Genomic DNA, 57,671 nt, shown 5'->3' on the forward strand with positions numbered 1-57,671 from the left:
TTCGCAGTCTTGCGAGCTGCTGGCTTACGCTTAGCGGTAGTCTTCTTCGCAGTCTTGCGAGCTGCTGGCTTACGCTTGGCGGTAGTCTTCTTCGCAGTCTTGCGAGCTGCTGGCTTACGCTTGGCGGTAGTCTTCTTCGCAGTCTTGCGAGCTGCTGGCTTACGCTTAGCGGTAGTCTTCTTCGCAGTCTTGCGAGCTGCTGGCTTACGCTTAGCGGTAGTCTTCTTCGCAGTCTTACGAGCTGCTGGCTTGCGCTTAGCGGCGGCCTTCTTAGCAGTCTTGCGAGCTGCTGGCTTACGCTTCACGGTTGCCTTTTTAGCTGTAGATTTGCGGGTAGTCTTGCGAGCAGCCGTCTTTTTAGCAGTACTCTTGCGAGCTGCAGATTTTCGGGCCGTCTTTTTTCGGGCAGGTGCCCGCTTTTTAGCAGCTGCACCGGCTTCCCGGGTTGCCGCCTCGGACTTGTCGAAGTCCATTTCAACATCACTCATGGCTATCTCCTTAGCACTTGCAAGCGCGATACCGTTGGGCAGTGCCTTGCCTTTCGGTATCCAGAAGCCATCGCGCTCGTTCAGTACCGCAGAGTTCTGATTGACTCAACGACAGCATTTCTGGTCGGTTCAGGTTGCCTTTCTTTCTATTACCAGCAACCGTCTGATTGTCCTTTCGCAACTCTTGCTTTATCTATCCCAGAAATTCCTTTTTATTAAACAATCTGGAAAGACAAACCACTTTGAATCCTTTCAACTTAATCTGTGCTTAGGTTTTAGCGGATAATCCACTCTACAACCTGAATTCTGTTTTGGCTTCAAAGACACAAGCCTATTTTTATTTACCTCTAAAACTTTTCCCACTCTTGTTCGCTTTACGAACATCTTTTTATTAACCAGCTCATACAATATTTTTAAAACATTCTAAGCACTAATTAATTTATCTCTATTTTTTACATAGACATTAGACTAATCATTCACACAATTGCAAAATTTTTTTGACAAGCAATACATACATATAACAACAGACTCTTTAAAAAGATAAAAACAACTTACTATATAGATGTAGAAAGACTTCTATATAGTGTTTAAAAAGAACTTATAAAATCATTTAGTTGTTACCACCTTTATATAAAAAGAACTATTAAATAGCGTCAAAAAACCGTTTTTTCTTATTTATAGCAAACCATATCAGCTTGCCTTCAGTACTAATTTGAACAAAGATGTCTGCTTGCGGCACGGCCGCGCTCTACCACTGAAGAAGAGAATGCAATGAAGCTGACAAAAATTGCTGCGGCCATGGTGCTGTCAACTGTTACCGCTCTGCCAGTGATGGCAGCAGACAAAACTCCTGAAACAGACAAGGAAAAGCTCAGCTATAGCCTGGGAGCACTCCTTGGTATGAGAATTAAATCTGACTTTGATGACCTTGATGTATCAATGGTCTCTGCCGGCATCACCGATGTTCTATCAGATAAAAAGCCAGCTATAGACCAGAACAAAATGCTTGAGTTTATCCAGAAAGCTCAGCAGGAAGCAGCAGCAAAAGCTCAACAGAAGATGATTGAAGAAGCCCAGAAGAATCTGGAAAAGGGCACCGCATTCCTTAAAGAGAATGGTAAAAAGGCAGGGGTTGTCACCACAGAATCAGGCCTTCAGTACTCAATCATCAAGGAAGGTAAAGGCAACAAGCCTGCAAAAGAGAGCGAAGTTACAGTCCATTACGAAGGAAAACTGCTTAACGGCAACGTTTTTGACAGTTCTTACCAGAGAGGCGAGCCAACATCTTTCCGTGTGAATCAAGTTATTTCCGGTTGGACTGAAGCATTGCAACTGATGTCTGAAGGATCAACCTGGGAGCTATACATACCTTCTGACTTGGCCTACGGCCCAGGTGGCGCGCCACAGGGTGGTATTGGCCCGAACGAGCTTTTAATCTTCAAGGTTGAGCTGATTAAAGTCACTAACGCAGCGCAGTAAATCAATTAATTCCTGCTGCTCATCACCGAGCAGCAGGAATTAACTTTTCTAGCCTGCTGCCATCTGACTCACTGTATCTTTGTGAGCATTGTGCAGAATTTCGATGAGTTGATCTTCCAACTCAAACCGCTCCTCCAGAGTTTCCCCTATTTGCGAAAGAGAGTTCTGCAACTCCACTACACACCCCACTTTTTCACAGCTGTCATTGAAATCAAGACAGGCTCCTGTGTTTTTCTGAATAGAAGCAAATAGCTGCCCAGAATTATTCAGAGCTTCCTTGTCGCCGAATTCCAGAGCTTCCTGCTCCAGTTGCTCGTAAATCTCAAAATGTCCTGCTGATACATAATCAACAAGCAACTGGCAGAAGTTACGAAGCTTATCCTGTAGCGGACGCTCATCGTCGCTACGCTGCTTGACACCAGTCATCGAGCAATACAAAACAATCATGTTCTGTCGCTCATTCAACCAGTTGTCAATAAGCTCGGAAACTCCCCCCCACCTTTCTTTGGCTGACTTACAACCCTCCAGCATCATCTTTCCCCTTTACTGTTAGCATCCAGATTTTTACAGCCAGATTAGGAAAGACCAATCGAAGACTTATTACTTTCGACCGGTTTTGCTCATCCTACGGCAGCCAATATGTAAACAGCAAGAGTTAATAAAGAAAAAACAACACTTCTTTAAAAAAAAATGGTTGGCAATAAAAAATACAACTTATTGATAATAAATCGAGATAACAATTAAAAGATTAATCAAAAATAGATATTTGATTATATTGAAAAACAGTCTACCAAATTCAAAAACAAAGAAATAAAACAACAAATGACGTTTAATTATTTTTAAAGATGAAAAAATAAAGGAGCTTTATCAAGCTCCTTTATTAATGGCGACTTCTATTCAGAGAAGAAGCTTTCTTATATCTGCCAGCAATGCAGAAACCAAAACTGCAAACTTTGCAGCTTCTGCTCCATTAATGGCTCGATGATCGTAGGACAACGACAGAGGAAGCATCAGACGAGGAACAAACTCATTGCCATTCCAAACTGGCTTCATACTGGCTTTAGAAACACCAAGTATGGCTACCTCTGGGGAATTGACGATAGGAGTGAACGCAGTACCGCCAATAGAGCCCAGGCTGGAGATAGTAAAACAACCGCCTTTCATCTCATCAGGCTTCAATTGCTTCTTACGAGCCTTATCAGCCATCTCTGCACACTCAACAGCCAGCTCCCACAAACCTTTGCGATCAACATCCTTGATCACCGGAACCAGCAGGCCATCAGGAGTATCCACAGCAATACCGATGTTCACATACTTCTTCAGAATGCGGCTCTTGCCATCAGGAGACAAAGAAGCGCAGAACTGGGGCATCTCACGCATGGCGTAAGCTGCCGCCTTCAACAGGAAGGGCAATGGCGTAAGCTTGGTACCACGTGCCTCGGCAACCTGCTTCTGAGCCTTACGGAAGGCTTCCAGCTCGGTAATGTCTGCATCGTCATGCTGAGTTACGTGAGGGATGTTCAGCCAGCTGCGCTGGAAGTTCTTGGCAGCCACCTGACGCAGGCGATTGATTGGCTCAATCTCAACTTCACCCCACTGGCTGAAGTCCACTTCCGGCACTTCAGGAATACCAGCCCCACCAGCGGCTGCTTCAGCAACAGGAGGCTTGGCCAGACGCTCTTTAACAAACGCCTGCACGTCCTCCTTGAGGATTCGGCTCTTAGGACCGGTTCCCTTTACCAGAGACAGGTCAACGCCAAACTCACGGGCAATACGGCGCACAGCAGGGCCAGCATGAACCAGCCCAGGCAACGCAGGCTTAATATCCTTGATATCCGCAACCTTGGTGGCATGGCCATCAGGGCTGACGGAGGCTGCAGGAATAGGAACATCTTTCTTGGGTTCTTCTGCCTTAGGCGCGGAAGGGGTGGCAACCGGTGCAACACCAACCGCTTCCAGAGTCAGAACCAGATCTCCCTGACCAAGCTCGTCCCCCATATTCACATGCAGGGCAGTAACTTTGCCTGCATGTGTTGCTGGGATTTCCATAGTAGCCTTGTCGGATTCCAGCGTAACCAGCGCATCGTCAACGGATACTTCGTCACCGACAGTTACAGAGATCTCAACCACTGGGGCCTTATCGCCACCGATATCAGGAACAGTAATTTCTATCGTTTGTGCAGCAGCTGGTGACGCTACAGGTTCTAGAGCAACGACTGGCTCTTCAACAGTAGCGGGTGCAGGCTCATCTGCAACCGGGGCTAGGGCAACCTCAGCACCACCTTCTGTTGTGAGCTTCAGTACATCGTCACCCTCTTTCAGGGTGTCACCCACGTTTACCAGAATCTCAACAATCGTTCCGGCTGCTGAGGCCGGAATTTCCATCGTTGCTTTGTCTGATTCCAGAGTAATAACGGTTTCTTCAGCATCAACGCTGTCACCAGGGGAGACATTAATCTCCACTACTTCAGCGCCTTCTCCACCAATATCTGGAACTTTGATTAACTCTTCAGCCATTCTTCTAGCCTTCTGGTCTGACCGGACAGGCTGGCTGCCCGGGTTCAGAGGAATTTAGTGTCGCGTTTCTCAGCTATAGAGCGGAGAGGCTTTGTCAGGATCGATGCCCAGCTTGTTGATAGCATCGGCCAGAACGCTGCGTTCCAGCTCACCATCTTTCACCAGACCATGCAGAGCCGCAAAAGCGATGTAGTTACGGTCTACCTCGAAGAACTCACGCAGATTCTGACGAGTATCGGAACGACCAAAGCCATCAGTGCCCAGCGTTACGAAGGTTGCTGGTACAAAGTCGCGAATCTGGTCGGCGTACAGCTTCATGTAATCGGTTGCTACAACCACAGGGCCCTGCTTACCTTCCAGCTGCTGCTCAACCCAGGACTTACGCTGTTCCTTCTCAGGGTTCAGCATATTCCAGCGGCTGGCTTCCAGACCATCACGACGCAACTCGTTAAAGCTGGTTGCGCTCCAGATGTCTGACTCGACACCAAACTGCTCACGCAGAATGTCAGATGCTGCACGCACTTCTTCAAGTATGGTGCCACATCCCATCAGCTGCACACGTGGACCTTCTTTCTGCTCACCTTCAGAGAAGCGATACAGACCTTTCAGGATACCTTCTACAACATCATCACCTTCTGGCATCGCAGGCTGAACGTAGTTTTCGTTCATAGTGGTGATGTAGTAGTAAACATTCTCCTGCTCGCCGTACATGCGACGCAGGCCATCCTGAATAATTACTGCCAGCTCGTAACCGTAGGTTGGGTCATAGCTGATGCAGTTAGGCACGGTACTAGCCAGCAGGTGACTGTGACCATCCTGATGCTGCAGACCTTCACCGTTCAGAGTGGTACGACCAGAAGTCGCGCCAATCATGAAGCCGCGCGCCTGAATATCACCAGCAGCCCAGGCCAGGTCGCCAGTGCGCTGGAAGCCAAACATCGAGTAGAAGGCGTAGAACGGAATCATCGGGATATTGTTGTTGCTGTAGGAGGTTGCCGCAGCAATCCAGGCAGCGTGTGCACCCGCTTCGTTGATACCTTCTTCCAGAATCTGACCGGTTTCAGACTCTTTGTAGAACATCAGCTGATCAGAATCCTGAGGCTCATACTTCTGACCGTGAGCAGAGTAGATACCCAGCTGACGGAACATACCTTCCATACCAAAGGTACGGGCTTCGTCAGGAATGATCGGCACAATGTGCTTGCCGAGAGTCTTGTCCTTCACCAGCACACCCAGCACACGGTTGAATGCCATGGTGGTGGAAATTTCACGACCGTTACTGCCTTTCAGAACTGCGTCGAATGCGGAAAGCTCTGGAATCGGCAGCTGCACATCGGTATTACGACGACGCTGAGGAATAAAGCCACCCAGCTTTTCACGACGACGACGCATGTAAACCATTTCCGGGCTATCCGGATCTGGCTTGTAGTAAGGAATTTCTTCGATCTCATCATCTTTGATGGGCAGATCGAAACGGTCTCGGAAGTTCTTCAGGTCTTCGACTGGCAGCTTCTTAACACTGTGACTGACGTTGGCAGCTTCAGCAGTCGCACCTGTACCGTAACCTTTAACAGTCTTAGCCAGAATAACGGTTGGCGCGCCCTTATGGTTCACAGCTGCGTGGTAAGCTGCGTAAACCTTGTAGGGGTCGTGGCCACCACGGTTCAGACGCCAGATGTCCTCATCGGACATGTTCTCAACCATCTTCAGGGTTTCAGGATAACGACCGAAGAAGTTCTCACGGGTCCAGGCACCGCCTTTGTTCTTGCAGTTCTGGTAATCACCATCAACCGCTTCATCCATCAGCTGCTGGAGGATGCCGTCTTTGTCCTGAGCAAATAGAGGATCCCAGTGGCGGCCCCAGGTCACTTTAAGCACGTTCCAGCCAGCACCGCGGAAGACACCTTCCAGTTCCTGAATGATCTTACCGTTACCACGTACAGGTCCATCCAGGCGCTGCAGGTTGCAGTTCACCACAAATACCAGGTTATCCAGATGTTCGCGGCCAGCCAGGGAGATTGCACCAAGAGATTCTGGCTCATCCATCTCACCATCACCAAGGAATGCCCAGACCTTACGACCCTGCTCAGGCATCATCTTCCGGTTGATCAGGTACTTCATAAAGTGGGCTTGATAGATCGCCTGCAACGGGCCAAGGCCCATGGATACAGTCGGGAACTGCCAGAAGTCAGGCATCAGCCAGGGGTGTGGGTAAGAAGACAGACCTTTGCCATCCACTTCAGAGCGGAAGCTGTCCATCTGCTCTTCATTGATTCGACCTTCCAGGAAAGCACGGGAGTAGATACCCGGTGCTACGTGGCCCTGGTAATAAACCAGATCACCATCACGGTCATTGTCCGGACCATGGAAGAAATAGTTGTAACCAATGTCATACAGAGTGGCACTGGATGCAAAAGATGAAATATGGCCGCCCAGATCACCGCCACGCTTGCTGGCACGCTGCACCATAGCAAGAGCGTTCCAGCGAACCAGAGAACGAATCCGGCGTTCCATAAACAGGTCGCCAGGCATTCGGGCTTCTTTGGCCGAAGGAATAGTGTTTCTGTAGGGTGTAGTAATTGCGTAAGGAAGCTGGGTGCCCTTGCGGCTGGCCCGGCGTGCCAGGCGGGTTAACAGGTAGTGAACCCGCTCTTCACCTTCAGCTTCCAGTACGGCTTCCAGAGCGTCGAGCCATTCCTGTGTCTCAATCGGATCGGTATCGCGTTGCATTTTGAGTCCCCGGTACTGAACGAAATCAGTATAGATAGAGGAAGTGTATGAAGGTGCCGAAGGGATTCGCAATAACGATACAGACACCCACTCCATTATATATGTAGTTTTACTACGCAATTAACCAGTAACGCAATACCAAATTCAACTATTTGTGTAGTTTTTCTACAAAACGAAACACAACATTAACAAACTCAAACAATTTCACTCCTGCAAGATCAGTAAACAGATAGCTGTGATTTCGGTAAACTGGCAGTCATAGCTGAAGTTCTGAGGGGATGAAGGAAATATGACTGCCACGATACTGGATGACATTACCGAACAGCAAAATAAGCGCTGGCAGATCTTCTCAGAATCTCTCTCGAACGAATTGCAAACCTTCTTTTCAGAAGACATCAAATCACAACTATTCAAATGCTGGAGTGGGAGCGACTACGCCTGGGAGGTCTGCCGGACAACACCCGTGCTTCTACAAGATCTACTGCAACAAAATCTACTACACCAAAGCCTGAGTGAATCAGGTATGGCAAGTGAGCTGGCTGAACAAGTAAAGGTCTGCAACTCAGAAGACACACTGATGAGTGTGCTACGCAAGTTCAGGAAAAAACATCAGTTACGAATTATTTTTCGAGACCTGAATCGTCTTGCCCCCATGACAGAAACAACAGCCGACATCTCTGCCATGGCTGATGCCTGCATCGGGCTGTCCTGCAGCTGGTTACACGACGACTGCTGTAAACAGTTAGGTACACCAATGGGAGCGGATGATGGTGAAGAGGAGCTTTATCCTCAGCATATGACCATCCTTGGTATGGGCAAACTGGGAGCTGGAGAACTCAATCTTTCTTCTGATATTGATCTTATCTTTTGTTATCCCTGCAAAGGCGAAACTCAAGGCGCTGCCAGAACGATTACCAATCAGGAGTTCTTCACCCGATTGGGCCAGCGCCTGATTCGGGTACTGGATACAAATAATGCCGAAGGCTTTGTATTTCGTGTTGATATGCGACTACGCCCGTATGGTCAAAGCGGTGCATTAGCTCTCAGTTACTCAGCCATGGAGCAGTATTATCAGGATCAGGGACGGGACTGGGAACGTTACGCTTTGATAAAAGCCCGCTTTATTACCGGTGACCAAAAAGCCGGAGCGGAACTTATGGATATGCTGCGGCCCTTTGTTTTCCGTCGTTACATAGATTTCAGTGCCATTACTGCACTGCGAGATATGAAACGCATGATTCGCAGGGAAGTTGCACGACGCAGCTTGCATAACAATATCAAGCTTGGTCACGGTGGCATTCGTGAAATCGAGTTTATCGTGCAAAGTTTCCAGCTGATACACGGAGGCCGCGATCGTAGCCTGCAAGATCGTTCTCTGCTAACGATTATAGATAGTCTTGAAAGTTCAGAATATCTGCCAGCCGAAGCCTGTAACGATCTTCGTGAAGCCAACGAATTTCTTCGCAATGTTGAACATGCCCTGCAAGCCTGGAAAGACAAGCAGACTCAGACACTGCCAAACAACCCTGAAGAACAATTTAGGTTGGCCTGGATCATGGGCTTTTCCAGTTGGGAAAGCTTTATGGAAAAGTTGGATTATCACCGAGAGCGGGTTGGTACTCATTTCAATGCCATCGTTGCAGAAAGTGAAGAACCAGAAGCCGACAAAGACAGTTCGACATCAGACTGGGATGCTTTCTGGGATGGGCAGCTTGAGAAAGAAGAAGAAATTATTGTTCTTAATAAAATGGGGTTTATCAACCCGGAAGAAATTCACCGGCGCCTGTTAAATCTTCGCGATGGCAAAATCCTGAAAACTGTCCGTCGCCAGAGTGCAGATCGTATTGCTCTGTTTATGCCCCGCCTGCTGAAGGCTGTATTGCGAGAAGCAAACCCTGATCAGGCATTACTTCGTGTGCTGACCATTGTTGAGTCAGTGCTGCGCAGAACCGCTTACCTTGTTCTGCTTATGGAAAACCCTGGGGCTCTGGAACACTTAATTTCCCTTTGTTCGGCCAGCCCCTGGATAACAGAACAGGTTGCCCGCCACCCGGCACTTTTGGATGAATTCCTGAATCTTGGCAACCTCTACGCGCCGCCCGATAAAGCCCAACTTGAAGATGAACTTCGCCAGCAATTAGCTCATATTCCTGAGGATGACCTCGAAACTCAGATGGAATCCCTGCGTTATTTCCGCATGGCGCATATGCTCAGGGTTGCTGCTGCCCAGGTGGCAGGAAAAATGCCTCTGATGAAGGAAAGCGACTACCTGACCTGGACAGCAGAGACTATTCTCTCAGCGGTTCAGGATATCGCTCGCAGACAATTGGTTTGTCGGCACGGAGAACCTGGTTTCAGCGCTGAAGAGCAAGCTCCTGGATTTTTGATTGTCGGTTACGGAAAACTTGGCGGTATCGAGTTAGGGCCAGGGTCTGACCTGGATCTGGTCTTTATCCACAACAGCGCATCAAACAAAGCCACGACAGGCGAACGCGAGCTGGATAACAGTATGTTCTTTACCAGAATGGGACAGCGCATAGTTCACATGCTCTCTACCAGCACAATTTCCGGGCAATTGTACGAAGTAGATATGCGTTTACGGCCTTCCGGAAATTCCGGTCTGCTGGTTTCATCCCTCAAGGCCTTTGAGAAGTACCAGTACAAAGAAGCCTGGACCTGGGAACATCAGGCACTGGTCAGAGCAAGATGTATTGCTGGTGATGCAACGCTGGCAAAACAGTTTGAAGCTGTTCGGGCAGATATTTTGTCCCAAACCAGGGAGATACCAAAGCTCAAAAAAGATGTTCGAGAAATGCGCCATAAGATGGCCAAAAACCTCGGCACAAAATCAACACAGGGGGGCGCACTCCCAGCCAGCTGGACTGCGGATAGCGCATTCCATCTGAAGCACGACCACGGTGGTATTGTTGATATTGAGTTTATTGTGCAATACGCCGTACTGGCTTGGTCCCAGGCTCACCGGGCACTTACTCGCTGGACAGACAACATTCGCATACTGGAAGAGCTTGGGAGCGCAGGACTGATGTCCTCCGAAAATGTGAAGTCCTTGAGCCAGGCTTACCAGGCTTATCGCAAGACATTGCATCGTCATGCTTTACAAAAAATGGGCAGCCAGGTGAGTGGTGATCAAATGCATCATCACAGAAAAGCGATTATTACTGTATGGAATGAGCTTTTAGGGGACAACATAGCCTGTTAAGACAGGTCATTTTATGGTGCAATAGACGCGCCGTTCGGCCACAAACCGAGTGGCGCTGCCGGTTCACTTTCCTACAAGGCAGTACCAGGCCCGTCCAACTCACGGCACAGGCAACCGGCAGACTATCTGCAGTTCTGTTACACCTGAAGCGGCTACGTCAGAACAGCTGTACAAAGACAATTAGAAAAATAATAAAGTCAGCGGGAAACCGTAAAGACATTATCACAACAACGGCAAGCAAAAACGAACTGACAGGAGAATCTATGTCTTTCGCCGATCGAGATGGCGTTATCTGGTTTGATGGCGAACTGATACCCTGGCGTGAAGCCAAGACCCACGTTCTGACACATACGCTGCACTACGGGTTGGGTGTATTTGAAGGTGTGCGCGCTTATGAAACAGCAAACGGTCCACAGATTTTCCGTCTGAAGGAACATACTGACCGTCTATTCCGCAGCGCACATATTCTTGGAATGGATATGCCATTCACCAAGCAACAATTGTCTGATGCACAGAAAGCCGTCGTTCGGGAAAACAATCTTACTGAAGCCTATCTTCGCCCAATGTGTTTCTACGGCTCAGAAGGTATGGGACTGCGTGCAGACAACCTGAAAACACATTGCATTGTTGCTGCCTGGGAATGGCCGTCTTACATGAGCCCTGAAGCCAAAGAGCAGGGTATTAAAATCCGTACATCGTCTTATACCCGTCACCATGTGAATATCACTATGTGTAAGGCCAAGGCAAACGGTAACTACATCAACTCCATGCTGGCGTTGAAAGAAGCGCTGGACAGCGGCTGTGAAGAAGCTCTGCTGTTGGATAACGAAGGTTATGTGGCAGAAGGCAGTGGTGAGAACATTTTCATCCTCAAAGAAGATGGCATTCTCTACACCCCTGAGCTTACCTCCTGTCTGGAAGGCATCACCCGCGATACAATTATTCGCTTTGCCAATGAGCTGGGCTTGGAAGTCCGGGAAAAGCGCATCACCCGGGACGAAGTGTATATTGCCGAAGAAGCATTCTTCACCGGCACAGCCGCAGAAGTTCTGCCAATCAGCGAACACGACGGCAGAAAGATTGGTTCCGGCAAACGCGGCCCTGTTACTGAGAAGTTACAATCCATGTACTTTGATCAGGTAACCGGTAAACGTGAGCAATGGCCTGAATGGCTGTCTTCAGTACGTTGAGTCTTGAAATCCACGGTTCAAACTAAGGACTTTCATCAACCCGCTACGGAAGATAACCAGTTCGGTTAGCAAAACAGAGAGAAACTGTTTTAAAAAAGAGGCGTATAATTATCGCCTCTTTTTTTATTCCCTTTTTAGAGATGAAAGAGAAGCTTTAAAGGGATGAGCCGTGCACGGCGCTTGAGGCCTGTGAGCCGGAGCGTTGGTATAACGCAACTCTGGCGGGCGGTAGCGTCTGCTATTCCGCAATAAGACTAGCGGAAAGAAAAACTCAGGGAAAAATGTGAAGTATCTGATTATTGGTCCGTCCTGGGTAGGTGATATGGTCATGGCCCAGACCCTGTTCACCACCATCAAAAACCAGGATTCAGAAGCCACTATTGATGTTCTGGCCCCTGCCTGGAGCGCTCCTCTGCTGGAACGTATGCCTGAGGTACGGCGCGGCCTGGATATGCCTCTCGGACATGGAAAACTGGAAATTGGCGTACGTAAGCAGCTGGGCAACTCTCTGATCAAAGAACAATATGATCAGGCAATCGTTCTTCCTAACTCCCTGAAATCTGCCCTGATTCCTTTCTTTGCCAAAATTCCTAAACGCACCGGTTGGCGTGGGGAAATGCGTTTTGGTCTTCTGAACGATATTCGCAAGCTGGATAAAGAACGTTACCCGCTAATGATTGAGCGGTTTATCGCCCTGGCCTTTCCACCAGTATCACAACTGCCAGAGCAGTTACCCAGCCCGGCACTGAAAGCCAATACAGGAAATCGTGATCAAGCTCGCCAGCGTCTCAATTTGACCTGTACCCAGCCTGTTTTGGCCCTCTGCCCAGGCGCAGAGTTTGGCCCCGCCAAACGCTGGCCAGAACGTCATTATGCAGAAGTTGCAAAACAGAAACTGCACGAAGGCTGGCAGGTATGGTTGTTTGGCTCAGCCAAAGACAAGCCCGGCAATGATGAAATCATCTCTCTGCTTCCTGAAGAATACCGATCGTCTGTTCACAACATTGCTGGTGAAACCAGCCTAGCAGAAGCCATAGACCTGCTTTCCTGCGCGGATGCTGTAGTCAGTAATGACTCTGGTCTTATGCATATTGCGGCAGCACTTGGACGTAACCTCGTGGTTGTTTACGGCTCAACATCTCCCGGATTTACTCCGCCATTGAACAAGAACCACAAGATTCTTCGCTTAGGTTTGGATTGCAGCCCCTGCTTTAAACGTGAGTGCCCACTGGGGCATCTGGATTGCCTTAATAAACTTGAGCCACAGCTTGCTCTCGATGCTCTGACTGAACTTGTCGGAAAGGCAACGCCTGTACAGGAGAGCAGTGAATGAGAGTTTTGATTATCAAAACCAGCTCTCTTGGTGATGTGATTCATACCTTGCCGGCAATTACCGATGCCTGCGCTGCTATTCCCGGCATTCGGTTTGACTGGGTTGTGGAAGAAGGGTTTTCTGAAATTCCTACATGGCACTCTGCTGTGGATAAGGTTATCCCGGTCGCCATCCGCCGTTGGCGTAAAAATATTCTCCAAACCTGGAAAAATGGAGAATGGAAAAACTTCCGCGATCAAATTAAGTCTCAGAAGTATGATCTGGTTATTGATGCTCAGGGGCTGCTAAAAAGTGCTCTGTTGACTCGAGGCTTAAAAGCTCCCATTTATGGTCTGGATAAAGATTCTGCCAGAGAGCCTCTAGCGGCTCGCTTTTACACTCACCCTCAAGCTGTCGCCAAAGGCCAGCACGCTGTTGAGCGTGTACGACAACTGTTCGCCAAAACGTTGGGTTATGAGCTTCCTGAAGAGAAAGGAAGCTTTCAGCTGAAAGCAGAGATGTTTGAAGACACAGGAAACTTTCGCCCTGCAAACCCATACCTGGTCTTTGTTCATGGAACAACATGGGTAGATAAACACTGGCCAGACGTTTACTGGTATGAACTTGCCAGAAAGGCGACAGAAAACGGTTATAACGTGTGCCTGCCATGGGGTAATGAGAAGGAAAAAGAGAGAGCCGAACTTATCGCAAAAACCAGCGACAAAGTTCACGTTCTTCCAAAAATGAGCCTGCGCAATGTGGCTTCCGTTATAGCTGGCGCAGCAAAGGTTGTGGCTGTTGATACTGGCCTTGGCCACCTGACAGCAGCCCTCGAAATTCCTGCTGTCTCTCTTTACGGGCCAACAAGTCCGGTTCTTGTTGGAGCCTATGGCAAAGAGCAGGTTCACCTGACTCTGAATGATTGCCCTGAGAACGAATCTTTAAAAAATGTAGAACCGGCCATTTTTGCGCCGATGACTCCTGATATTGTCTGGCAGGCACTGGCAAAACAGCTCGAGCCTGAAGACATAACAACATCACAGACAAGCAGTAACTGAATGAAGCTGGCATTTATTCTCTACAAATATTTCCCCTTTGGTGGGTTACAGCGAGACTTTCTGCGTATTGCCAAGGTCTGTCAGCAGTCTGGTCATAAGATCACTGTTTACACTATGGGCTGGGAGGGCGAGCGCCCAGACGGTTTTGAAATTCATACGCACCGGCCATTTTCTTTTACGGCCCAGACCCGCAACAATCGTTTTCAGAGTTGGGTGAAAGGTCAGCTTAACGATAACCCTGCTGACGTTGTCGTAGGCTTTAACAAAATGCCGGGGCTGGATGTTTACTACGCCGCCGACACCTGCTTCGAGCACAAAGCCACGAACCTGCGTAAAAGCTGGTACAAATATTCCAGCCGTTACAGACACTTTTCTGCCAATGAGAAAGCTGTTTTCGGAACCGATTCCAACACGGTATCGCTGCTAATTTCCGCCAACGAGAAACCCATTTTCCAGAAACATTACAGCACTCCTGATCAACGCCTGCATCTCCTGCCTCCTGGCATTTCAAGAGACCGCCAGCGCCCAGAAAATGCTGATGATATTCGTGCAGAGTTCCGGAAAGAGTTCGGAATTGCGGATGATGAGCATCTGGTTTTAATGGTGGGCTCTGGCTTCAAAACCAAAGGTGTAGATCGATCGCTGCTGGCAATCAAGGGTTTGCAAGAAGAGCTTCGCAATAAAACCCGACTGTTTATTATTGGGCAGGATGATCCCCGATTGTTTAAAGCCCAGGCGAAAACCCTTGGCATCAGCAGTCAGATAACCTTCTTTCAGGGCAGGGATGATATTCCCCGTTTTCTTGTTGGAGCAGATTTGCTGATTCACCCGGCATACAACGAAAATACAGGAACGGTTTTGCTGGAAGCTTTGGTGGCAGGTTTGCCCGTGCTTTGTACTGATGTGTGTGGTTACGCCCATTACATAACCGATGCTAATGCAGGTGATGTGGTTCCATCACCGTTTAATCAGAGCGACTTGAATAACAGACTGGCCACCATGCTGAGCTCCGACCAGAAACAGGAGTGGCAGAAGAACGCTCTGTCTTTTGCTCAAACAGCTGATATTTACAGCCTGCCGGAACGCGCTGCTGAAATTATTGAAAGCACGGGCAACACACTGAAAAACAGGGAGCCACATTAAACGTGCTGTACCTTCGTGAGGACTTCCAGAAAGCATGGAAGGATGTTGACCCGTTTGAAAAGGTCGAACAGTTAGACGGAGAAATTTTCCGTCAACTGGAAGCTCGCAAAACCCTGCGTTTTGAACAGGACGGTAAAAGCTTCTTTGTAAAAATACACAGAGGCGTAGGCTGGAAAGAAATCATTGAAAATTACATTCGCTTTCGCAAGCCGGTACTGGGCGCGGAAAACGAATACCTCGCAATAAAGAAGCTGGAATCCCTTGGGGTTGATACCATGACGGCCGTTGCTTATGGCAACAAAGGCTGCAACCCAGCAAAGCAGAACTCATTTATTGTTACTGAAGATTTGATCAATACGATCAGTCTTGAAGATTTCTGTGCCAAATGGCCAGAACATCCTCCCGCATTCCGCTTGAAAAAGAAGCTGATTGAAAAAGTGGCGGGCGTTAGTCGCTTACTTCATACAAATGGTGTGAATCACCGGGATTACTATATCTGCCACTTCCTGCTGGCTATTCCAAATGGCGTAGAAAATGTTGATCCGGATAACTTTACGGTTTCACTGATAGATCTACACCGCTCACAACTCAGGCAAGAAACTCCAAGACGCTGGGTTCGCAAGGATATTGCCGGTATTTACCACTCTGCACTGGATATCGGCCTGACCCGCCGGGACATTTATCGCTTTATCCGGGTTTATACCGGGCTGCCTTTGCGAGAAGCATTCAAACAGTACGACTGGCTCTGGAAAGGTCTGGAAGATAAAGCCCAAAAGCTTTACGACCGCGCCCAGCGCAAGTGGGGGACGCCACAATGAGTATCCTTCGCAAAACTCGCTGGACTGTTGCGCCACAATATCGAAACACTTCGGTTGGCCAAGAGTTCTCGTCTCTAGACAAAGCTCTATCACTTTCCATTGTTGGTAGCCCTGTCACATACGACTCAGAGAGCACGGTTTTTCGCCATTCTGTTGATGGCGAAATGTTTTACGTAAAGCGCTTTCATGCTACGAAAGGTTTGCGCAGCTGGCTTGGTAAAAGTCGCTTACGAGGTGAATGGCATAACCTAAAGCTATTTGAACGATTGGGTATTCCTGCAGCCAAATTGGCGGCTTATGGAGAGGAGCGCTTTCTTACTCGAGCTGGAAGGGGAGTACTGGTTACCGTAGCTCTTCCTAACACTAAAGACCTATGGACTATGGCTGAGAACAAGCATTCTGAGCTTGAGAACCGGGTCTGGATGGATAAAGTCGCCGCGAAAGTCGCTGTCTATGCCCGCAAGCTACACGCCTATAGTTTTGCTCACAACGACTTCAAATGGCGCAATATTCTTGTTAACGACAATCTTGAAGATCCCGGCGTCTTTATGATCGACTGCCCAACCGGGCAACGCTGGTTTGGTCCTTTCCTGAAATATCGCATCATTAAAGACCTGGCCTGTCTCGACAAAGTTGCTAAATATCAGCTTACCCGCACTCAGAGATTGCGTTTCTTCAAGCTCTACCGCCAAATCGACAAGTTAACAGCCAAAGATAAAGAGATGATTCGTCGTATTGTTGCTTTCTTTGAGGGGCGGGAATGACAGAAACCATAAACGCTTCTCTGCCAGCCGTTTCTGCGAATTCGCTTCCTGCACTAAAGAAAGCACCTGAAGCTCCTTTTCTTTTGTCTTCCGGTATTGGAGAACTGACGTGTGAATCTGTTCTCCGCTTTTTGCCCGGTAAGCGGCTGGTTGTTAAAGCCGACCTAAATGGCCGGAAAGTCGTCGCAAAATGCTTTTATGGAGAAAAGGCAGAGCGCGATCTCAAACGCGAACTGGATGGGATTAACGGGTTTATAAACTCTGAAGTTAACACGCCAGAGCTCGTGGCTCATTGCTCAAATCAAGAACTCAGCATTGCTGCAACGACATACCTTGAGCCAGTTGAGAGCTTTGAGCAGGAATGGCATAAAGCGCTAACCGATGAAAATAGAAGTCACTGGTTGACCCAAATTGCCCACATACTGGCATCTATGCATAAAGTGGGCGTATGCCAGCATGATATTCATCTGGATAATCTTCTCCTGCACAAAGGTGAGCTGTTTCTAATTGATGGCGGTGGTGCAAGAGTATCCGAGGTCCTACCGTCTCAAGAAGCCATTGAAAACCTCGCCCTGTTTCAAGCCGTTCTTTATCCCAAATATGACAAGTTCATACCGGATTTATGGAGTACATACAGTCAGGAAGCTCCCACATTTACTAAAGAGTTTTCACTGGAGCGCTTCTCACAGCTTGTTCAGCAAAAGAGAAAGTGGCGGGAACGTTTCGTTCAAAAGTCTTTACGAAACTGCACACAGTTTAGAGTTTCAAAAAGCTGGCACGAGTTTATCTCTGTAGATAAAAACGAAGACTCACCAGAGCTACAGGCATTACTCGCTAATCCAGAACCCTATATTGAAGCTGGGAAAATCCTAAAGCGGGGTAAAACCAACACTGTTTCTATTGTCACACTTGATAATGGTGTTCAGGTTTTTGTTAAGCGTTATAAAAGCAAGAAAGGTTTTCTACACAAGTATCTGCGCTGCCTGACAAAATCTCGTGCACGTATCAGCTGGGTAAATGGACATCTTCTGGACATGCTGGGTGTTAATACTCCCACGCCACTGGCTATGAAAGAGAACCGCTTTGGGCCAATTACCACCTGCAGCTATATTGTCACTCGATTTCAACCATCTCCACACCTTCTGGAATGGTTCAATCAAGATACACTGCCGGAGAATTGTGAAGACGTTAGAGATAAAGTTGGCGACATGCTTATAAGTCTTAAGCGTGCGCTGATTTTTCATGGTGATATGAAAGCCACAAACATTCTTTTAATTAATGATGAACCATCATTAATTGATTTGGATGCGATGACGTCTTATAAAGACCCTAAAAAATTTCGTACGGTTCATCAACAGGATGTAAAAAGGTTTGCTCGCAATTGGGAAAGTTCGCCTAAAGTTGCAGCACTCTTTGAATCTATAATTCGACGTTTATATAGCGATCGGGATACGTAATAAGGAATCATCCATGATCATTCTTGGTTTATCCGGGGCCATTGGCCACGACCCTTCAGCCGCCCTTTATATCGACGGCAAACTCGTTGCGGCAGTTGAAGAAGAGCGCCTGATTAGGGACAAGCATGCAAAAGGCAAAATGCCTTTGGAAGCGACCAAGTTTGTACTGCAGCAAGCTGGCATCAAGCCTTCTGATGTAGATATCGTTGCCGTTCCAATGGCACCTATTAGCCTGTCTAGCGAAGCCCGCTGGCACTATGCCAAACGTTACTGGTATGCCCCAGATCGTGCTCTGGACGCATTATTTAATGGTAACCGTCGCTACCGTCGTTACGTTGGCAACATTCGCACCATGCTGGAAAGCCTGGGTTTTGAATGGGGCAAGTTTGAGTTCGAACCTGTAGAACACCACCTGGCTCACGCTTCCAGCACCTACCACCTGAGCGGCTTCAAAGAGAAGACTGCAATTATGGGCGTGGACGGTAAAGGCGAATACGCCACCACCTTCTTCGGCTACGGTGAAAACGGCAAGATCCACAAGATCAAGGAATTCTACGATCCAGATTCCCTGGGTGGCCTGTACGGTGCAATCACCGAATACCTCGGCTTCGATATGCTCGACGGTGAATACAAGGTTATGGGTATGGCGCCTTACGGCGACCCTGATAAGTATGACCTGAGCCGCCTGATCGATTTCGACGGCAAAGATTTCAAGATCAACACCAAGCTGGCCAACGTTATCGGCCTGCGTCGTTACAAAGAAAACGGCAAGGGTTTCTACTTCACTCCTGAACTGATCGAGTGGCTTGGCCCTCGCCGTAAGGGTGACGTAGCTGACGATCCTTACATCCACTACGCAGCTTCTATTCAGGCTCTGTACGAGAAGGTTGTTCTGGGTCTGATGGACCACTACCTCGGCGACATCATCAAGGAAACCGGCAAGATTGCCTTCTCCGGTGGTGGTGCTTTGAACGTTAAGCTGAACCAGAAGATTGTCGCCCGCCCTGAAGTGAAAGAACTGTTTGTGCAACCTGCTTCCGGTGACGCTGGTACTGCTATTGGTGCCGCTGCTTATGTTTCTACCGCCCGAGGTAAGGAAGTTGAGAAGATGGAACACGTCTATCTCGGCCCATCCTTCACCAACGAGCAGGTTATCGAGGCCTGTGAAGCTCACGAAGAGAAGCCCAAGTTCAAGAAAATCAGCGATGTTCCTCAGAACATTGCCAAGGTTCTTCACGAAGGTAATCCAGTAGCCTGGTTCCAGGGCCGTATGGAATTTGGCCCTCGCGCACTAGGTGGCCGAAGCATTGTTGGCTGCCCAAACCATCCCGGCATTGCTGATCGCATCAACGAGCAGATCAAGTTCCGTGAGCGCTGGCGCCCATTCTGTCCAAGCATGCTGGAGCGTACCGCTAAGGAAATGTTCAAGGTCGATCACCCTGCGCCTTACATGACCTTCACCTTCGAAGTGAATGAAGAGTGGAAGACCCGTGTACCTGAAGTTGTACACGAAGACGGTACTTCCCGTGCACAGGCGCTGAAGCCCGGCATGAACGATCGTTACTACAACCTGATGGAAGAGATGGAAAAACTCACCGGCAACGGTGTGGTACTGAACACCTCCCTGAACCGTCGTGGTGAGCCGGTTGTATGTACTCCAACTGACGCCCTGAATATGTTCTTTGGTTCTGACCTACAGTACCTGATTATGGAAGATATTCTGGTCGTGAAAGGCGACTTCCCTGTGTACGTGTAAAGCGTCTTAGAGATCATAAGTCACAAAAAAAACCTGAAGTGATAACACTTCAGGTTTTTTATTTTTGTTCACTGATCAAGCGTGTTCGCCTGTTCCACCAATATGCCCACGGGCGGAAACGCAACCTTCCAGAGACAGTGCATCCTGCACACCATCTTCAATAACTGCTGAGAACTGTTGAAGTTCATCCAGTGTCATTTCTGAAAGATCTTTCCCTTCATTCAAACCATAAGCCACAGCTTTACCCACAATTTCGTGTGCTTCACGGAAAGGCACGCCCTTCTTCACCAGATAGTCAGCCAAATCGGTAGCAGTAGCAAAGCCTTTCTTGGTGGCCGCACGCATATTTTCTGGCTTGGACTTGATATGGGGAACCATATCGGCAAAAGCACGCAGACAATCTTTCACCGTATCCACAGCATCAAACAGTGGTTCTTTGTCTTCCTGATTATCCTTGTTGTACGCCAAAGGCTGGCCTTTCATCAAAGTCAGCAGACTCATTAGGTGGCCATTTACCCGACCAGTTTTTCCACGCACCAGCTCTGGAACATCAGGGTTTTTCTTCTGAGGCATGATTGAAGAGCCTGTACAGAAGCGATCTGGCATTTCAATGAAATCAAACTGTTGGGATGTCCACAGAACCAACTCTTCAGACATTCTGGAAAGGTGGGTCAGAATCAACGCACTGGCAGAGCAGAATTCAATAGCGAAGTCCCGGTCACTGACCGAATCAAGGGAGTTGGCTGTTGGTGCATCAAAACCAAGCAGCTCAGCAGTATAGTTACGATCAATCGGAAAAGTTGTACCTGCCAGCGCGGCAGAGCCTAAAGGGCTCTGGTTCATACGCTTACGGCAGTCCCGCATACGACTAGAGTCTCTTATCAGCATTTCCCGCCATGCTCTCAGGTGATGCCCAAAAGTAATGGGTTGGGCAACCTGCAAATGGGTAAAGCCGGGCATAATAGTGTGGTTTTCTTTGTCTGCCAGTTCCGTCAAACCATTCTGCAGCCGATCCAGTTCGGAAACGATATTATCGATTTCATCACGCAACCACAGGCGAATATCAGTAGCTACCTGATCATTACGGGAACGACCTGTGTGAAGTTTCTTACCAGCAATACCTATTTTTTCTGTCAGGCGCGCTTCGATATTCATATGAATATCTTCCAGAGCTACCGACCATTCAAACTCTCCTCGCTCAATCTCGCCCTCAATATCAACGAGACCATTAATAATACTTTCCAGTTCTTCCGCAGTAAGAATGCCTGCCTTACTCAACATACGGGCATGGGCTTTTGAACCCATAATATCGTGATGATAGAGGCGCTTATCAAAATCAATCGAAGCGGTGAATCGTGCAACAAACTCATCAACTGGCTCACTGAACCGACCACCCCATTGCTGGTTTGATTTTGCCTTATCGCTCATGACTTCATTGCCCCGTGATTTGAAATATTGAAATAATTATCGCGCCATTATACAACCGCCAGCATTCCTTCGCTTGCTGAATAGCGGTATAACTGAAGACAAATTCTAATAACGCATGAGAATCTCTTTTTCATGAGTCAGGCTGACAACGACGCAGATAACTTTTTCCTCCCGAACCTCTGCTCCCCTAGGGCAGTGTTTCTGCTTGTTGTTATTGCGGAGCTTTTTGTTCTGGTTCTTGTGCTGGCCTGGACAGGTTCTGGAACTTTTGACTGGAATCGTCTGTCACTCACATCGCTCTTTGTTCAGTGGATTGTTCTGGCGTCCGCAGCCATCATCTGTGCACTGCGCCCGATTCTCTACAAAGCCAACCCTGCCATCGTTACTGCCGCCTGCCTGGCAGTTTGTCTCACTATTACTTCAATGTTCACGCTTATCTCCATCTGGGTGATGGGCAATATATCCCTCGCCCCCCAACCAGCGGGAGTACCTGTTAGCTTCTGGCAGGAGCAAGGCGGGCAACTTCTCAGAAATAACATTATTGCACTGATTATCGGAACCATAGTTTTGCGCTACTTCTTTCTTCAGAAAGAGGTTTTACGACAGCAACAAGCTGAACTGAACTCCCGCATTCAATCCCTTCACTCCCGCATTCAACCGCACTTTCTTTTTAACAGTATGAATACAATTGCCAGCCTGATAGCAACTCGTCCTGCTGTTGCTGAGCGGGTTGTAGAAGATCTGGCAGACCTGTTTCGGGCAAGTCTCGATAAGGCCACCATTTTAATTTCCATTGAGGAAGAGGTAGCTCTAGCCAAACAGTATCTTCATATTGAGTCACTGCGTTTTGGCGACAGACTTAATGTGAAATGGGATATTAATGAGTGTGATCAGGAAGTTGTTATTCCAAGACTCTGCCTGCAACCCATTCTTGAAAATGCTGTTTACCACGGCATTCAACCTGATCCACGTGGCGGTGACGTTCATATCACTATTCGTATTGAGAAGCAGGTCATAACTTTGATTGTGCGCAATACACTTCCCGAACAGACTGTGAATAACTCTACATCAGGCAACAAGATCGCCCTTAAAAATATCTCTGACAGGTTACAGGCTTTATACGGAGACGACTCTGGTTTGCAAACCAGAGTCTTTCAGGGTGACAATCGGAGCTGGTTTGAAACAAAACTCCACTGTCCAATAAAGAACAGCTCTGCTGCACAAAAGAATTAACAGCAACCTATGAGCACACACAACAATATGAAGGTGCTGATTTGTGATGATGAACCTCTGGCCCGTGAACGCATGCACAGCATGCTGGACCGAATAGAGGGCGTCACGCCGGTCGAAGAAGAAGCAGGGGATGGCAAACAAGCCCTTGAGCTTATACATCAGTATTCTCCAGACATCATCCTTCTTGATATCAGAATGCCAGGAATGGATGGCCTTGCCTGCGCCCTGGAAATTTCAACGATGGACACACCTCCATCGGTTATTTTCTGCACAGCCTACAATGATCATGCACTTGAAGCTTTTAAAGCACAGGCCGTGGATTATCTGCTGAAACCCGTTCGACAAGCCCAGCTTGAAGAAGCATTGAACAGAGCACAACGTCTGACCCGTTCACAGTTAACAGCTCTCAGTGCCAAACAGAACGACGAAGGTCCATCGACTCAGGACTCCCACATCTCTGCACGCACGCGCAAAGGTATTGAGCTAATTCCCATAGATGATATTTCCCTGTTTCATGCCGATCACAAGTACGTCACGGTTCTCTATAGCAAAGGTGAAGTCCTAATCGATGAGCCTCTGAAAAGCTTGCAGGACCGCTTGGGAGAAAGCTTTGTGCGCATTCACAGGAATGCACTCGTAGCCCATAACGCTATTGAAAGCTTTAACCGCAACGAGCAGGGCTTCTATGAATTGCAGATAAAGGGCAAAGAAACGCCTATGACTGTTAGCCGGCGTCACGTATCGTCAGTTCGCAGATTGCTTCAGAATTTAAGCCGCTAGCTTTGGAAAAGAAAAGGCCGGGCATAAAGCCCGGCAAACACAAGAGAGAAAATCACGACAGTTAGGCTGCCTTGTTATCTCCACCCTTTGTGGATGGTGGGTAGGTTGCGATGATGTTTTCACCATCGACCGATTCCATCTTCACATCAAAGCCCCAGAGATTCTGGATATGACCCAGAATTTCATTAGTGCTCGCTTCATCTAACGGACACTTATTGTGACGGTAATGACGCAGAGTCATTGACCGATCACCTTTGGTATCCACGCTATACACCTGAATATTGGGCTCCAGATTACCCAGGTTATATTGAGCCGCCAGATTCTGACGCAACTCACGGAACCCATCATCATTGTGAATAGCGCCAACTTCCAGATAAGGATTATCTTCGTTGGTGTTTATGGTAAAGAAGCGCATATCCCGCATCACCTTGGGCGACAGGTACTGCAGAATAAAACTCTCATCCTTGAAATTACGCATGGCGTAATCCAGCACTTCTACCCAGTTCTGGTTGCCCGCAAAGTCAGGGAACCAGCGTTTGTCTTCATCAGTAGGATTAAGACAGATACGCTTGATATCCGTGAACATATTGAAGCCAAGGGTGTAAGGGTTGATTCCGCTGTAGCGGGGATCATCAAACTCCGGCTGGAATACTACGTTGGTGTGAGACTGCAGAAATTCCAGCATTGAGCCGTCAGTGATCTTGCCGCGCTGGTGCAATTCATTCATCAACGTGTAGTGCCAGAAGGTTGCCCAACCTTCGTTCATCACCTTGGTCTGCTTCTGCGGATAGAAGTATTGAGCCATCTTCCGAACGATGCGAATCAGCTCACGCTGCCAGGTTTCCAGCAGAGGCGCATGCTTCTCGATAAAGTAGAGAATGTTCTCTTCCGGGTCTTTCGGGAAACGCTGCTCTGCCTTTTCTTCCTTGCGGAATTTCAGAGGAATGGTTGTCCACAGATCATTTAAAGTACGCTGAATGTACTCTTCTCGATCTTTCTGGCGGTGCTTCTCCTCATCAGCAGAAAGCGGAACCGGGCGCTTATAACGGTTCACACCCTGGCTCTGCAGCGCATGGGCAGCATCCAAAACTTCTTCTACCGCATCAATGCCATATTTCTCTTCGCACTTGGAGATATAGTTTTTGGCAAACAACAGGTAGTCGATAATGGAGTCAGCGTCTGTCCAAGCCTGGAACAGGTAATTCCCTTTGAAGAAAGAGTTATGTCCATAACAGGCGTGGGCAATAACCAGCGTCTGCATAGTCATGGAGTTCTCTTCCATCAGGTAAGAGATACAGGGGTTGGAGTTAATCACTATCTCGTAGGCCAGCCCCATCTGACCGCGCTGATAGCTGTTCTGGTTAGACAGGAAATGTTTACCAAACGACCAGTGGTTGTACATAAGCGGCATGCCCACGGAAGCGTAGGCATCCAGCATCTGCTCAGAACTGATCACTTCGATCTGGTTAGGGTAGGTGTCCAGACCAAACTCTTCAGCAATCTTGGCGATTTCGCTGTCGATGGTTTCCACCAGCTCAAAGTTCCACTCTGAACCGGTGAAGATGGGGGCAGTGGATGACTCAGTCATACGGTTGCCTCCTTTTTCTCAAACAGTTCCCGGAATACCGGGTAGATATCTGCCGGGCCTTTAATATGAGACATAGCGAAGTGCTCAGGGTGAGCTTTCTCCAGCTTCTTGTACTCGTGCCAGAGGTTCTGATGATGACGGTCAGTGATCTCTACATAGGCGAAGTATGACAGGTATGGCATCAACTCCTCAGAAATAGTCTTCGAGCACTTGGGTGAATCCGCCTCCCAGTTATCTCCATCCGAAGCCTGAGCCACATAAATGTTGTACTCATTAGGCTTGTAGCGCTCTTTGATAATTTCGTCAGTCAGGGTTAAGGCAGAGGACACCACCGTGCCACCGGTTTCCCGGGCATAGAAGAAATCGTGCTCATCACACTCTTTAGCCTCAGCATGGTGACGAATAAACACCACTTCCACCTTTTTGTAATTCCGTTGCAGGAACATATACAGCAGGAAGAAGAAACGCTTGGCCATGTCTTTGATGTCACGAGTCATGGAGCCGGACACGTCCATCACACAGAACATCACCGCGCTGCTGGAAGGCAGTGGTACTTTAATCAGGTTGTTGAACTTGAGATCAAAGTCATCAATAAACGGCAGCCGTTTGATTTTTTCATTCAGCTCCTTGATGCGCAGTTTGATCTCTTCAGCCCGCGAGTGATCTGTATCGTCGGGGCTGACTTCCATTTCCCTCAATTCACGTTTGAGCGCACGAATCTCTTTACGGTCCTTACCAGAAAGGGCGATGCGTCGTGCGTGGGCACCACGCAGTGAACGAATAACGTTCAACCGATCTGGTGCTCCAGCACTGGTATAACCACCACGACGAAAAGAAAATTCATTGGATTCTTTCAGTTCTTTACGCGCCATATTTGGCAGCGCCAGGTCATCAAACAGGTACTCCAGAAATTCATCCCGGTTTATCTGGAAAACAAAGTCATCAACACCTTCACCACCGTCAGAAGCATCACCGCTACCTGACCCAGAACCTTTTCCCCCTCCTTTAGGCTTGGGAAAACGATCTCCTGTTACAAACTCTTTGTTTCCCGGGTGTGTTTGATCCCTATTCCCACCGTCACCGTGATGAAAGAAAGGCTCAGAAAGACTTTTTCGAGAAATGGAGATCTCCTCACCGCTGTCAGTATCGGTGATACTCCTGTTGTTGACCGCGTCGTTCACTGCTTTGCGGATCTGCTGGCGATAGCGGCGCATAAAGCGCTCACGGTTCACCGTGCTTTTCCCTTTACTGTTACGACGGCGGTCTATGATTATGCTGCTCATAAACGCCTCCAGCTTTGTGTTCTGCTAGCTTTTCCTAACAGCGGCAGGGAGGGCTCAGCCTACCCTGCTGCGTTACACATCACTGTTACGCTTATTGAGACTTGCGAACCCGGATGTACCATTCGCACAACAACCGCACCTGCTTCTCCGTGTAACCGTGCTTCATCATCCGTTCCACAAAGTCGTGATGCTTCTTATGCTCATCCTGGCTGGACTTGGTGTTAAAGCTGATAACCGGCAACAGATCTTCCGTATTAGAGAACATCTTCTTCTCAATCACGGCCCGCATCTTCTCGTAGCTTAACCAGCTTGGGTTCTTGCCTTCATTGTTGGCGCGAGCCCGCAGCACAAAGTTCACCACTTCGTTACGGAAGTCTTTCGGATTAGCGATACCGGCGGGTTTCTCGATCTTCTCCAGCTCATCATTCAGAGTGCTACGGTCAAGGATGTGGCCGGTGTCCGGATCGCGGAATTCCTGATCCTGAATCCAGAAATCAGCATAGGTGATATACCGATCAAAGATGTTCTGGCCGTACTCGGAGTAAGACTCCAGGTAAGCGGTCTGGATCTCTTTGCCCAGGAACTCCACATATTTGGGCGCCAGGTACTCCTTGATGTAACGCATGTAACGATCGTGAGTTTCCTGTGGGAACTGCTGCTGCTCGATCTCACGCTCCAGCACATACAGCAAGTGGACAGGGTTGGCCGCTACTTCGGATGAGTCAAAATTAAATACCTTGGACAGTGTCTTAAAGGCGAAACGCGTAGAAAGGCCTTCCATCCCTTCATCAACGCCTGCTGAATCCTTGTACTCTTGCAAAGACTTGGCGTGTGGATCGGTATCCTTCAAATTCTCACCATCATAAATCCGCATCTTGGAATAAGAATTGGAGTTCTCAGGCTCTTTGATACGAGACAAGGTGGTGAACTGCGCCAGCATCTTCAATGTGTCTGGAGCGCAAGGCGCTTTCTTCAAAGAACTGTGTTCAATGAGCTTTTCGTAGATTTTTACTTCTTCACTGATACGGGTGCAGTAAGGCACCTTCACAATGTTCACACGGTCGATAAAGGCTTCGTTGGTCTTGTTGTTGCGGAATGTCTGCCACTCAGACTCGTTAGAGTGAGCCAGTAACACGCCTTCAAACGGAATAGCGCCAAGACCTTCGGTACTGTTGTAGTTACCTTCCTGGGTTGCGGTCAGTAACGGGTGGAGTACCTTGATGGGCGCCTTGAACATTTCGACGAATTCCATGACGCCCTGATTGGCACGACACAGGGCTCCTGAGAAACTGTAAGCGTCTGGATCGTCCTGAGAAAATTCTTCCAGTTGTCGGATATCGACCTTACCAACGAGACTTGAGATGTCCTGGTTATTTTCATCGCCTGGCTCCGTTTTGGCTACTGCTATCTGGTTGAGAATACTCGGGTAGAGTTTCACAACACGGAATTTGGATATATCGCCACCATACTCATGCAGTCGTTTAACCGCCCATGGTGACATGATGTGGCGCAGGTAGCGGCGGGGAATGCCGTACTCTTCGCTCAGGATGGCACCGTCTTCAGTATCATCAAACAGGCCCAGCGGAGATTCAAAAACAGGGGAACCCTTAATGGCGTAGAAGGGAACCTGTTGGATAAGGGCTTTCAAACGCTCGGCCAGAGAGGACTTACCGCCACCGACCGGACCCAGTAGATAGAGAATCTGCTTCTTCTCTTCTAATCCCTGAGAAGCATGGCGGAAGTAGGAGACAATCTGCTCGATTGCTTCTTCCATGCCATAGAACTCATCAAAGGTTGGATAACGCTTGATAATTTTATTGGAGAAAATACGACTCAGCCGAGGGTCTCTGGAAGTATCGACCATCTCAGGCTCGCCAATCGCCATCAACATACGTTCGGCTGCGTTGGCATAAGCACCTGAATCTTCCTTACATAAATCCAGATATTCCTGCAGGCTCATCTCTTCCTGCTGCGTGGAGTCGAAACGGCTCTGATAATGCTGAAACAAGGACATACAACCACCCGTTTATTGTCGTTTTCTTAAAATAGACGGCTATCAGGAATACTTTCTAAGTACTTTCACTACACAATCACGAAATTTTCCTGATGTGAGTTCACTCTTGTGCCACTCAAGCGTGCTTTTTTATCTCCTTTTTCAACATGGCAAGACATATCATTTTTTTCGCACCCGCGATGCAAAGTAAGTAAGAACACCTATTAAATTACAGGCGATCAATTCGAAGAAAAAGACTGTTTTGGTCAGGTATTTTATGTAATATTGGGTCTGTTATATTTCTTCCCACCTAAAACAGCGCTCCTGAAAAACAAGCTTTACAGTTACTTGCAGCTAGTTATCAAACTTCCTTCTCCAAACTCCTCTTCTAAACTTCAGCCCTTGTTTTTCCCCTAAAAAAAACCGACGATCAAAGAGACAGTCACACAATGAGCAGGTGATCAGAACAACAATGAACGACACAAAGCTGCTTGTTTTTACCGATCTTGATGGCACTCTTCTAGATCATGACAGCTACAGCACAGCACCTGCCGGTGAAGCTCTTGCGCTATTGAAAGAGCACCGTATTCCCTTGATTTTTAACACCAGCAAAACCAGAGCAGAAGCCGCTCATCTCAGGGGACAGCTTGGCAACTCAGATCCATTTGCTACAGAAAACGGCAGCTGTTTATCCGTTCCTGATAACTATTTTTCTGGGCTTGGATCCGGCGAAATGTGCCACACAACTGTGTTCGGGAGTCTCTATTCCCAAGTCAGGCAAACCCTATGCAATATTCGCTCGGAATACGGGCTTGAATTTACCGGTTTTGGAGATATGTCAGTCAATGAGGTTTCTGCCTGCACCGGGCTTGACCTGGAAGAGGCTGAAAGAGCCAAAGAACGGGATTGCAGCGAACCACTCATCTGGAGTGACTCTGGTGAAAACCTGGAACTGTTTCATCGACTGTTAAAAGCCAGAGACTTACACCTTACTCAGGGAGGGCGGTTTCATCATGTTGCCAGCGGTGGAGATAAAGGCCTTGCCGTGAAATGGCTGACAGATCATTTTCAGGTAGAGTTTCCTGATGCCCGGTTCATAACAATCGGATTGGGAGATGGAGCGAATGACCTGCCAATGCTCGAAGCTGTTGATTATCCAATTCTGATCAGCTCTGATCACGGGCACGCACCAAAATGTGGCCATATTAAAAATTTGAAAATAACCGATGCACCAGGACCGGTCGGCTGGAATCAGGAGATTACGACTTTAGTCGAACATCTGCTCCAATAATCAGCAGATTCGGAACTTCTCCCCCCTCCCTGTAATCCAAAACTGTATATTGGAACTTATAGATAGGGATAACGCTATGGACGGCCGTTTCTTCTCGATTCTTCTTATTCTTTTAACGCTGGGTTTTCCATCAGCTCAGGCCGCTCATATCGAGTTCAATCCAGCTCTTGGACTGTACAGGCTGTCACAGGTTCCTGAAGCTGATTATCACAGAATGTTTTGCCAGACTTTACGTGGCCCCAAAGGAATTCCAGAAGAAGACAGCACCCGTATACCAGAGTGCTACCGCATGGTTTCCTTAATGCAACAGCGCCTGCTACAACTTTCTACAGAAGGAATGAGGGAGCTGATAACCCCTGAGTTCATCAAAAGCATAGCCCACCTTTCCAGTGAACCAGGCCCCAACAACAATGGCTTCCGTGATAACAATGACGCCATCTTCGCTATAACTCCTTATAGGAAGAACAGCGCAGAGGAGTTTATTGCGATAGCCAGACTCACTTACATGTTGAGTAACGAGGAAACTCGATACTTCACCGATGAAAGTAGTCAACATCAAACACAAGCCTTACGGCTTAGCTTCCCCGAAGAGCTGTTACAACACAAAAAAATCAATATTCACGGGTTGAATGCGCCGAAGATAAACCGTTTGATTAGGTTAATCACTCAACAGATAAACGGTGAATCCCTTTTCTTTGAAGAACGCAGTATCCCTGAAACCGAGCTTCAAATAATCTTTTACTGTAAAATGATTTTGCTTGCCCACCCGTTTGAAAACGGCAACACCAGAACAGTGCTTATACTCATGAACTTCCTTCGCCTGGCTCTTGGATTGGAACCCTATGAGGTGTACTCCTTACCTGACATCAGGGCTTTCTCAAGTATTTATATTCACTTTGAGATGAAGAACAGGGTCCGCCAGATTACAAACATCTAACCTAGGGAATGGCCTGAGTCTTGCACAACTCGTAATACAAAATCCGCATCAAGCTTTTACAGCTATGATGTTCACGGTTTTGTCATCTATGCGCTGAACACTATAAAGAACATCAGCCAGAGACCAACAAATACGGGGCATACAATGGGCGACTTTTACCAGAACGGTGTTATCACCAACCTGCATAACCTGCGAACGCGAAATCTTCAGGAGCTGGAACAGGATCTGCTCACCTTTTCCCGCTTGCGCCCTATGTCTCTGGTGCTCCCATCTCTTTATTCCGAGCTTCAGGGGCCAGCGTTAGACAATATTATTACTGAGCTCTGCGAGGTTCCCTACCTCACAGAGATAGTGATTGGTCTGGATAGAGCCGATCAGGAACAGTTTAACCACGCCAAGGATTTTTTTGGTCGGTTGCCACAGAACCACCGCATTCTCTGGAATGACGGACCAAATCTCAGGGAGCTGGACAAACAGCTACAGAAAGAAGGGCTTGCTCCCATGGAGCCCGGCAAAGGCCGGAATGTTTGGTATTGCTACGGTTATATTCTGGCTTCAGCGCGCGCAGAAGCAGTCGCACTGCACGACTGTGATATAGTGACTTATAACCGTGAGATGCTGGCCCGCCTGTTTTATCCAGTCGCCAACCCTGCGTTTAATTACACCTTTTGCAAAGGCTATTACGCTCGGGTAGCAGGCCAGAATATGAATGGTCGTGTAAGCCGGTTACTGGTTACGCCACTACTACGCTCGCTGAAAACAATTTTCGGCCACCATGATTATTTGGAATATCTCGATAGCTTCCGCTACCCGCTGGCGGGAGAGTTCTCCATGCGTGCCCATGTGTTCAACGATATTCGTATTCCCAGTGATTGGGGATTGGAGATTGGCGTACTCACGGAAGTTATGCGCAACTACTCAACCCGTCGGCTCTGCCAGGTTGATATTGCTGACACCTACGACCACAAACATCAGCCACTTTCCAAGGAAGACCCAGCAGCTGGTTTGTCGAAAATGAGCAATGACATTATCAAGGCTATTTTCCGGAAGCTAGCGACAACAGGCGTCCAGTTTAATCAGGAAACCTTCCGCACCATCAAGGCAACGTATTACCGGCAGGCTTTGGACTTTATCGAGTCCTATTACAACGATGGGGTTATGAACGGTTTGCGGGTAGACCGCCATAACGAAGAACAGGCTGTGGAACTGTTTGCCAAAAATATAATCGAAGCTGGCACGCAGTTTCTTGAGCGCCCGATGGAGAAGCCCTTTATTCCCAGCTGGAACCGTGTTGTAGCGGCGATTCCTGACTTCCTTGAACGCTTATATGATGCGGTTGAACTGGATAACAGCTGATTACGGGAATATAAGCCTACAGACTCAAAAGCAGGTATGATTGGGCGCTCGATAGAAACACTGATATGAGTGCCCAGAATAATGTCTGTACAGGCGCAAGCTGTAAAACCGGTACAAACCCTGAGAATCGCCACCCGGAAAAGTGCTCTGGCTCTCTGGCAGGCAGAGCATGTGAAAAGCCGTCTGGAAGCTCTGCATCCAGAACTGACCGTTGAGCTTGTAACAATGGTAAGCCGGGGCGACAAACTTCTTGATGCTCCTCTGGCAAAGATTGGCGGCAAAGGTTTATTTGTAAAAGAGCTGGAACACGCCCTGCTCGAAGGCCGTGCTGACATTGCCGTTCACTCTATGAAAGATGTTCCCATGCACTTCCCAGAAGGGTTGGGCCTTCCTGTGATCTGTGAACGCGAAGATCCCCGGGATGCTTTTGTTTCTAACACCTATAAATCTCTGGATGAACTCCCACAAGGTGCCATTGTTGGAACCTCCAGCCTACGTCGCCAGTGCCAGATTCTGGCTAAACGCCCTGATCTGACCATTAATTTCCTGCGCGGAAATGTAAATACTCGCTTGGCCAAACTGGATGCCGGTGAGTACGACGCCATTATTCTTGCCGCCGCCGGCCTGATTCGCCTTGAGTTTGAAGACAGAATTACTCACTACCTGGAAACTGAGCTTTCTCTCCCCGCAGGTGGCCAGGGAGCAGTGGGCATTGAGTGCCGCACCGATGATCAGGCCATTATTGATTTAATCAAACCACTCCATCACGAAAAAACAGCCAAATGCGTTCTGGCAGAAAGAGCTATGAACCGTACACTCAATGGTGGTTGCCAGGTGCCTATCGCCAGTTTTGCGGAACTGCAGGGCGATAAGTTGTTCCTGCGCGGTCTGGTTGGTCAGCCCGATGCCAGTGAAATTCTTCGCACAGAAATCACTGTTGCCGCGGAAGATTACGAACAGGCCGGCATTAGTGCAGCCGAACACCTGCTGGAGCAGGGTGCAGGGGAAATCCTTGCTGCGCTGCCTCATTCAACAGCAGCCAACGCCAGTACTCCGAAGGAATCATGAGTTTATCTCTGCAAGGATTGCGGGTTCTGATAACCCGCCCCCAGCCTCAGGCAGACAGGCTAGCGGCTTTTCTGCAGGATAAAGGGGCGAGAGCAACTGTATTACCAATGGTTGCGATCGCTCCGCTTAAACTTTTCCCTCAGCCAGATAATCTGGCGCAATTCAGTAAAATCATTGCTATCAGCGTTCCATCCGTAGAGATTGCGCTGGGAACACTGTCTGGGTTTTCGCCGCAGGCACAATGGGTTACCCCTGGCCTCGGAACCGCTGAAGCTCTGAGGTCTCACAGTATCCAACCCCTGACTCCTCATTCAGAATTCACCAGTGAAGCTATGCTGGCATTGCCAGTACTGAATCAGGTAGCAGGCGAGAAAATCCTTTTATTAAAAGGTGAAGGCGGCAGGGAGTTATTAAAAGATGAACTCTCGAACAGAGGGGCAGAGGTTGTTTCATTAGATCTTTATCGCCGTCAATGCCCTGATTACCAGCAGGGTGAAATTGAAACGACAGTGGCAAGTGCTGACATAAATGCTATCGTCGCCACCAGCGGTCAAATCGTCAGCAACATTCAAGCTTGTTGTCCGAATGGCCTGAAAAACCTCCCTCTTATTGTCCCCAGCCAGCGTGTTGCGGAAAAAGCAGAGGCATTAGGCTTTAAAAGGGTTGTTGTAAGTCAGGGAGCAGGCGATCAGGACATTGCCGAGGCTTTATTACAGCTCGTATATTGATACGATATTGCAGAAATGCACCACACGAACTGATAAGTGAGCAGGTCAGGGTGAACGACAATACGCCACAAGAGACAACTCCAGCCCCAACGGATGCCAAGGCTGATAAAACACCGAAAACGGTGACGCAAAAGGCTAAGCAGCAGAATGCTTCTGTCAGCAAGTTGGCCGTGTTCTCAACTTTTCTGTCTCTGGTTCTGATCGCCGTAATCGGTGGTGCAGGCTGGTATGGTTACAAAAATATCTGGCCACTGCTTTCCAGTGACACGCTGGCAGGTCAGAACTGGGTAGATCAGCAACTCAATCAGAATTCCCGTTCTGTTCAACAGTTGATGGATAAAACCCGCTCCGCTGTTCAGGAAAACGTTAAGGGTGTATCCAGCCAATCTGATCGTCTTGTTGTCCGTATGGATAATCTTGATCGTCGCTTCAATCGTCTGCAGGGGGCAGATCGTAACGACTGGAAATTGGCAGAAGCTGAATATCTGATGCGACTTGCCAATCAGCGCCTGCTGACAATGCACGATATCAAGAGTGCAAAAACACTGCTCAGCCAGGCTGATGAACTATTGGTCGCCGTAGACGAATATGGCCTGTTTACTGTTCGTCAGGCTCTTGCTGAAGATTTAGCGGCTTTGCGCGCTACACCGAATATTGATGTCAGCGCCAGCTGGATGGAACTCAATGCTCTGGCAAACCGTATTGATGTTCTTCCCCTCGCTTCCGACACACCAGTTATTGATGCAGCAGTAAAAACTAAAAGTGACACAGAGTCTCCTACACAAACACAAGAACCACTTCCAGCTGACGCAACTTTGCAGCAGAAAATAACCTACACCCTTACCGGCTGGTTCAACGCTGGATATACCGCTGCCAAAGACATTGGTGAAACTTTCGCGACGCAATTCCGGCTTCGGGATAACAACCAAAAAGTTGCTCCACTGCTGGCACCAGAGCAGGAAGTTTATCTGCGCCAAAACCTGCGTTTGATGCTGGAACAGGCACAGGTTGCTTTGCTTCAGGGGCGCACGGTGGTTTATCAGGCCTCTCTGGCAAAAACCAAGAGCTGGCTGGATGAGTGGTTCCTTAATGAAAGTGCCGAGATGAAAGCTCTCGACGAAGCTCTCACTCGCTTGGCGGGAACACCTGTTGAACAACCAATACCTGAAATCAGTCGTTCACTGACTGCACTGAAAGCCTATATCGATGAGAAAGTTGATCAGCGTCTTCCTGTGGAACCTGTAAGTAAAGAAACTGCCGGGGACAGGTCATGAGAAAGATCATCCTGAAATCCCTGTTTCTCCTACTTTTGATTGCAGGCTGTTTTTTAACAGTTCGTTATTTCTTTTTAGACAGCGGCTACGTTCTGATTGCCTACAACGGCTACACATTGGAAAGCAGCCTTTGGGCATCAATTCTTGCTCTGGCCCTGATTCTAGTCGCAGTTAAGTTCACAGTATCCCTGGTCAAGGGTATCGGCATAAGTGCCGGTGCGATTGTGCCTATGACGGCCAGAGCTCGCCGTCGCCGCTCTCAGAAACTATCGAATAAAGGGCTTATTGCATTTGCCAACGGCCATTGGAAATCTGCCCAGCGTCACCTCTCTCAGGCAGGGAAATCCGGTTCATTTCCTCTGCTGAACTATCTGGTGGCAGCAAGGGCAGCCAGTGCCAGCAACGACATGGAGGCCTGCAAAGAGTTTCTGCGCAAAGCTGACGAAGCTGCACCTGCTGCTTATATGGCCATTGGCATTACTCAGGCAGAAGCCCAGATTTCACAAAAGCAGTATGAGCAGGCTCTGGCTACGCTTAAGTCTCTGCACAAGAAGTCTCCCAAGCACCCCTATCTGCTGAAGCTTCTTAAGCAAACTTATGTACACCTTGGAGACTGGCACGCACTGGCGAGCCTTTTGCCAACACTGCACAAGCACAAAGTCTTTACTAGTCAGGTTCTGGAAGAACTAGAACAGGACATCTATAGAGAGCTGTTTGATCAAGCGCGGAACAAAGGTCGTAATCTGCCAGACAGTGACAAAACAAAACCAGCTGATGAAGTCTGGCACTCTCTGACCAAAGCCCAACGTCGTAACACCGATCTTGTTTACCGGTACGCACGATGCCTGTTTCAGCTGAATGCCCAGGAACAAGCTGAAGCATTTATCCGCCGACAGTTGCCCTCACTCTACAGCGCCTTGCTTATCCGCATTTATGGCCGTATTGAGTGCACAGATTCTAGCCGCCAGCTTTTGGCTGCAGAAAAACTCCTGGCAGAACGCCCTAATGATGCAGAGCTGTTACTCGCACTGGGACGCATCTGTACCCGCAGACAGCTGTGGGGTAAAGCAAAAGAATATCTGGAAACCAGCCTGAAGCTGCATCACAGCGTGGAAACCTATAACGAGCTGGGAATGTTACTCGCGCAGCTGGGAGAACATGAACTCAGCTCCGGTTACTTCCAGCGCGGGCTGGCAATGGCTGCTGAGAATATTTGATGTCACGCTTTTATCTGATAGTTACCGCATTGTCTGGCTTTCTTGTTGTCGCACTGGGCGCCTTTGGTGCTCATGCACTGGGAGATACATTCTCTCCCTATCAGCAAAGTATCTGGAATAAAGCCGTGAACTATCAGATGTTCCATACCGCTGCCCTTGGTCTAGCAGCTGTGCTGGCGCTACATTCCCCAAATCGCAGTCTATTGTTTGCCGGGCGTTTATTCAGTGCCGGGATCGTTCTTTTTTCAGGCAGCCTCTATATTCTGGCTCTTACCGGAATCCGCAAGCTTGGAATCATCACACCCTTTGGTGGTGTCGCTTTCCTGCTGGGCTGGTTTGCACTCTTCTGGTATGGATTTAAAATCCAGAGCAACGAGTAATGCCCTGGGTATCTGGCACAGCCCGGATATCTCCGTATAATGCGCGCCCCAGCAAGATACTTTTTAGCGACGATTTATCTCCCTCATGACTGAAACTAACATCTCTGCAAACGATCAGCAGAAGAGTGATACCCCTCACCAGCGCAAGATCAAAAGCTTTGTGCTCCGTGCTGGTCGGATGACAACAGGCCAACAGAAAGGCTGGGATGTTATTTTCCCCAAGCAGGGATTAAAGCTGGAAGACGGCCGCATTAATCTGGATGTGGTTTTTGGTCGCAAAGCGCCGCTGGTGCTTGAGATTGGCTTTGGTATGGGGCTTTCTCTGGTAGATATGGCGAAAAATGAGCAGGACAAGAACTTTATCGGTATTGAAGTTCACCGCCCCGGTGTGGGAAGTCTGATGAATGAGGCTGACAAAGCTGGCTTGAACAACCTGCGTGCTTATTGCGATGACGCAGTTGAAGTCCTTGCCAAGTGCATTCCTGATACCAGCATTGACCGCCTGCAGGTTTACTTCCCAGATCCATGGCACAAAAAGCGCCACAACAAGCGTCGCCTTATTCAGCCAGCATTTGTTGCTTCCCTGCTGCCAAAACTCAAAACCGGTGGTGTTTTGCATCTCGCCACAGACTGGGAAAACTACGCAGAACAGATGATGGAAGTTATGACCGCTGCTGAAGGCTGGAAGAATCAGGCTGGTGAAGATAACTATTCTCCACGCCCGGATTACCGTCCCATTACCAAGTTTGAAAAACGAGGTGAACGACTGGGTCACGGTGTTTGGGATCTGTTGTTTGAGAAAATCTGAGTTTTAAAAATTTTCATATAAAAACGCCCGGCGAAAATCGGGCGTTTTTTATTTTATGGTCTAAAACTGTCTGCCACCAATAACAGCAAGAGGCAGGGCAGACACATGTTATCCACTCAATTATCAAAATGTTTATTTATAAGTTGTCTATTAATAACGTCCTGCCTGTTACAAGCCGATGAAGATTTGCCTGCAGAACCAATTTTAATTCAGGACGAGCAACCACTTTTCACAATTACCAAATCGAACCTGAGTGAATACAACGCACTTCTGAGTGAAGGCGCAAAGCATCTTCTGAATAACTCTTCTGGCTATGAAATGGTTGTATACCCCAGCCACCGAACAGCGGTTGTACCTGAACACATTGCTGCCAATATGAAGCAGCAGGACTGCCAACTGGAAGATAATGGAAACAGCATCAGCCACTGTCTGCCGGGCAGTCCGTTTCGCTCACCAACCACAGGTCTGGAGGCGATCTGGAACCATCTCCTGCGCTATAGAGGAGATGCCATTTCCGGGAAATCCCATCGCGTTAATGTTTTCCCGAACGGTACTCGTAGTACCTACACAACGGATTGGGAAACCCTTTACATTTACGGCCAGCCTCAAAGAGGCCATGAGTCATTCGGCAATGTACTGTTGATGAGTCGCAGCAAGGTTATTGAACCAGTCAGAGATGCACAAACTCTTTACCTGACTAAAGAAACAATCAATCAGGATCAAAATAAACCTGCATTCTGGCAGTACTTCCCCGGCCCTCGCAGCGTAAAGCGCATGCCGGTTTTAGCCTACGACTATGTTGTTGACCATTCTTATGGTCTGCTGACTCAGGACAGCCTGAATATGTTTAACGGTTCTCCTGAAAAGTACGATTGGGAGCTGATTGGCAAACACACCATGATTGTTCCCTATAACAACCAGAAACTGGCAACTTCAAAGGTCGATGAAAATCTTCTTAATACAGAAAGCCTGAACCCGGCAGCATTGCGTTATGAACAACACGGGGTTTGGGTTGTGGAAGCAAAACTGAAAAAAGACATGAGCCACATCTACGCTAAACGTCGTTTTTATCTGGATGAAGACAGCTGGCAAATCCTGATGGCAGACCTGTATGACAAAGAAAACAACCTGTTCCGGTATCAGGAAGCTTACCCATTCACAGCAACGGATATACCAGCTCTTGTTGCTCCTATGCAGGCCATTTATGACTTTACAGGGCAGGGTTATCTGATTGACGGGTTAAACGCAGATGGAACATTCTGGAACTTCACAGCACGGCTGAAACCAATGGACTTTACGCCTGCGGCTTTAAGAAGAAGTGGACATTAAATCGGGGGATAAAAAAGCCTGACACCTAAGCAGAGGGGGGAGGAGATGGTGTCAGGCTTACTATTACAACCAAAGTCAGGGAGTAATGAAAAAGCATGATCATGATAGCTTTTCACAAAGCTCACGGAATCCGTACATTCACGAAATGGATTGTCACGATTACTTAAGCGCACTATCAACTATGAGAGGCAAACATTATTAACCTGTAAAACCTCAGGTTCTGGCGACGTTTTGTACCACGTATTTCCCTAATCAGATAAACTAAAGCGTTCATCTGGATAACATGGCAATCGACTCCTTTATGCAGCGTACTGGCGTTTTCGGCTCAGCTTTTAACCCGCCCACCAAAGGCCACCTGGATGTTATCAGACAGGCAGCTTCCGAGTTCGACACGATAATACTGGTACCCAGTGCAGCCCATGCATTTAACAAGCAGTCTCTGCCAATGGAGGTTCGGGAAGAACTGCTTAACGCCTTTTGTGCAGACATTCAAAATCTTCCCTGCAAAGTTGAACTCTCTCTGATTGAAAGGGCGCTTTATAAGCAGAATCCAGAACACCCGGTGTACACTTGGACGCTTCTAAACGCCCTTAGTGATCAGCAGCCAGCTACAAAGTTCAGTTTCATTCGTGGACCAGATAACGCCAACCAGAATGTATGGCAACGTTTTTATCGTTATCAGGACATAGAAGAAAGGTGGTCTATTTTCACAGCCAGTGAAAATGTTAAAGCCCGAAGCAGTCTGGTACGACAGTTAATTGAGAATTCCACAGATACCGAATTTCCGGAGCAGGAACTCTCTTCACTGGTCACACCTTCGGTGCTGTCATTGATTAGAGAGAATAATTTATACAGGACTCCCTAATGAGCCAGAAGAATAGCTCAGAAAAAGAACTCACTTTTCATATAGAGAAAACAGAATCACTGTATAAGGGGTTCTTTGAGGCTGCTCGCTATTACTTCCGCCACAGCCTGTTCCGTGGTGGAGAATCACCAACGGTCGCAAGGGAAGCTTTTTTAAGAACGCCTGCAGCCGCAGTCCTGCTTTATGATGACAAACTCGATAATGTTGTTCTGATAGAGCAGTTTAGGGTCGGCCCCATGATAGAGGCTGGTGCAGATACTAAATCTGCCTGGATGCTGGAAGTCGTTGCCGGCATTGCAGAACCCGGAGAAAAACCAGAAGATGTTGTGTTGCGGGAGGCTGTTGAAGAGTCTGGCTGCACGATCACAGAACTGAAACCCATATTCCAGTATTATCCTTCTCCCGGAGCCTGTAATGAAGTTATTCATTTGTTCTGTGGAATAACTGACAGCTCCAGTGCCAGTGGCATACATGGGCTTGATTCAGAGAATGAAGATATCCGTGTTCATGTCATCAGTACCGATGATGCACTGGCCATGCTGGATGACGGGAAAATAAATAACGCAACGACCATTATTGCCCTGCAATGGCTTCGCACTTACAGAAATCAGGGCTAATCAGGAAGCTGATCATGAACCCTTTGCGCAGTTGTCTGCTCGTTTTGACTCTGGTTGCTTTAGCCGGATGTAATACTTCGCCTTACCGTAATGGATACCCTTCACAGGAAAGCTGGGCTGTTCTTCCTGTTCAATCCCTTCAATCTGAAGAAGCAGGCATTCAAATTGAGAGAATGCTGAAAGTTCTGCTGGCCTCTAAAGGTGTGGAGAGAGTAGAACTCCCTCCGGAAACAGAAACCCAGGGTAATAATTCTCTTATTGAAAGCGCCCACCGTTTAAAAAACTCGATGCAGTGGGCAAATCAACACGGTATCAAGCTGGGGATCACCGGCATTTTGCATGAGTATAAAAAGCTTGCAGACGGCCGCTTTGCAATGGATCTGTCCCTGAACCTTATTGATATCAACACAGGGGAAATTATCTGGAGTATTTCTGGCCGCGGCGAAGGTCGCCCAGAAGATGATCCTATAGCTGTTGGCCGTAATTTGGTGAATGCGCTCCTATCTGGCCTTCCTCTGGCAGAAAGTGAAGCGTCGAGTGGTGTGGAATACTGGTTTGGCTGGGTGCCCGGCATATAAACTACGTAAGAAGCTGGCTGCTAATCTGAAGGTAAGAATTCAGATTATGGTTGGACACTATGCTTTACGGACTCAGGGATGATGCCGGAACGCTTATAGCCTTAGGCGAACAGCAGGTTTCAGAGCAATGGCAAAGAGTTGATGAAAATGCCGAGGATGTTCGTCAGTTTCTCCAAAGGCAGAATCCCAATGGGGAAACTCAGGCTTTAGAGGACTCGGATCAGCAATTCATTCGTGTTCTGGATGATTTGATTGAGCTGATGATTGAAAAGCAGCTAATCCAGTTTACCGAGTTACCTCAACCCGCACAGGATAAGCTTCTGAAAAGGCGATGGTATCGTCAGCAACTCAAAGGCGATGACGATACCACTCATCTTATTGATCCCCAGGAAGGGTTGCTCTGAAGTTCATTTCAGCCTGAAGCATCATTGGAAGGTCCACATTCATACTGTCCAGAAGCTGCCCGGTGCCCTGTAGTACGCGGTAACGGGAAAACAGCTCTTCATGAACAGCCTCAATAAAGTCTCTCTGGGATTGAAACAGTTCATTCTCGGTATCCAGAAGATCAAGCAGAGAGCGCTTCCCTAAACGGAACTGCTGCTGATAAGCCTTGGCAACTTCACGGCTGGCAGTGATGTGCTCTTTCAGATAAGTCACCTGTCCATCCATATACACAAAAGCATCCCACGCCAGACGCAAATCTCTGGTGACATTCCGATAGCTTAATTCCCGGGATGCCCGCGCCTCTTCGACTTTCCAGGCCGCCTCTTTACGACGGGCCTGATCAGCTCCACCGTTGTAAAGGTTGTAGGAGAAGTTCAGCATGGCACTGAGAGTATCTGTGCGCCCATCAGCGGTGGGAATATCGGAACGGATATCGCTCCAGGTTTGACCAACCTCTAAATCCAGCTGAGGAAGAAAGCTGCTTTTAGTGGCATTAGCCTGAGCTTCGTAGGTTTTAATATCAAAGCTTGCTGCCTGAATAGCCGGGTTATTCTGCCCGGCCATGGCCATAGCTTCATCCAGCGTGACTGGCAGCATGGAAATATCCAGCTCAGGCATCACCAAACCAGTGGGCTTCCTGTTTACAATGCTGAAAAATTCACTGCGCCCATTGGAGAGAGTGTTTATAGCGGTAACCAGATTGGCACTGGCTCGGGCCCGACGGCTGCGAATCTGCTCAAGGTCAGAGCTACGGGAAAGGCCGCTGTCTGTTCTGGCATGAATTTGGTCGTAAATTTCGTCATGAACTGCAAGATTCTCTCTGGCCAGCTCCACCAGCTGCTCTGAACGGATAACCTTGAGATAAACCTCTGCCACCTTAAGAGCCACACTTTCAGCCCGGGCATGCATCATTAATGAACGGGAGCGGGAGTCCATACGGGCTCCCTCGAGGCGATTACTGGTTTGAAACCCATCAAACAACATCTGCTGAATAGCAAAAGTCGCTTCGCCAATACGATCTGTGGTTTTGGTATTCCCACCGGAAAGCTTGCTGTGCTTGCGCTGCCAGCCAGTACGGCCACTGACTCCAAGCTTTGGCAGATAACCTGCACGCTCGATAGTTATTGTTTCTTCGGAAGCCCGAAAACGATTCATGCTGATAAGCACTTCCGGATTAGTTTCGATGGTATACGAAATCGTTTCCTGAAGGGTATTAGCCCTGACATCCTGAAAAAGTGCGCTGAAGGCACAAAGCACAACGCCCCCAAACATACCTTTTGCAGCGGTAAAGAAGCGTCCCATCCCTGGACCCCCGTATTAAACTGCAGCGTGAAGAACCTGCCCCCAGAATCTCCGATTTGCGGGCATAACATTCATAACGTTATCGACTGCTACTGGTACTCAGTTTAGAAGGGATATCAGCGATGGGGAGAAACTCCTCCAGGACGAGTCACATGAGCACCCGGAGTCGGCCAGCCAGCAGCCCAGTTTTCCTGTTGTTCAAAGCAGGGGAAAGGAATCATTAACTCTGGCGAACTGACTTTGGAAGGGAAAAGTATTCCATCCAGATGATCTCGTTCATGTTGAACAACCCTCGCCATAAAGCCATCAATCTCTTTTTCAATTGGCTCACCATGACGATTCAATCCTTTAAGATGAATACTGGCAGGGCGCTCAATCCAGCCTCTGGAGCCGGGTACAGACAAGCACCCTTCCCAGGTCCAGACTGTTTCTTCGCTGAACCAGGTTATCTCCGGATTAATCCAGCACTCAATCGGATAAGCTGCCGCATCAGGGTAACGAGTATTTTTTTTATCAATACCAAAGGTCATAACTCTGGCTGACCAGCCAATCTGGGGAGCGGCAATCCCCACACCGGTAAATCGCCTTTGGCTAGCAATCAATACATCAAGGTTATGCTGGAAATCGGAATGGCTGATGTCACCAACTTCAACTTCTGGCTGTATTTCAAATAAGGAAGGAGCCCCAACCAGCACAACTTCGGGTTCTTCAGGCAGGCGTATCATCGTATGCGTTCTTCATGTGTCCCTTTCGGGCGAATTATAGGCCGACCACAGAGCACTCAGGAGAGTAGATTGCCATTATCTGTGAGCTGATTAGTAAGCTGGGTCACATCAGTCGTGCCAAAGGTTGAAGACAGATCCACACCATCAAGCACAATATTCTGTACGACCGGACCACCAGCAGTAGTGCTAACCCCAATAGTTGTATCACCACTCTCAAAACTGAAACTGAGAAATTCATCCAGGCTTCCTGAAGCGTTATCAGGCAGAAGATCCCTCAAATCCAGAACGTCTCCAGCTATACCAGTGTGAAAATCCGTGATCGTGTCTACAGCAGGACTGTTCTCGGTTCCTTCATGACCAGACTGCCAGACAAAGAAATCCTGGCTATCGCCGCCGGTGAGTACATCACTACCAGCTCCGGCAATGATTTCATCGTTATCCGCTGTGCCATTAATAATATCGGTACCAGATGTTCCATTGTGGGTGTTATCAATTCCCACAAGGTTCAGGCTGATAGCCGAGGTGGAAGTCCAGTCACTGGAAGCATTACCCCAGACATCATATTCCGTCACGGTTACCGAGATATTGATTCGCTGCCCTGTCAGAGCTGAGACGGTTAATCCATCAGTCATAGCATCAATATCTGTCAACCCGGCTCGGGTTCCAGGAGTTACTGTCCATACAACTTCGTCGCTTCCTGCTGTGTTTCCTGTCACTGTGCCATTATCAGTCCATTCCGATGGAATATTGAAAGTTGTATTTGCTGATTTGGCTATCCGGATTTCTGTAATTCGGTCTGTGTCATTCTGGGTAGCAACAACAAAATCAATAGGAATGTTATTACTGGAAGCATTAACACTATCAACCACTGTAAAGTCGGTAAAAATGGCATTGTCGGCAATCTCAACTTCATTAGCTCCATTCACATAAACCGTGAGAATGCTCTGACTGGTATTACCGTCGGAATCTGTCGCGGTATAAACAAAGCGATCATTGCCAGTTTCACCCGCCGTCAGGTTATTTGTCGCATCCAGGCTGTTATTTATGTTGTAAATGTATCGTCCATCAGCCCTGATAGTGATGGTGCCGTATACCCCCTGAAGCGTAACACCAGCACTGTCCACAGTTTGAGATGTACCATCAGGAAGTGAGATGCTGGTTACGGAAGTTGCACCAGTGTCATTGCTCAGCACATTACCTTCTACCAACTGTTCCGCATTAGTGGCGTTTTCAGGGTCGTAGGTTCCTGTCGAAAGAACCCGTTCATCAACCAAGCCTGTTTCTGTATCGATTGTAACCAGCAGTGGAGACGTTGTGCTCCAGGTTACACCGGTCAGCTGACCATCAACGGATGTCAAAGCATGCAGGGAGCCGCCGTCAAAAGCATTGGGCAGGGCAGTTATATTAGAACTGTTACCATCGGGCTCAATTCGCAAAAAAGTATATGTCTGAGGGGAAGCAACATAACCTTGTGTATAAAGGGCTCCGTCGTGCCAGGTGATATCACCAAAAACATTTTCCTGCCCGGCAGCAGATACATCACCAATATTTGTTCCTGCCCCCGAACTGGTATTCACCCGGAAAATTCCACCGTCATAACCACTGGCATAGAGACTGCCATCAGGTGCAAAGGTTAAACCGGTTACCGTTGAAATGCTGTGTGCGCCAACAACTGTTGCTACCTGGGTTGCTGGGTCAATCGTATAGAGGTTGGTGCTGTCAGCTCCGTACAACACTCCTGACGGAGACATGGCTATTGCATACATATTGCTGGAACCAGAGATAGTACCCAACTTATGAGTTTCACCTGTGTGGGCATTCACCACACTCAAAAAGACACCACTGCCGCTGACATCATCCAGCACATAAACAGAGCCTTCTGGTAAGGCTGATTCTGTGATTGTCACGCTGTCTGCATTGGCAAAACTGTCTGCAATGACAGTTACGGTAAGATTGGCTGTCGACGTTGTTGTACCGTCACTTACGGAGTAGCTGAAAGTCTCGACACCACCATTGATTGCGCTGTTGTACGGGGTGTAGGAATAGGTGCCATCAGAGGAAATTATCAGCGTGCCATAGGTACCGGATATATTGGTGGTTCCGTAACGATCAACCGCCGTGTCATCAACCTGGGTCACTCTTAAAGTGGCACCTTCCGGGTCTGCATCATTTGCCAGTAGTCCAAGACTTGAAACACTGTTTACCGCCACAGTCTGGTCTGACATAACAGATAGCGTGTCATCAACCGCTATTGGGGCAAGATTGAGTGGAGAACTCAGATTAATCTCAAGACTGGAAGACGATGTTCCTCCATCGACATCTTCAATGGCATAGTCAAACGTTTCTACGGGTGAATCTGTACCGCTGGCGAGCGTGTTTATCTCGGCGTTGTTCAGAACGCGATCATAAACCCGCACTTCATCAATCATGCCATCAAAGGTGAAAGATCCTTCCTGAACACCATCGTGATATTTATTTACGGTACCTGCAGAACCAATCCCGACGCCACCAATAGCATCATCCAAACTTTGCGCACTATTGGATACACCGAAACTGTCGCCATTCAAAAATGCTTCCAGAGTTCCGGCACTGCCATCAAGAGTCAGGGCAACGTTGTGCCATTGGCTGCTGTCCAGGTCAGAGATATCAGTACTGAGATAGGCACCACTCCAGTCAGCGCCATCATGAGCTCCGGCATAGAGAGTGTTGTTCTGGATATAGATAATAAAACCACCGTCACCACCACCTTCTGTATACAGCACCTGACGATCACTCAGGCTGTTATCTTCACTGGGCTGGAATGAAAAGCTTATGGTTCGGGCTTCAACATTGCCGCCATTAGATTCTATGGGATCAACGTAGGTGTGGGCGACTTCCACCTCGTCATTAAAAGGCACATCTTCCGGAAGTATTTTTCTGATAACTACGTTATCTATGCTGAAGGCACGAATATCCTGAGAAAAACGCAGCTGTGTTGTTGGATCACCTGAAGCCTGAAGAATCACTGTTTCTGTTGTTGTAACAACGCCAGAACCTGCAGGCTGAGAGTAGTGAGCAACATTTTGCCCATCCCATGACAACCATATATTAGTGGTACTATGGCTCTTGTTATGGTGAAGCGTGAAAGTTAGTTCGTACTGTTCAATCGTGTTGTCACTGGTATCAACATCACGATACACCTGAGTCGACTGATAGTTGTTTAGCCTGCCACCAGAAGAAGGATCCAAATGGGCATACGAACCGCTGGCCTGCCAACCCTGGTTAGTATTGTCATTAAAGTTTGTATTAAGAACTTCTAAATTCTCCGGAGTGTAATCATAGTCATCTCTCGTACTGTGAATATTTCCGACGGAAACATGATCTCCGGTGCCATCCAGCCTGAGTGCATTTCCAGATAAACCTCCAGAAACAATGGCGGCATTACCATGCAATTGCCCGTTATCTGAAACACTGTCCACACCTGATTGATCAAGCACTGCGGTTTCTGATGCTGGCTGATCAAAACTCCAGTGAGCAACCAAGCCACTGTGAATATCAACCTCTTCAGCGCTATAGCTGTATGAACCATTCTGCTGAATAGTCAGGGTTCCATAATCGCCCTGTATTGTTGTTGAGCCGGAATCACTAATGGTTGTTCCATCCACGGTTCTGAGGGAAAGACCCGTACCGGCATCATTCAGCAAAATACCAGCCTGCTGCATAAGAGATTCACCAAACAATACATTGACCGTGTCCGATGCTGCCGCTGCGGCAATATTGGCAATAGGATCGGGCTCAGGAGATAGAGCCGTCATAACCTGTGTGCCGCCAATTCTTACCAAAGGCTGTGGCGTAACTGCTGGAGCCACGTCGATTGGGCTATTCACAACAGGTTCAACAATTGGAGGCGCTGCGGTTACTGGCCCAAGCCCTTTTCCTACATAACTTTCTTCCGGAAGATTGGAGTTTGAAAACAGTGGCCTGTCTTGCTCTGGGAGAACGGACGATGAAGACGTACTGTCTAACGCCCCAAGAATATTGTTTTGGAATTCCGGCGTTGTTCCAAAGCTCTGAACAAACTCAGCCTCACTTTCGCCCTCAGCATCAGCTTCTTCACCAGCTGAAGGGTTTTGTTCTTCTGCATTTATCGCAGATTCAACAATCTCTTCCGCAATGGTCTCAGACTGTTGAGGAACAGCTAAAGAGCTATTAGCAGGTACATTGATGATACTCCCATCAGGGTTCAACAATGCAACCGAACTACCATTCGTTGTTTGCACATTTTCTCCCGGTTGCAAAAGACTCCCTTTTGCCAGAACCCGGGTTGAACCATCTGGGGCGACAGCTAAAACTGTTCCTGTAATCTCCCCAACCTTCATCATGCCAGCCGCTCCTTCCTTGTCGCCTGCTGCTTCAAGATTTATTTAGCTAATCAGATTTCCGTTATCTGTCAGATTATTCACCAATGCCGTTGCATCAGTGGTGCCGTAAGTCGTCGAAAGATCTACATCCTGCAGAACGATTTGCTGAACCACAGGACCTCCAGCGGTGGTGCTCACATTAATTGTTGTATCGCCGTCCGCCACGTTAAAGCTGAGATACTGATCGAGATTCTCAGAAGCTCCTTCCGGCAAGAGATCACGTAAATCCAACACATCACTGTGACCAAAAGCGTTGAAATCGGTAATGGTATCCACAGCGGGAGCACCATCGGTTCCCACATCTTCCGGCCGCCAGACATAAAAGTCTGAACCATCGCCACCGGTCATAGTGTCGTTGCCTGCGCCGCCAATAATTTCATCATGATGAGTCGCATCATCTGAAGAACCGGTTAATGTGTCATTGCCATCTGTGCCCATACGAACCTGATCAATACCCACATAGTTGGATTGCAAGGTAGTTATGGCAGGTAGCGCATCTGTCAGGTTGCCTTCCGCATCATACTCACTGCTTACGACGTCTATTCTCATCCATACGCCAAAGTCAGAGTCATCACCATCCATAGTGAAACTCAGGCCACTTGTCAGAGAATTGAACGTTTCCAAACCTGCATAGGTTCCCGGAGTTGCCGTCCATACTGTTTCAAAACTGTCGGCGTCATTACCGGTAATGGTTCCTGAATTCAGCAACTCATCCGGTATATCAAAAACAATACCATTGTGATGGCGAAAACGAATTTCTGTAATTCTGTGACCGTCTGCAGCCTGTGCATTGAAATCCACCGGCACAGAACCACTGGTATCCACACTATCCATAACAATTGAGCTTGTTAATAGCGCTGATTCAGCAGTTTCCTGTTCATCCTGACCATTCACATAAACAGTCAGAACACTTTGACTCACCTGCCCGTTGGTATCTGTTGATGTATAAGTGAACCTGTCAGTACCGGTTTCACCAGTGGCCAGATTATCAGTAGCCTCAAGACGATCATCGACCTGATATTCGTAGCTGCCATCACTTCTTATTGTCAGAAAACCAAATGTGCCTTGAATAGTTGTTCCGCCACTGGTGACAGCCTGCGATGTACCATCAGGCAGCTGTATAAACGACACTGCCTGCGGGTTAGTATCGTTATCCAAAACATTACCCGCCATAGTGCGCATGCCTATAAGCGATCCGCTTTCTGTCCTCTGTAACTGCACAATAGGGCCAAACTCTTTAATACCACCGTTCACTGTATCCAGGGTGACTGTTTGACCTGTGTTCAATACACCAACAAGCTCGCCATCAACTGAGACTAAAGAATCATAATAAAAGCGATCCCTTTGGTTTGGGGGTTCTGAAACTGTAAGTCCACTATCCGTTATATCTATTCTGACCAGATACCTGTCAGCAAGCGTGAAATTGCCATCGTCATCTGTGCTGAACTCACCTGTTAACGCATAGAGCGCACCATCATGCCAGGCAATGCCGTCTGAGGTGACATTTTGATATCCATGATCTTCCAGAGTTCCCAGAGAAGTTGCCTGACCGGTAGTCAGATTAATCGTGTTCACCTCTCCAGAGGTGTCATACATATAAAGCGTTCCATCAGGAGAAAAGGCGAGACCCGATATATCGTATTGGGGATAGTGAAGAACACCGTGATTGCCAATTTCCGTAAAGGTTCTGGTAACAGGATCCAGTGTATAAACCCGATGATTATCCACTGCATAAATAGCACCACTAGGGGATACCGCTATCTCCAGAGCATGGTTTTGAACAGCTCCCTGCAAATCCCCCAAAATATGAGATACACCGGTTTCAACATCGTAAGCCCGCAGGTAATCACGGTCATTATCGATGTCGTAATCGACAACAAAAACTGTCGACGGTGACCAACCAGACTCACTGATGCTTATGCTGTCTGCATTGGCGTGCCCCTGAGTAAGAACATTCACAGACAGAGTGGCTTCAGATGTAGTTGTGCCATCACTTACGGTGTAAACGAAAGAATCTGTTACCCCGCCGGAAACACCATTGTTTGGTGTGTAGGCGTAGGTGCCATCAGCAGAAATAATCAGGCTGCCATACTGACCTGTAATCGTTGTTGTACCGGAATCGGCTATGCTGGTTCCCGCAACATCTGTGACTGTCAGGTTGTCACCATCCTGATCGCGGTCATTTCCCAGAAGCCCAACACTTCCAACGCTATTTACAGAAACGTTCTGCCCGGCCATAACTGCCAGGGAATCATCTTCAGCGACTGGAGCCGTATTTGCCGGAGATTGGACAGAAAGGGTTAGCGTTGATGTTGAAGTCACACCAGAGGAATCCTGAATGGTGTAACTGAATTCATCATTTGGATTTCCACCTTCATGGAGAGCACGGGCCTCTACATCATTAAGAGCACGGTTATACACCCTGACATCATCAATCAAACCATGGAATGAGAAGGAGCCTGACTGGTTACCATCATGGAACTTCACCGTGCTTCCATCGCTGCTGCCGAGGTGAATATCTCCGGCGCTAGAACTCAGAGTTTGCGCTGAGGATGACTGTCCAAAACGAGCACCATCAAGCCAGGCGGTCATATTGCCCCCAGAACCATCCAGTGAAACAGTGACATTGTGCCAACCTGTTAAACCCGAAATATCTGTACTGAAGAACTCGCCAGCCCAGGTTGAACCATTGTGAGCACCGGCGTAGAGAGTATTACCGTCGATATAAATAATGAAACCAGCAGAGTCTCCACCTTCCTGATAAAGAACCTGACGCTGATTCAGGTTACCTACTGATTCTGGCTGGAACGAAAGACTGACACTTCTGGCTTCAATACTGCCATCAGTGGGAATATTAATTTCCGTCGATTCATTAACAGACAGGTGCCCATCAAGTGCATTGCCGGTAACACCTCCAGATACAATTGAGGCGTCTCTCTCTAAAGTGCCTGTATCAGAGATACCATCCAGCAAGGACTGATCAGAAACAGTCATACCAGTAGAAGGTTGGTTAAAGTTCCAATGGGCAACCAGGTCACTGTGTAAATCCATATCCAAGGCGTTGTAGGTGTAACTGCCGTTGGACTGAACTGTAAGAGAACCGAAATCGCCCTGAAGAGTGACAGAACCATCAGACCCCAGAGGAACATCATTAACACTTATTACCCCAATGCCTGCACCAGAATCATTCTCCAGAACACCGCTCTGCCTGACCAAGGACTGTCCAGTTACTGCAATCACACTGTCAGCGACAGCACCAGCTGGCCCGGCTGATAAAGCACTCATAACCTGAGCACCGGAGATCGTCACTCCACCTTCAGAAGAAGACTGATTTGAACCACCGGAAACCGGACTGCCTGCACCAGAAGCCCCTGAAGGAGCAAATGTTTCATACCCGGATAAAAGTGACGGGGTAAAGGAAGAGCCACCGGAAGATGCTGTTGAACTATCAAGAGTTCCTGCACCAGCCCCCATATTTCCAACGGAAGGTGTTGTACCAAAGCCCTGTATCACACCGGCAGTTCCCCCGCCTAGAAGGTCGGGAGATTCTTCGTCAATCAGACATGCCACACTATCACTCTCAGCGTCATCAGCACAGGCAGCACTTTCTTCCGAAGCAGGTTTCTCTTTCACTTGTCCATCTGCCAAGGGTGCTGGCTGCAACATGGCCGAGTGAATCGGTACTCCAGCTTGAGGCATTTGCAATGACATATTTGCAGGAACAGCCACAACCTGACCGTTCAGCGTTAGCAATGTGGCAGTACTGCCGTTGCCAGTCTGAACAGTTTCTCCGGGCTGAAGAACATCGCCTTCACCCAGTTTCCTGATTGAACCATCTGGGGATACGGCCAAAACCGTTCCTGAAGTCTCCCCAATTTTTATCATCCCAGCTGCTCCTTCCCTGTAGCCTGCTGTCTTCAACTCATAAGGTTGCCGTCGTTGGTCAGATTATTAATCAGTGTTGTTGTGTCTGTTGTTCCGTAGTTTGCCGCCAGATCCACATCCTGCAGAACTATATTTTGCACAACAGGGCCTCCCGCTGTTGTACTGACACCAATCGTCGTTGAACCATCTGTGGTAGTAAACGACAGATACTGATCAAGATTTCCCGATGCGCCATCTGGCAGAAGATCAGCAAGATCAAGAACATCACCCTGAGCGCCCACGGCAAAATCAGTCACTGTATCCACGGCTGGTGTTGAAGAGGTTCCCTGATCACCGTCTTCCCAAACGAAGAAGTCGATCCCCCTGCCACCAGTTAGGGTGTCATCACCACTGCCACCAGTAATACTGTCGTTTTCAATGGTTCCGGTAAGAATATTGTTCTGGCTGCTGCCCTCTATAGTGTTTTCAACAGTCGCCAGTTCATCGGCACCGTTTATGTTCACTGTCAGCACAGCCTGGGCAGTGGTACTGCCATTGGTTGTTGTGTACACAAAACGATCGTTTGCCGTTTCGCCCTGAGCCAGACTATCAACCTGTTCAGCCTGGTTATTCAAGGTATAGGTGTAGCTACCATTAGAGCGAATATTGAGCACACCGTGAGCCGTTTCAACATCAACGCCTCCAGATGTCACTGTCACAGCATTGCCGTGAATATCAAGAATAGATGTAACTGACTGGGCACCGGTGTCGTTAGTCAGCACATTTCCTTCAAGTGTTGAGTGTGCTGAGAAATCAGCTGTGTCATTTGGAAAACTCAGTTCAGAAACATTACTCACGGAGGATACTGTTCCATTGGTTTTATCAATGGCTACCAGCTCATTAGAACCATTGAAACCATAGAGCTGTCCATCCTGCACAAGCAAAGGCGAGGGGTTATCGGTCAGGGCTGTTTGCGTAAGCGGGACAATCGTTGCGTTACCGTTTCCATCGATATCAATCCGATGCACGAACCATTCGTAAAATGTATAACCTACGGTATACAGGGCACCATCCAGCTCTACAAGATCATAGTAATAGTTTGGCCCCCCCTCGGGAGTGTTAGTCAGTGCTGTTGTTGCGCCTGTCGTGGGGTTTATAGAATAAATATTTCCATCAAAACTGGTCGCATAGAGCATTCCGTTTGGGCCGCCCCCAAATCCGGAGGGATCAAAAGGCAATGTATGGTTTGCTACATGCGTGGTCTGTAAGCTCACAGGGTTAATCGTATGAAGCCCTGATGTTCCTATTCCGTAAAGGGTGCCATTGAGCATTGCCACACCAACACCACCACTCCCTCCAGTTATGCCTGTCACAGTACCGAGAGAAATAACTTCCTGCGATACAGGATCAAACAGTGACAGCTCGCCAGAACCGCTAATCAAATAACTCACACTGTCAGGTACAGCCTGTTCGGTGATTGATACAGAATCATTAGAAGCAAAAGAGTCAGCCAGAACATTCACTGTCAGGGTTGCCTGAGCCGTGCTGCTTCCATCAGAAACCGTATAGGAAAAAGTATCCACGCCACCGCCAGAGGCAGAGTTCGATGGAACATAGGAGTAAGTGCCATCTGCAGCCACCAACAACGTTCCGTATTGCCCGGCAATAGATGTTGTTCCGGATGATGCAACTGCAGTAGCGCCAACCTGAGTAAGGGTTAATGAGTCACCTTCCGCATCACTGTCATTCCCCAGCAAGCCAGCGGATGCAAGACTGTTGACTGATACGGCCTGCCCAGCCCCAACATTCAGCACATCATTGTTCGCATCAGGAGCCAGATTCCCCTGAGGGCGCTGGATAGTGATATCCAGCTCAGCGGTTGTTGTTGATTCGTAGCTGTCTGTGATTGTGTAGGTGAAACTTTCGGTAAAGTCTCCGGTTTCATCCGTTAAAGCCTGTACTTCCAGATTGGTGAGTGCACGGTCATAAACACGGACATCGTCAATCAAACCGGAATACGTGAAACCTCCTGTATGGCTGCCATCATGGAATCTACTGGCAGAGTCACCACCACTGCTGGCACCAATTGAAACATCACCACTATGCTCAGTCACAGACTGCGCATTACTGATCTGACCAATCTGGGTACCATCCAGCCAGGCTGTCATTGAGCCTGTTGAACTATCAAGAGACAAAGTAATTCGGTGAAACTCGCTGGTATCCAGCGAGGAAATATTTGTGCTCAGAAATGAGCCAGACCAGCCGGAATCAGTACTGTAGGCACCGGCATACAAAGTATTGCTCTTGATATAAACAATAAATCCACTGGTACCATCACCTTCTTCATAAAGTATCTGACGGTTCACAAGGCTATTGTCTGGGTCGGGTTTGAAAGACAGAGTTATGGTTCGAGCTTCAACAACACCACCATCGGGAATATTTATTTCTGATGATTCTGCAACTTCTGCTCTGCCAGCTTCAACAGAACTCAGTTTCGCGGCTTCATAGAGTTGGGTTGCTTCTGCATTGCTGAGAGTGCCTTCAAAAACCTGAAGGTCATCAACACCGCCACGAACGTTATTCCAGCCGCTGACACCACCGAAGTTCAATGTCTGGTGAATATCTGCGTTTGATCCAGTGTATCCGTTCCCGGCTACATCGCTCAGGCTCTGCTCAATTCCATCAATCGTCAGTGTTGATTGGGTTGGATTGCCATCATGAAATGTTGCAGTCACATAATGCCATTCATTAGCCAAACCAGAAGATCCTGGCGCCAGCTGCAAATCATCAAGGTTTATACCGTGAATGTCATAAGACCATGTGTTAAACCCAATCGATCCATCTCTGATCCAGATATTGTACTGGCCAAAACTGGCAACCATGCGGTCTTGAGCACCATCCCAGCGAAACCAAAATGCGATGGTGATATCCGTTGCCTCAGAACTCAGCCCGGTATTGATATTTATTGTGTTTGAGCCGTTTAACTCAATATGACTCGTGCCCTGAGGAGAGGAACCAGTCACAACATTAAAAGAGCCGCCACTGGCAGAACCATTGTTACTCCCGGCACTGTTCGCGACCTGGTTTGTGCCACTGTCGAGGCCATCCATTTCATACCGACCAAGAAGGGTGGCATTGCTGAAGGAATCATTAATTCCAGCAAATGGATTATGAACATCACTGACATTCAACCTGAGGGCATTTCCTGTCACACCACCGGAAACAATGGTTGCATCACCAGTTAAAGTGCCGTTGTTTGCAATCTGGTCTGTTGAAGCGCTGTCTGAAAAAACTCTTGAACCCGCAGCTTCGTTAAACTGCCATGAAGCAACCAGGTCAGATGTGAGATCCAAATTATCGGCTATGTAGTTGTATGTACCATCGGCCTGGATTTCCAACGTACCATATTGCCCTTGAACCGTTGTTGCTCCGCTGGTAGATACAACCGTACCGTCTACCTGTGTAACAGCAAGGCCACTACCCATGTCATTCGAAAGAACTCCAGTCTGCTGGTTCAACCTGACGTTATAGTTAACAGTCGCCGTATCATCAGATGCCGTTACATCGGGCAGCGCCCCAAGAGCTTGGGAAATAGGTGTTAAACGAGTGGATTCCGGAACCTGAGGATCAGGTATAACAGCTGCTGCAGTCACTTCTGGGGAAAGAAGTATTGGCTCAGGCTCTTCCTGAATAAATAACGGTGGAGCAGCTTCCTCCAAAAGTGGGGCTGGGGTTTGCTCATTAGGTTGTTCAATGCCAGCAGATGTTGCTCCTGAAAAGCCGCTAAAGCTAAAAGGTTGAGACTGCGAAGCTACAAACGACGGCGTTTCACTACTCGCAGAACTGGATAGATAGTTTCCATCCAACCCTATATTGTCGCCCTGCAAGGTTGGTGTACTCAGGCCAGTGTTGCTCTCTGCTCCCGCCTGACCACCTGCAGCCTGTTCGTTTGAAGATGTTTCCCCCTCACCAATAGCCGTTGCGCCAATTCCGGAGTGTTGCTGATCGGTATAATCGGGCACAGCAAAAGTCTGCCCTGCCAGCAATGAAAACTCCTGACCATCAAAAGATAAAAAGCTGGCGTTGCCATTAACCACAGATAGAACCTCACCGGGGAAAACAGTGTCCCCGGCTTTCAGAATGCGAACATTTCCTGCAGCATCTGTTGCCTTCAATGTTCCTGTCAGGTTAGAAACAACAATGGTCTGATTGACTGAACCATTGCTGCTCACAGCATCATCCATGACCACTTACTTCCTTAAATCATCAGGTTTCCGTTGTCTGTCAGGTTATTTATTAGTGCAGATGTATCGGTTGAGCCCACAGAAGCAGACAGGTCGATATTTTCCAAAACGATCTGCTGTACCGCTTCACCATTCGCGCTCTCGCTCACGCTGATAGTGGTATTGCCGCCTTCAAAGTTGAAACTTAAATATTGATCGAGTTCGTTCTGGGAAGCTGATTCTGGAATCAGGTCAGCAATGTTCAGCACATCACCTTGCTGCCCCAAAGTGAAGTCTGTAATGGTGTCTACTGATGGCGTCGTTATTGTTCCCACATGTTCGCTTTGCCATGAGAAAACATCAGCGCCTGCACCACCTGTTAGAGTGTCATTTCCTGAACCGCCAGTGATCCCATCATCAGTGCTGCCGCCAGTTAAAATATTGTTATCAGTATCACCAATTAACTGCTGATCAAGATGTATAAGCCTGGCATCAAGGGGAACGGTAGATGTCCAGCTGGATGCGGCGGTTCCATCCTCGTTGTACTGGGTAACAGTCACTTCCACATGCAAGGTATCAGCAGCACTGTTGTTAATTCCCCCAAGAGTTAAACCAGCATTGGAAGCATCAAGGTTTTCCAGTCCAGCGTTGTTCCCCGGAGTTGCAGACCATGACCAACTATTGGAGCCGGAAGTTACAGAACCGTTATCAGTGAGTTGGGAAGGAGAAGACAGTGTTCCATCACCATGTCCGCTAATCGTTAACCCAGTGATGCGCTGATTAGTACCGGCATCAATAACAAACGACAAAGGCTGGGCAGAAGAGTCCCCAAAAGCATAAACGCCTTGTGACTCTGTAAATACGGGAGGGTTGGCCGTTGCTACATCAGTCGCGCCATTAATAAACAATGTTAAGACACTTTGAGCCGTTTCTCCGCTGGTGTTGGTAGCGGTATAAACAAATCTGTCGTTAGCAGTTTCGCCTAAATCCAGATTATCAAACTCTTCGCTGGTGTTATCCAGATGATAGGTATACGAGCCATCTGCGCGGATATGCAGTTCACCAAACGCGCCTTGAATAACCGTAAGGCCTTCACTGTTTATCTGAACATTCTGGCCATTCTCGCCAGCAACCTGAGTAATACTGGTTGCGCCAGTGTCGTTGGAGATAATGTTTCCTGAGGCTTGCCCGAAAGCAAACTGGCTGGCTCCGGATACAGATTCACCAATACTGGTCGCCAACTCTGTTACAGCACCGGTGGTTGGGTTGATTTCAAATGTCTGGCCATCAGCATCAACACCAACCAGTTCACCGTTCCTTGAGGCCAGCGCTGTGTAAGGAACTTCCACCTGAGCAAGAGGTGTCACCATGTTGTTGCTTAAATCGACCTTGGTCAGCCAATCCTGACTTGATGAAGACTGATGCAGAACTGTGTAAATCGCGCCATCATGCCAGGTAATACCGCCGAGAGGTGTTCCGCCCACGCTGCCAATGGCTGTTGTTGTTCCATCTGAAAGATTGACTGTTGAAATAACACCGGCATTGTCCAGCACATAGACTGTTCCGTCCGGAGAAATGGTCATGCCTTCTATCTGGGTAGAGACACCATGGTTCACCACACTGGAAGCTGTTCCACTAAAGATATCGATGGAGTAAATCTGCCCATCGGCAATACCATACACATGGTTGTTGGAACCTACGGCTACATCATGAAAAACAGGGTTTCCTGAGAAAAGAATTCGGCTAGCACCGGTTTCTGTATCAACAGCTAAAAGGCGACTGCCTTCTGAGTCGTAAACCAGAATACTGTCATCTGGCCCTTCGGACTCATAAACAGTTGCTGTGTCTGATGAAGTGAAACTGTCCTCCAGAACATTCACTGTTAACTCTGCGGTCGTTGTGTTTGATCCATCACTCACAACATAAGTGAACGTTTCAGTTCCACCTTCTGTAGAACTATTAAAAGGGGTGTAGCTGTATGTACCGTCAGCAGAAACCGTCAATGTTCCATAGTGGCCGGTAATATTT

At 48.1% G+C, this 57,671-nt stretch carries 40 protein-coding genes (1 of these 40 running past the window's edge); 26 read left to right on the plus strand and 14 right to left on the minus strand.

Annotated elements, in window-relative coordinates; translation table 11 throughout:
- Positions 1 to 488, minus strand: a 488-nt coding sequence (locus ACY2RR_RS22380) for a hypothetical protein (RefSeq protein ID WP_490110419.1), incomplete at its 3' end; no start/stop codon positions are given.
- 771 nt (positions 489 to 1,259) lie between these two features.
- Here ACY2RR_RS22380 and bamJ point away from each other — a divergent pair.
- Positions 1,260 to 1,967, plus strand: coding sequence for a BamJ family beta-barrel-assembly machinery protein (gene bamJ / locus ACY2RR_RS22385; RefSeq protein ID WP_490110420.1), 708 nt, complete (start codon positions 1,260 to 1,262; stop codon positions 1,965 to 1,967).
- A 48-nt stretch (positions 1,968 to 2,015) separates the two neighbouring features.
- On the opposite strand, the gene rsd is transcribed toward bamJ, so the two are convergent.
- The 3 genes from rsd to aceE all read right to left on the minus strand — a co-directional run bounded on the left by rsd (position 2,016) and on the right by aceE (position 7,214).
- Positions 2,016 to 2,501: a sigma D regulator gene (gene rsd, locus ACY2RR_RS22390; RefSeq protein ID WP_490110421.1), complete on the minus strand. Its 486-nt coding sequence runs from the start codon at positions 2,499 to 2,501 to the stop codon at positions 2,016 to 2,018.
- A gap of 363 nt (positions 2,502 to 2,864) precedes the next feature.
- A complete protein-coding gene (aceF, locus tag ACY2RR_RS22395) occupies positions 2,865 to 4,484 on the minus strand; it encodes a dihydrolipoyllysine-residue acetyltransferase (protein ID WP_490110422.1) in 1,620 nt (539 codons plus the stop codon).
- A gap of 69 nt (positions 4,485 to 4,553) precedes the next feature.
- Positions 4,554 to 7,214, minus strand: coding sequence for a pyruvate dehydrogenase (acetyl-transferring), homodimeric type (aceE, locus tag ACY2RR_RS22400; RefSeq protein ID WP_490110423.1), 2,661 nt, complete (start codon positions 7,212 to 7,214; stop codon positions 4,554 to 4,556).
- Between the two features lie 289 nt (positions 7,215 to 7,503).
- Between aceE and glnE the strand changes: the two genes are divergently transcribed.
- The 9 genes from glnE (at position 7,504) to ACY2RR_RS22445 (ending at position 19,932) form a co-directional block, all read left to right on the plus strand.
- The gene (gene glnE / locus ACY2RR_RS22405) at positions 7,504 to 10,434 is read left to right on the plus strand and encodes a bifunctional [glutamate--ammonia ligase]-adenylyl-L-tyrosine phosphorylase/[glutamate--ammonia-ligase] adenylyltransferase (protein ID WP_490110424.1); all 2,931 of its coding nucleotides are present in this window, start codon (positions 7,504 to 7,506) and stop codon (positions 10,432 to 10,434) included.
- A gap of 263 nt (positions 10,435 to 10,697) precedes the next feature.
- Positions 10,698 to 11,624: a branched-chain amino acid transaminase gene (locus ACY2RR_RS22410; RefSeq protein WP_490110425.1), complete on the plus strand. Its 927-nt coding sequence runs from the start codon at positions 10,698 to 10,700 to the stop codon at positions 11,622 to 11,624.
- A gap of 283 nt (positions 11,625 to 11,907) precedes the next feature.
- A complete protein-coding gene (gene waaF, locus ACY2RR_RS22415) occupies positions 11,908 to 12,957 on the plus strand; it encodes a lipopolysaccharide heptosyltransferase II (protein WP_490110426.1) in 1,050 nt (349 codons plus the stop codon).
- Positions 12,954 to 13,994, plus strand: coding sequence for a lipopolysaccharide heptosyltransferase I (gene waaC, locus ACY2RR_RS22420; RefSeq protein WP_490110427.1), 1,041 nt, complete (start codon positions 12,954 to 12,956; stop codon positions 13,992 to 13,994). Before waaF ends, waaC begins: the two co-directional genes overlap by 4 nt.
- A complete protein-coding gene (locus tag ACY2RR_RS22425) occupies positions 13,995 to 15,137 on the plus strand; it encodes a glycosyltransferase family 4 protein (RefSeq protein ID WP_490110428.1) in 1,143 nt (380 codons plus the stop codon).
- Between the two features lie 2 nt (positions 15,138 to 15,139).
- Positions 15,140 to 15,955, plus strand: coding sequence for a lipopolysaccharide core heptose(I) kinase RfaP (rfaP, locus tag ACY2RR_RS22430; RefSeq protein WP_490110429.1), 816 nt, complete (start codon positions 15,140 to 15,142; stop codon positions 15,953 to 15,955).
- On the plus strand, positions 15,952 to 16,719 hold the full coding sequence (locus tag ACY2RR_RS22435; protein ID WP_490110430.1) for a lipopolysaccharide kinase InaA family protein: 768 nt from the start codon (positions 15,952 to 15,954) through the stop codon (positions 16,717 to 16,719). Before rfaP ends, ACY2RR_RS22435 begins: the two co-directional genes overlap by 4 nt.
- Positions 16,716 to 18,176, plus strand: coding sequence for a lipopolysaccharide kinase InaA family protein (locus tag ACY2RR_RS22440; protein WP_490110431.1), 1,461 nt, complete (start codon positions 16,716 to 16,718; stop codon positions 18,174 to 18,176). Before ACY2RR_RS22435 ends, ACY2RR_RS22440 begins: the two co-directional genes overlap by 4 nt.
- A 13-nt stretch (positions 18,177 to 18,189) precedes the next feature.
- Positions 18,190 to 19,932 (plus strand): carbamoyltransferase family protein, encoded by a 1,743-nt coding sequence (locus ACY2RR_RS22445; RefSeq protein WP_490110432.1) that lies wholly within the window; start codon positions 18,190 to 18,192, stop codon positions 19,930 to 19,932.
- A 75-nt stretch (positions 19,933 to 20,007) separates the two neighbouring features.
- Here the strand turns inward: ACY2RR_RS22445 and argH are convergent, their stop codons facing one another.
- Entirely contained in the window at positions 20,008 to 21,360 is a 1,353-nt protein-coding gene (gene argH / locus ACY2RR_RS22450) for an argininosuccinate lyase (RefSeq protein ID WP_490110433.1), read from the minus strand.
- 132 nt (positions 21,361 to 21,492) lie between these two features.
- Between argH and ACY2RR_RS22455 the strand changes: the two genes are divergently transcribed.
- Together ACY2RR_RS22455 and ACY2RR_RS22460 are read left to right on the plus strand one after the other, a co-directional pair.
- The gene (locus tag ACY2RR_RS22455; RefSeq protein ID WP_490110434.1) at positions 21,493 to 22,593 is read left to right on the plus strand and encodes a sensor histidine kinase; all 1,101 of its coding nucleotides are present in this window, start codon (positions 21,493 to 21,495) and stop codon (positions 22,591 to 22,593) included.
- A 9-nt stretch (positions 22,594 to 22,602) separates the two neighbouring features.
- Positions 22,603 to 23,373 carry a LytR/AlgR family response regulator transcription factor gene (locus tag ACY2RR_RS22460; protein ID WP_490110435.1) on the plus strand — a complete coding sequence of 257 codons (771 nt, stop codon included), beginning with the start codon at positions 22,603 to 22,605 and terminating at the stop codon, positions 23,371 to 23,373.
- Between the two features lie 61 nt (positions 23,374 to 23,434).
- Here the strand turns inward: ACY2RR_RS22460 and ACY2RR_RS22465 are convergent, their stop codons facing one another.
- From ACY2RR_RS22465 to ACY2RR_RS22475, 3 genes are all read right to left on the minus strand, one after another.
- Positions 23,435 to 24,961 carry a SpoVR family protein gene (locus ACY2RR_RS22465; protein WP_490110436.1) on the minus strand — a complete coding sequence of 509 codons (1,527 nt, stop codon included), beginning with the start codon at positions 24,959 to 24,961 and terminating at the stop codon, positions 23,435 to 23,437.
- The gene (locus tag ACY2RR_RS22470) at positions 24,958 to 26,244 is read right to left on the minus strand and encodes a YeaH/YhbH family protein (RefSeq protein WP_490110437.1); all 1,287 of its coding nucleotides are present in this window, start codon (positions 26,242 to 26,244) and stop codon (positions 24,958 to 24,960) included. Before ACY2RR_RS22470 ends, ACY2RR_RS22465 begins: the two co-directional genes overlap by 4 nt.
- A gap of 91 nt (positions 26,245 to 26,335) precedes the next feature.
- Complete coding sequence (locus ACY2RR_RS22475; protein ID WP_490110438.1) at positions 26,336 to 28,258, minus strand: PrkA family serine protein kinase; 1,923 nt, start codon at positions 28,256 to 28,258, stop codon at positions 26,336 to 26,338.
- A gap of 451 nt (positions 28,259 to 28,709) precedes the next feature.
- Between ACY2RR_RS22475 and ACY2RR_RS22480 the strand changes: the two genes are divergently transcribed.
- The 14 genes from ACY2RR_RS22480 to ACY2RR_RS22545 all read left to right on the plus strand — a co-directional run bounded on the left by ACY2RR_RS22480 (position 28,710) and on the right by ACY2RR_RS22545 (position 41,089).
- Entirely contained in the window at positions 28,710 to 29,528 is an 819-nt protein-coding gene (locus ACY2RR_RS22480; protein WP_490110439.1) for an HAD-IIB family hydrolase, read from the plus strand.
- A gap of 76 nt (positions 29,529 to 29,604) precedes the next feature.
- Positions 29,605 to 30,465, plus strand: coding sequence for a hypothetical protein (locus ACY2RR_RS22485; RefSeq protein WP_490110440.1), 861 nt, complete (start codon positions 29,605 to 29,607; stop codon positions 30,463 to 30,465).
- 144 nt (positions 30,466 to 30,609) lie between these two features.
- Positions 30,610 to 31,821: a glycosyltransferase family protein gene (locus tag ACY2RR_RS22490; RefSeq protein WP_490110441.1), complete on the plus strand. Its 1,212-nt coding sequence runs from the start codon at positions 30,610 to 30,612 to the stop codon at positions 31,819 to 31,821.
- Positions 31,822 to 31,902: 81 nt separating this feature from the next.
- On the plus strand, positions 31,903 to 32,889 hold the full coding sequence (gene hemC / locus ACY2RR_RS22495; protein WP_490110442.1) for a hydroxymethylbilane synthase: 987 nt from the start codon (positions 31,903 to 31,905) through the stop codon (positions 32,887 to 32,889).
- Positions 32,886 to 33,617 (plus strand): uroporphyrinogen-III synthase, encoded by a 732-nt coding sequence (locus tag ACY2RR_RS22500; protein WP_490110443.1) that lies wholly within the window; start codon positions 32,886 to 32,888, stop codon positions 33,615 to 33,617. The genes hemC and ACY2RR_RS22500 overlap by 4 nt, the downstream gene beginning before the upstream one ends.
- A gap of 50 nt (positions 33,618 to 33,667) precedes the next feature.
- Positions 33,668 to 34,891: a uroporphyrinogen-III C-methyltransferase gene (locus tag ACY2RR_RS22505; protein ID WP_490110444.1), complete on the plus strand. Its 1,224-nt coding sequence runs from the start codon at positions 33,668 to 33,670 to the stop codon at positions 34,889 to 34,891.
- The gene (locus ACY2RR_RS22510; protein WP_490110445.1) at positions 34,888 to 36,108 is read left to right on the plus strand and encodes a heme biosynthesis HemY N-terminal domain-containing protein; all 1,221 of its coding nucleotides are present in this window, start codon (positions 34,888 to 34,890) and stop codon (positions 36,106 to 36,108) included. The genes ACY2RR_RS22505 and ACY2RR_RS22510 overlap by 4 nt, the downstream gene beginning before the upstream one ends.
- The gene (locus ACY2RR_RS22515; RefSeq protein ID WP_490110446.1) at positions 36,108 to 36,488 is read left to right on the plus strand and encodes a DUF423 domain-containing protein; all 381 of its coding nucleotides are present in this window, start codon (positions 36,108 to 36,110) and stop codon (positions 36,486 to 36,488) included. Before ACY2RR_RS22510 ends, ACY2RR_RS22515 begins: the two co-directional genes overlap by 1 nt.
- 85 nt (positions 36,489 to 36,573) lie before the next feature.
- Positions 36,574 to 37,296 carry a tRNA (guanosine(46)-N7)-methyltransferase TrmB gene (gene trmB, locus ACY2RR_RS22520; RefSeq protein WP_490110447.1) on the plus strand — a complete coding sequence of 241 codons (723 nt, stop codon included), beginning with the start codon at positions 36,574 to 36,576 and terminating at the stop codon, positions 37,294 to 37,296.
- Between the two features lie 186 nt (positions 37,297 to 37,482).
- Positions 37,483 to 38,625, plus strand: coding sequence for a DUF1329 domain-containing protein (locus ACY2RR_RS22525; RefSeq protein ID WP_490110448.1), 1,143 nt, complete (start codon positions 37,483 to 37,485; stop codon positions 38,623 to 38,625).
- 283 nt (positions 38,626 to 38,908) lie between these two features.
- Complete coding sequence (locus tag ACY2RR_RS22530) at positions 38,909 to 39,490, plus strand: adenylyltransferase/cytidyltransferase family protein (RefSeq protein ID WP_490110449.1); 582 nt, start codon at positions 38,909 to 38,911, stop codon at positions 39,488 to 39,490.
- Positions 39,490 to 40,107: an NUDIX domain-containing protein gene (locus tag ACY2RR_RS22535; RefSeq protein ID WP_490110450.1), complete on the plus strand. Its 618-nt coding sequence runs from the start codon at positions 39,490 to 39,492 to the stop codon at positions 40,105 to 40,107. The genes ACY2RR_RS22530 and ACY2RR_RS22535 overlap by 1 nt, the downstream gene beginning before the upstream one ends.
- A 14-nt stretch (positions 40,108 to 40,121) precedes the next feature.
- A complete protein-coding gene (locus ACY2RR_RS22540; protein WP_490110451.1) occupies positions 40,122 to 40,685 on the plus strand; it encodes a hypothetical protein in 564 nt (187 codons plus the stop codon).
- Between the two features lie 59 nt (positions 40,686 to 40,744).
- Complete coding sequence (locus ACY2RR_RS22545; protein ID WP_490110452.1) at positions 40,745 to 41,089, plus strand: hypothetical protein; 345 nt, start codon at positions 40,745 to 40,747, stop codon at positions 41,087 to 41,089.
- Here the strand turns inward: ACY2RR_RS22545 and ACY2RR_RS22550 are convergent.
- The 6 genes from ACY2RR_RS22550 to ACY2RR_RS22575 form a co-directional block, all read right to left on the minus strand.
- Positions 41,061 to 42,431, minus strand: coding sequence for a TolC family outer membrane protein (locus tag ACY2RR_RS22550; RefSeq protein ID WP_490110453.1), 1,371 nt, complete (start codon positions 42,429 to 42,431; stop codon positions 41,061 to 41,063). The two genes, ACY2RR_RS22545 and ACY2RR_RS22550, sit on opposite strands and share 29 nt — an antisense overlap.
- Before the next feature lie 116 nt (positions 42,432 to 42,547).
- Entirely contained in the window at positions 42,548 to 43,156 is a 609-nt protein-coding gene (locus tag ACY2RR_RS22555; protein WP_490110454.1) for a peptide deformylase, read from the minus strand.
- Positions 43,157 to 43,212: 56 nt separating this feature from the next.
- Positions 43,213 to 47,517 (minus strand): cadherin-like domain-containing protein, encoded by a 4,305-nt coding sequence (locus tag ACY2RR_RS22560; RefSeq protein ID WP_490110455.1) that lies wholly within the window; start codon positions 47,515 to 47,517, stop codon positions 43,213 to 43,215.
- A 42-nt stretch (positions 47,518 to 47,559) separates the two neighbouring features.
- A complete protein-coding gene (locus ACY2RR_RS22565) occupies positions 47,560 to 51,441 on the minus strand; it encodes a cadherin-like domain-containing protein (RefSeq protein ID WP_490110456.1) in 3,882 nt (1,293 codons plus the stop codon).
- A 32-nt stretch (positions 51,442 to 51,473) separates the two neighbouring features.
- On the minus strand, positions 51,474 to 55,664 hold the full coding sequence (locus tag ACY2RR_RS22570; protein ID WP_490110457.1) for a beta strand repeat-containing protein: 4,191 nt from the start codon (positions 55,662 to 55,664) through the stop codon (positions 51,474 to 51,476).
- 14 nt (positions 55,665 to 55,678) lie between these two features.
- A protein-coding gene (locus tag ACY2RR_RS22575) for a cadherin-like domain-containing protein (RefSeq protein ID WP_490110458.1) crosses the window boundary here: on the minus strand, positions 55,679 to 57,671 show its 3' portion. 830 nt of this gene lie beyond the right edge of the window; the window shows 1,993 of its 2,823 coding nt (coding positions 831-2,823); its start codon lies beyond the right edge, outside the window; the stop codon is at positions 55,679 to 55,681.

This window comes from Parendozoicomonas sp. 2304DJ65-17 (assembly GCF_058148445.1).

Bases quoted from the DNA above. Each gene is read 5' to 3' on its own strand.
- aceF (WP_490110422.1), bottom strand. From the start codon at position 4,484: ATGGCTGAAGAGTTAATCAAAGTTCCAGATATTGGTGGAGAAGGCGCT.
- ACY2RR_RS22440 (WP_490110431.1), top strand. From the start codon at position 16,716: ATGACAGAAACCATAAACGCTTCTCTGCCAGCCGTTTCTGCGAATTCG.
- ACY2RR_RS22500 (WP_490110443.1), top strand. From the start codon at position 32,886: ATGAGTTTATCTCTGCAAGGATTGCGGGTTCTGATAACCCGCCCCCAG.
- glnE (WP_490110424.1), top strand. From the start codon at position 7,504: ATGACTGCCACGATACTGGATGACATTACCGAACAGCAAAATAAGCGC.
- ACY2RR_RS22485 (WP_490110440.1), top strand. From the start codon at position 29,605: ATGGACGGCCGTTTCTTCTCGATTCTTCTTATTCTTTTAACGCTGGGT.
- ACY2RR_RS22570 (WP_490110457.1), bottom strand. From the start codon at position 55,664: ATGGATGATGCTGTGAGCAGCAATGGTTCAGTCAATCAGACCATTGTT.
- ACY2RR_RS22475 (WP_490110438.1), bottom strand. From the start codon at position 28,258: ATGTCCTTGTTTCAGCATTATCAGAGCCGTTTCGACTCCACGCAGCAG.
- aceE (WP_490110423.1), bottom strand. From the start codon at position 7,214: ATGCAACGCGATACCGATCCGATTGAGACACAGGAATGGCTCGACGCT.
- ACY2RR_RS22515 (WP_490110446.1), top strand. From the start codon at position 36,108: ATGTCACGCTTTTATCTGATAGTTACCGCATTGTCTGGCTTTCTTGTT.
- ACY2RR_RS22565 (WP_490110456.1), bottom strand. From the start codon at position 51,441: ATGATAAAAATTGGGGAGACTTCAGGAACGGTTTTGGCCGTATCCCCA.
- ACY2RR_RS22530 (WP_490110449.1), top strand. From the start codon at position 38,909: ATGGCAATCGACTCCTTTATGCAGCGTACTGGCGTTTTCGGCTCAGCT.
- ACY2RR_RS22535 (WP_490110450.1), top strand. From the start codon at position 39,490: ATGAGCCAGAAGAATAGCTCAGAAAAAGAACTCACTTTTCATATAGAG.
- ACY2RR_RS22480 (WP_490110439.1), top strand. From the start codon at position 28,710: ATGAACGACACAAAGCTGCTTGTTTTTACCGATCTTGATGGCACTCTT.
- ACY2RR_RS22510 (WP_490110445.1), top strand. From the start codon at position 34,888: ATGAGAAAGATCATCCTGAAATCCCTGTTTCTCCTACTTTTGATTGCA.
- ACY2RR_RS22540 (WP_490110451.1), top strand. From the start codon at position 40,122: ATGAACCCTTTGCGCAGTTGTCTGCTCGTTTTGACTCTGGTTGCTTTA.
- ACY2RR_RS22455 (WP_490110434.1), top strand. From the start codon at position 21,493: ATGAGTCAGGCTGACAACGACGCAGATAACTTTTTCCTCCCGAACCTC.
- bamJ (WP_490110420.1), top strand. From the start codon at position 1,260: ATGAAGCTGACAAAAATTGCTGCGGCCATGGTGCTGTCAACTGTTACC.
- ACY2RR_RS22410 (WP_490110425.1), top strand. From the start codon at position 10,698: ATGTCTTTCGCCGATCGAGATGGCGTTATCTGGTTTGATGGCGAACTG.
- ACY2RR_RS22555 (WP_490110454.1), bottom strand. From the start codon at position 43,156: ATGATACGCCTGCCTGAAGAACCCGAAGTTGTGCTGGTTGGGGCTCCT.
- waaC (WP_490110427.1), top strand. From the start codon at position 12,954: ATGAGAGTTTTGATTATCAAAACCAGCTCTCTTGGTGATGTGATTCAT.
- hemC (WP_490110442.1), top strand. From the start codon at position 31,903: ATGTCTGTACAGGCGCAAGCTGTAAAACCGGTACAAACCCTGAGAATC.
- ACY2RR_RS22470 (WP_490110437.1), bottom strand. From the start codon at position 26,244: ATGAGCAGCATAATCATAGACCGCCGTCGTAACAGTAAAGGGAAAAGC.
- ACY2RR_RS22490 (WP_490110441.1), top strand. From the start codon at position 30,610: ATGGGCGACTTTTACCAGAACGGTGTTATCACCAACCTGCATAACCTG.
- trmB (WP_490110447.1), top strand. From the start codon at position 36,574: ATGACTGAAACTAACATCTCTGCAAACGATCAGCAGAAGAGTGATACC.
- ACY2RR_RS22460 (WP_490110435.1), top strand. From the start codon at position 22,603: ATGAGCACACACAACAATATGAAGGTGCTGATTTGTGATGATGAACCT.
- ACY2RR_RS22445 (WP_490110432.1), top strand. From the start codon at position 18,190: ATGATCATTCTTGGTTTATCCGGGGCCATTGGCCACGACCCTTCAGCC.
- rsd (WP_490110421.1), bottom strand. From the start codon at position 2,501: ATGATGCTGGAGGGTTGTAAGTCAGCCAAAGAAAGGTGGGGGGGAGTT.
- ACY2RR_RS22545 (WP_490110452.1), top strand. From the start codon at position 40,745: ATGCTTTACGGACTCAGGGATGATGCCGGAACGCTTATAGCCTTAGGC.
- argH (WP_490110433.1), bottom strand. From the start codon at position 21,360: ATGAGCGATAAGGCAAAATCAAACCAGCAATGGGGTGGTCGGTTCAGT.
- ACY2RR_RS22465 (WP_490110436.1), bottom strand. From the start codon at position 24,961: ATGACTGAGTCATCCACTGCCCCCATCTTCACCGGTTCAGAGTGGAAC.
- ACY2RR_RS22550 (WP_490110453.1), bottom strand. From the start codon at position 42,431: ATGGGACGCTTCTTTACCGCTGCAAAAGGTATGTTTGGGGGCGTTGTG.
- ACY2RR_RS22560 (WP_490110455.1), bottom strand. From the start codon at position 47,517: ATGATGAAGGTTGGGGAGATTACAGGAACAGTTTTAGCTGTCGCCCCA.
- ACY2RR_RS22435 (WP_490110430.1), top strand. From the start codon at position 15,952: ATGAGTATCCTTCGCAAAACTCGCTGGACTGTTGCGCCACAATATCGA.
- ACY2RR_RS22425 (WP_490110428.1), top strand. From the start codon at position 13,995: ATGAAGCTGGCATTTATTCTCTACAAATATTTCCCCTTTGGTGGGTTA.